This is a genomic window from Spirochaetales bacterium (assembly GCA_016930085.1).
Taxonomy (GTDB): Bacteria; Spirochaetota; Spirochaetia; order SZUA-6; family JAFGRV01; genus JAFGHO01.
The window spans coordinates 1-55,996 of record JAFGHO010000040.1 but is presented as its reverse complement, the minus strand read 5'-3'; the positions used below and the strand labels follow the sequence as shown (position 1 = coordinate 55,996).

General features: G+C 48.7%; 38 protein-coding genes. 22 read left to right on the top strand and 16 right to left on the bottom strand.

Annotated features, from left to right (window positions below; all coding sequences use genetic code 11):
* Positions 1-692 precede the first annotated feature (692 nt).
* Positions 693-1,097: a hypothetical protein gene (locus JW881_07040; GenBank protein ID MBN1697251.1), complete on the top strand. Its 405-nt coding sequence runs from the start codon at positions 693-695 to the stop codon at positions 1,095-1,097.
* 603 nt (positions 1,098-1,700) lie between these two features.
* Positions 1,701-2,699: a PilZ domain-containing protein gene (locus JW881_07035; GenBank protein ID MBN1697250.1), complete on the top strand. Its 999-nt coding sequence runs from the start codon at positions 1,701-1,703 to the stop codon at positions 2,697-2,699.
* 49 nt (positions 2,700-2,748) lie between these two features.
* Here the strand turns inward: JW881_07035 and JW881_07030 are convergent, their stop codons facing one another.
* Positions 2,749-3,669: a J domain-containing protein gene (locus JW881_07030; protein ID MBN1697249.1), complete on the bottom strand. Its 921-nt coding sequence runs from the start codon at positions 3,667-3,669 to the stop codon at positions 2,749-2,751.
* Positions 3,670-3,830: 161 nt separating this feature from the next.
* Here JW881_07030 and JW881_07025 point away from each other — a divergent pair, with 161 nt between their 5' ends.
* A complete protein-coding gene (locus tag JW881_07025; GenBank protein MBN1697248.1) occupies positions 3,831-4,889 on the top strand; it encodes a GGDEF domain-containing protein in 1,059 nt (352 codons plus the stop codon).
* Positions 4,890-4,965: 76 nt separating this feature from the next.
* Here the strand turns inward: JW881_07025 and JW881_07020 are convergent, their stop codons facing one another.
* Positions 4,966-6,549: an agmatine deiminase family protein gene (locus JW881_07020; GenBank protein MBN1697247.1), complete on the bottom strand. Its 1,584-nt coding sequence runs from the start codon at positions 6,547-6,549 to the stop codon at positions 4,966-4,968.
* A 202-nt stretch (positions 6,550-6,751) separates the two neighbouring features.
* Positions 6,752-8,104, bottom strand: coding sequence for a cellulase family glycosylhydrolase (locus JW881_07015; GenBank protein MBN1697246.1), 1,353 nt, complete (start codon positions 8,102-8,104; stop codon positions 6,752-6,754).
* 446 nt (positions 8,105-8,550) lie between these two features.
* Between JW881_07015 and JW881_07010 the strand changes: the two genes are divergently transcribed.
* On the top strand, positions 8,551-9,093 hold the full coding sequence (locus tag JW881_07010) for a hypothetical protein (GenBank protein ID MBN1697245.1): 543 nt from the start codon (positions 8,551-8,553) through the stop codon (positions 9,091-9,093).
* Positions 9,094-9,254: 161 nt separating this feature from the next.
* On the opposite strand, the gene JW881_07005 is transcribed toward JW881_07010, so the two are convergent.
* Positions 9,255-11,591 carry a glycoside hydrolase family 9 protein gene (locus tag JW881_07005; protein ID MBN1697244.1) on the bottom strand — a complete coding sequence of 779 codons (2,337 nt, stop codon included), beginning with the start codon at positions 11,589-11,591 and terminating at the stop codon, positions 9,255-9,257.
* Between the two features lie 658 nt (positions 11,592-12,249).
* Between JW881_07005 and JW881_07000 the strand changes: the two genes are divergently transcribed.
* From JW881_07000 to JW881_06990, 3 genes are read left to right on the top strand one after another with little or no spacing between them, the layout of a single operon-like run.
* Positions 12,250-13,113, top strand: coding sequence for a sugar ABC transporter permease (locus tag JW881_07000; protein MBN1697243.1), 864 nt, complete (start codon positions 12,250-12,252; stop codon positions 13,111-13,113).
* Between the two features lie 15 nt (positions 13,114-13,128).
* Entirely contained in the window at positions 13,129-13,998 is an 870-nt protein-coding gene (locus JW881_06995; GenBank protein ID MBN1697242.1) for a carbohydrate ABC transporter permease, read from the top strand.
* 49 nt (positions 13,999-14,047) lie between these two features.
* Positions 14,048-15,631, top strand: a complete 1,584-nt coding sequence (locus JW881_06990) for an extracellular solute-binding protein (protein ID MBN1697241.1) — start codon at positions 14,048-14,050, stop codon at positions 15,629-15,631.
* Between the two features lie 186 nt (positions 15,632-15,817).
* On the opposite strand, the gene JW881_06985 is transcribed toward JW881_06990, so the two are convergent.
* From JW881_06985 to JW881_06955, 7 genes are all read right to left on the bottom strand, one after another.
* Positions 15,818-17,416, bottom strand: coding sequence for a family 43 glycosylhydrolase (locus JW881_06985; protein MBN1697240.1), 1,599 nt, complete (start codon positions 17,414-17,416; stop codon positions 15,818-15,820).
* A 115-nt stretch (positions 17,417-17,531) separates the two neighbouring features.
* Positions 17,532-18,656: a family 43 glycosylhydrolase gene (locus tag JW881_06980; GenBank protein MBN1697239.1), complete on the bottom strand. Its 1,125-nt coding sequence runs from the start codon at positions 18,654-18,656 to the stop codon at positions 17,532-17,534.
* Between the two features lie 64 nt (positions 18,657-18,720).
* Positions 18,721-20,826, bottom strand: coding sequence for a BNR-4 repeat-containing protein (locus tag JW881_06975; protein MBN1697238.1), 2,106 nt, complete (start codon positions 20,824-20,826; stop codon positions 18,721-18,723).
* Between the two features lie 95 nt (positions 20,827-20,921).
* Entirely contained in the window at positions 20,922-22,775 is a 1,854-nt protein-coding gene (locus JW881_06970; GenBank protein ID MBN1697237.1) for a glycoside hydrolase family 88 protein, read from the bottom strand.
* A 361-nt stretch (positions 22,776-23,136) separates the two neighbouring features.
* Complete coding sequence (locus JW881_06965; GenBank protein ID MBN1697236.1) at positions 23,137-24,885, bottom strand: hypothetical protein; 1,749 nt, start codon at positions 24,883-24,885, stop codon at positions 23,137-23,139.
* Between the two features lie 137 nt (positions 24,886-25,022).
* Entirely contained in the window at positions 25,023-26,675 is a 1,653-nt protein-coding gene (locus JW881_06960; GenBank protein ID MBN1697235.1) for a hypothetical protein, read from the bottom strand.
* 188 nt (positions 26,676-26,863) lie between these two features.
* On the bottom strand, positions 26,864-27,580 hold the full coding sequence (locus JW881_06955) for a hypothetical protein (protein MBN1697234.1): 717 nt from the start codon (positions 27,578-27,580) through the stop codon (positions 26,864-26,866).
* Positions 27,581-27,925: 345 nt separating this feature from the next.
* Between JW881_06955 and JW881_06950 the strand changes: the two genes are divergently transcribed.
* A complete protein-coding gene (locus tag JW881_06950) occupies positions 27,926-29,551 on the top strand; it encodes an agmatine deiminase family protein (protein ID MBN1697233.1) in 1,626 nt (541 codons plus the stop codon).
* Between the two features lie 64 nt (positions 29,552-29,615).
* On the opposite strand, the gene JW881_06945 is transcribed toward JW881_06950, so the two are convergent.
* Positions 29,616-32,531: a substrate-binding domain-containing protein gene (locus JW881_06945; GenBank protein MBN1697232.1), complete on the bottom strand. Its 2,916-nt coding sequence runs from the start codon at positions 32,529-32,531 to the stop codon at positions 29,616-29,618.
* Positions 32,532-32,692: 161 nt separating this feature from the next.
* On the opposite strand from JW881_06945, the gene JW881_06940 reads away from it, so the two are divergent.
* The 3 genes from JW881_06940 (at position 32,693) to JW881_06930 (ending at position 36,771) form a co-directional block, all read left to right on the top strand.
* Entirely contained in the window at positions 32,693-33,673 is a 981-nt protein-coding gene (locus tag JW881_06940) for a family 16 glycosylhydrolase (GenBank protein MBN1697231.1), read from the top strand.
* 427 nt (positions 33,674-34,100) lie between these two features.
* Positions 34,101-35,237 carry a helix-turn-helix transcriptional regulator gene (locus tag JW881_06935; protein ID MBN1697230.1) on the top strand — a complete coding sequence of 379 codons (1,137 nt, stop codon included), beginning with the start codon at positions 34,101-34,103 and terminating at the stop codon, positions 35,235-35,237.
* Positions 35,238-35,469: 232 nt separating this feature from the next.
* Positions 35,470-36,771, top strand: a complete 1,302-nt coding sequence (locus JW881_06930; protein ID MBN1697229.1) for a dockerin type I repeat-containing protein — start codon at positions 35,470-35,472, stop codon at positions 36,769-36,771.
* Positions 36,772-36,929: 158 nt separating this feature from the next.
* Here the strand turns inward: JW881_06930 and JW881_06925 are convergent, their stop codons facing one another.
* Positions 36,930-37,889: a hypothetical protein gene (locus tag JW881_06925; protein ID MBN1697228.1), complete on the bottom strand. Its 960-nt coding sequence runs from the start codon at positions 37,887-37,889 to the stop codon at positions 36,930-36,932.
* 305 nt (positions 37,890-38,194) lie between these two features.
* Positions 38,195-41,050 (bottom strand): substrate-binding domain-containing protein, encoded by a 2,856-nt coding sequence (locus tag JW881_06920; protein MBN1697227.1) that lies wholly within the window; start codon positions 41,048-41,050, stop codon positions 38,195-38,197.
* A 407-nt stretch (positions 41,051-41,457) separates the two neighbouring features.
* On the opposite strand from JW881_06920, the gene JW881_06915 reads away from it, so the two are divergent.
* From JW881_06915 to JW881_06905, 3 genes are all read left to right on the top strand, one after another.
* Positions 41,458-41,817 (top strand): hypothetical protein, encoded by a 360-nt coding sequence (locus JW881_06915; GenBank protein ID MBN1697226.1) that lies wholly within the window; start codon positions 41,458-41,460, stop codon positions 41,815-41,817.
* Positions 41,818-41,832: 15 nt separating this feature from the next.
* The gene (locus tag JW881_06910; GenBank protein MBN1697225.1) at positions 41,833-41,997 is read left to right on the top strand and encodes a hypothetical protein; all 165 of its coding nucleotides are present in this window, start codon (positions 41,833-41,835) and stop codon (positions 41,995-41,997) included.
* A 274-nt stretch (positions 41,998-42,271) separates the two neighbouring features.
* On the top strand, positions 42,272-43,312 hold the full coding sequence (locus tag JW881_06905) for a hypothetical protein (GenBank protein MBN1697224.1): 1,041 nt from the start codon (positions 42,272-42,274) through the stop codon (positions 43,310-43,312).
* 53 nt (positions 43,313-43,365) lie between these two features.
* Here the strand turns inward: JW881_06905 and JW881_06900 are convergent, their stop codons facing one another.
* Complete coding sequence (locus tag JW881_06900; GenBank protein ID MBN1697223.1) at positions 43,366-44,448, bottom strand: hypothetical protein; 1,083 nt, start codon at positions 44,446-44,448, stop codon at positions 43,366-43,368.
* A gap of 367 nt (positions 44,449-44,815) precedes the next feature.
* On the opposite strand from JW881_06900, the gene treS reads away from it, so the two are divergent.
* The 3 genes from treS (at position 44,816) to JW881_06885 (ending at position 49,699) form a co-directional block, all read left to right on the top strand.
* Complete coding sequence (treS, locus tag JW881_06895; GenBank protein MBN1697222.1) at positions 44,816-48,145, top strand: maltose alpha-D-glucosyltransferase; 3,330 nt, start codon at positions 44,816-44,818, stop codon at positions 48,143-48,145.
* Positions 48,146-48,195: 50 nt separating this feature from the next.
* Complete coding sequence (locus tag JW881_06890; protein ID MBN1697221.1) at positions 48,196-48,753, top strand: DNA-3-methyladenine glycosylase I; 558 nt, start codon at positions 48,196-48,198, stop codon at positions 48,751-48,753.
* Positions 48,754-48,835: 82 nt separating this feature from the next.
* Entirely contained in the window at positions 48,836-49,699 is an 864-nt protein-coding gene (locus JW881_06885; GenBank protein ID MBN1697220.1) for a class I SAM-dependent methyltransferase, read from the top strand.
* 142 nt (positions 49,700-49,841) lie between these two features.
* Here the strand turns inward: JW881_06885 and JW881_06880 are convergent, their stop codons facing one another.
* Positions 49,842-52,271, bottom strand: a complete 2,430-nt coding sequence (locus tag JW881_06880; GenBank protein MBN1697219.1) for a plasma-membrane proton-efflux P-type ATPase — start codon at positions 52,269-52,271, stop codon at positions 49,842-49,844.
* 217 nt (positions 52,272-52,488) lie between these two features.
* Here JW881_06880 and JW881_06875 point away from each other — a divergent pair, with 217 nt between their 5' ends.
* The 5 genes from JW881_06875 to JW881_06855 all read left to right on the top strand — a co-directional run bounded on the left by JW881_06875 (position 52,489) and on the right by JW881_06855 (position 55,808).
* Positions 52,489-53,124, top strand: a complete 636-nt coding sequence (locus tag JW881_06875; GenBank protein MBN1697218.1) for a hypothetical protein — start codon at positions 52,489-52,491, stop codon at positions 53,122-53,124.
* A 178-nt stretch (positions 53,125-53,302) separates the two neighbouring features.
* Positions 53,303-53,491, top strand: coding sequence for a ferredoxin (locus tag JW881_06870; protein ID MBN1697217.1), 189 nt, complete (start codon positions 53,303-53,305; stop codon positions 53,489-53,491).
* 52 nt (positions 53,492-53,543) lie between these two features.
* Positions 53,544-54,776, top strand: coding sequence for a DUF438 domain-containing protein (locus JW881_06865; GenBank protein MBN1697216.1), 1,233 nt, complete (start codon positions 53,544-53,546; stop codon positions 54,774-54,776).
* 76 nt (positions 54,777-54,852) lie between these two features.
* Complete coding sequence (locus tag JW881_06860) at positions 54,853-55,413, top strand: hypothetical protein (protein MBN1697215.1); 561 nt, start codon at positions 54,853-54,855, stop codon at positions 55,411-55,413.
* A gap of 155 nt (positions 55,414-55,568) precedes the next feature.
* Positions 55,569-55,808, top strand: coding sequence for a hypothetical protein (locus tag JW881_06855; GenBank protein MBN1697214.1), 240 nt, complete (start codon positions 55,569-55,571; stop codon positions 55,806-55,808).
* Positions 55,809-55,996 lie beyond the last annotated feature (188 nt).

Genomic DNA, 55,996 nt, shown 5'->3' with positions numbered 1-55,996 from the left:
TTTATCGAAATAAGGTTATAAGTATTATGGACCACCTCCAAAGGAGAAACTTCCATTGGAAGTCGTTTCCTTATATTAATGAACCCGGACCGATCAGGCTAACAGCCTCTTTACCTGGTGATAATCAAAAAATAATGTCAATCACCGATGTTTCTATATAAATGAGACCATTGACTATAAAACAGATAGTTAAGATATCAAATGCTTTAAATCAGTTTAATACAGACCAATTTCCCTTTTTTAAAAATCGTATATTAACCTCGATACCATGAGATGATTCTGAATTATATAGATATACTAATCACCGCTTATATAAAATGAAAAATATCAATAGAAAGCGGAAAGTCCCCTTTGTATTGATTGCATTAAAATTGTTATACTTTATGAAGAGGTGATTAATATAATTACGGCTCAACAGAAACCTGGGGAGTACGACGATAGAGTGTTCGAAGCCTTAATACCGAGTCGTGGCGATTCATCAGCGGATTGAAGTAAAAATCCACCTGCAAAGTCCGTTCTCCGAACGGCGGTGGCATTGCTACCAAAACATACCGGGAAATTCAAAGGCATAGCCTTTATCGAAATAAGGTTATAAGTATTATGGACCACCTCCAAAGGATAAACTTCCATTGGAAGTCGTTTCCTTATGTTAATGAATATAACGCAGAGGATACGAAAGGAAGGACTAAAAATTGAAAAATAAAGTGGGATTATGGATTGATCATAGAAAATGTATTATGGTTTTCATTAATGGCACAAATGTCGAAAAAAAAATAATCGAGTCAAACGCAGAAAAACATTCCGGCCGTATTCATGGTAAACGATCGACCACGCCGTTCGAATCTCAAATGGTAAAAGCAGAGGACAGACAGGAAAGACATTTTACCGGGCAAATTAATAAATACTTTGATAAAGTGATTTCACATATTGGTGATACTGAATCTATCTTAATATTCGGTCCGGGAGAAGCAAAGCACGAGCTGTTGAAACATATTAATAAGCACAAAATAAACGGGCATTTGGAAGAGATTGAAAGTGCAGACAAGATGACCGATGCTCAGATTATCGCCAAAGTAAAACAGCACAACGTTACATAGAAAAACATGTTCTCGTATAATACGGATTCTTATTAGCGCTTGTAACATTGGAAGGGGTAATTGCAAAAACTTGTACAATAATGAAGAATATACCAGGATAATCATGGATAATAATTATGATAATAGAATATAAGGAGGGTTTTATGAGTAATCATAAAGAAACAGAAAATATTGTCCTGAAAAAGTCGCTACCTTTCTCTCAGATAAACCTATATGGGTATGGTGGATTTTTCATGTTGTTGCGACTGGTGCGCTTTTTGGCATTTTTAGTTTAGCGTTTTATTTATTGGGAATACAATAGTGGATTGGAGTTTTTATTCTCCTTGTCGCCGGTATAATCTGGGGTTCGATTAAATATTTTCAAATAAAGGGAAAAATAAAATTAGAAAAAAGGGAAGCCTATCAACAGGTTTACATCTTATTAAAAATGGGGATAACTCATTTACCCTGTTAAAAATGACGAGCAATGTATTTTATGGGCGGTAATGGAATAATTATTATTTGCCATTATAGGATACGTAAAAAGAAATCATATTTTTTTTTACGTTTACTATGAGGAGGAAATATTATGATTTTTAAAGGAGAAAATATAAATAAATTAAAATGAATAATAATGAATTTCTCAGAGAGATTGCAGAAAGTTTCAATAGGACACCGCAAGAAATACTTGTTTTTATAAGTATTATTCTTTCTATTGTCGGATTGATCACGATTCTGGGTATCATCAAATGGATTATAGATCGGAATAAATTTACTTTAGCTGTAAATTCAAGATTTGAAAAATATGCAGTCAAGTATTCACTTACAAAGCCCGAAATTGACTTGCTCGATCGAATGTCCCGGTTTCTAAAAAATCCTTTGAAAAAATATCTTCTTCTTACAAATTCCCATACGTTCAATACCTGTTTTCATTTGTTAGCAAGCCGGGAAGAATCGGATAAAAAAATTCAGTTGTCGATTTTCAAAAAACTCGGTTTCAGCCGTTTCGATCCCTATAGAGTTCCGGATTCAAGTAATGATATCGCCGAAGGATCCCCTGCGAAACTGATCAGCAAGGACAAGAAGATTATTATAAACGGATTTGTCACCAGGCAGCTGCCGGATGCAATAGTGTTCGAATCTTTGAATAGCTTTATTGGATTTACGAACGATGATGAGGTTTTTCTGGTCACCCATAATTATACCGGTCTTTACGTCTTTAAAACAAGGATCTTGAAAGCTGAAAATAAAACAATTTTTGCAGCTCAATCCAAAAATATTGTAAGGACTCAACACAGGGAATATTTCAGAAAAAATATAGTACTTCCCATATTATTGCGTCGGATAGATTCCAAAGAAGAACCTGATCGTGCAGATATCCGTGATCTGAGTGCCGGAGGACTTTGTGTTACGAATCCCGGGAAAAAATATGTAAAAGACGACGATTTATCTCTATTTTTTCATAAAGAAGCAGAGAACAGGTTCCATCTCTATGGTGAAGTAGTACGAGTGTCCGGAAATAATAAAATTCTTCATATCAAATTCGGTCATATAACAAACAGAGACAGGGATCGTCTTGTCGGTTTTATTCAAAAAGGCATGCCGTATAGGTTAAAGCGGTAAACATAGATACTGCAAAGTAAGGTATGAATGATCCCGATACCTTGCTTTTTTATGATCTCATCCGGGCCAACTCCCGGATCAGACTCTTTTCCCTGTCGGAGAGATTTTTTGGGGTTTCCATCATCACTTTCACATAAAGGTCACCGCAGCTTACGGACTTTTTATCGGCCGGGAAACCCTTCCCCTTAAGGCGGAAGGCGGTACCGTTTTCGGTTTCGGGCGGTATCTTTATTTTGAATCGGCCGGAAAGCGCATTGATCTCTTTTTCACCGCCCAAAAGCATCGTGTACATACTCACGGGAACCTCGATATAAAGATCGTTATCCACGCGTTTATATAATGGGTGGGGGGGAATGCGGATCGTGATATACAGATCGCCTTTTTTGCCGCCGTTTGCCCCGGCGCCACCCTTTCCTTTCAGTTTGATAGTCCGGCCGTCCATGATGCCGGGTTCGAGGGTAATACGCAATGTTTGGTTATTCACCTGGATGACCTTAACACATCCGGAATAGGCCTCCTCCAGTGAAATCTCAAGCTCGGCCTTATAATCATGACCCTTTGACGAATAACTTTTTGAATGAGACCGGAAGCCCGAAAAGGTATCACCGAAAAAGGTCTTGAAAAAATCGGAAAATCCCGCACCGCCGAACAGGTCGTCCATGTCGCCTTCGAAAACCGTATACCCGGAACCATTCCCGTATGCTTTCCTGTTCGTAAAGGGTGAATCCTGCCCGACGTTTTCGTACTGTTCCCAGTTCGAACCGAGTGTATCGTATTTTTTTCTTTTTTCGGGATCCGAGAGGACCTCATGCGCTTCATTGATTTCGGCAAAACGGGCGGCCGCCTTGTTGTCTCCCGGATTGACATCCGGATGATATTTGCGCGCCAGTTTGCGATACTGCCGTTTTATTTCATCCGTGGTTGCCGACTTTGATACCCCCAGTATTTTGTAATAATCCCTGTATTCCATGGTACACCTGCCCCGTCGATAGCCGGGTTTCACCCGATTCTATCGGACTATATTTTTTATCCAATCAGCCCATTTCCCTTTGAAAAAAGGGTGTTCGATAAATTATACTAAAAATAAATGTGTGTGTCATGCATATCCCGTTGTGCTGATCAGGACCGTTCATGAAAGACAGCGATATCATTAGTCAGAGAATACATGTTTTGCTCAGGCTTTTTTTCATTTTGGGTGCGTCCGTCCATGTTATATTGTTCGGACTCTTTGTATATCTCCGCATATTTATCCTCTGTGTCTTCAATATAGCCGGCTGCTGCATCTTTCTGTTCAACTTTTTTCTTCTTAAAAGAAAGTACTACGGCCTGTCCATCCAGCTTGCGATCGGCGATATCGTTCTATATTCGATCACGGCAACATACATTCTGGGCTGGGAGTGTTATGCCGCCCTCTATTTGATCGCGGCCATGGTCTTGATCGCCAATTCGTTTACCATAAAATTACCCTGGAAAATTGCCGAAGTGACACTAACGGCGGGTTTTTTTATCGCCTTGTTTATCATAACCGGGGACGGCGGTCGTATATCAACCGTCGATCGGGGAATTCTCAAAGCCGTCGGTCTTCTCAACATTGTGACCGTGATGTTTACTTTGCTGTTTATGTCGTTCCGAAATTTTATCGAAAACGAAACCCTCCAAAACCGGCTGAAGGAAATGTCCGAAATCGATATTTTAACCGGAGCGTACAACAGACGATTTTTCAACAAATATCTCGATATCGAAATCCGGCGCAATATGAGTCAGATCAGATACAAACTCCGGGGCGAGGTCAATTTCGGGATCGCGATGCTGGACCTGGACAATTTTAAGGAAATAAATGACCGCTACGGGCACCTCATGGGTGATCAGATCCTTATCGAATTTGTCGCCGTTATAAAAGACGCGCTCTTCGAGCGGGATATTCTCTGCCGTTACGGGGGGGAGGAGTTCGTGATTTTATTCACCTCCACATCACGGGAGGGCTCCATTACGGCGATCGAAAAAATCCGGAAACTCGTCGAAGACCACCCCTTCTGTATCGATACGAAAACTCCGGTAAAACATATGACCGTCAGCATCGGGTTTGCCTGTTTCGAGGAAGAGTCGAATATTTACCGGCTTTTAAAGCTGGCCGACAAACGCCTGTACGAAGCCAAAAAAGCGGGGAAAAATCTTGTGATAAGCGATTGAGAGAGGGCGAAGAATGCGGCTGCCGATTACGTGGCCGTAGCATGAAGAGGCGGAAAAATAGGTTTCCCCTTCTCGTTCAGCAAAACCCGGTTACCAGCCCGATATAATACCGTGCGATGATAAGGGCGTCGACGATACCGATGTTTCCATCGCAATCGGCATCCGCTCGGGAAATATCGAACCCCGCGGGATTCAGTCCCACATAAAATTGGGCCGTCAACAGTGCATCGACGATATTGACCGCCCCGTCTGCATTGACATCCCCCCTTTCCGCACCCGGATATGGCGTCGGCGACGGTATCGGGGTGGAAGTGGGCGCGGAAGCCGCAACGGTGAACCGGAAGGGATCAGCTTCCCCGATGTACGGCAGCGTGTAGGTTCTTCCCGGGGCATTCGTTGTGCTGATGTAGTAGGCAATCTCCGTACCGGTTGTACGGGTGATTGTGCCGCTGTAGGTCGTACCGCCGGTATTCCGCATGATCGTGTCGGTGAACGAACCGTTATCCTGTTTGTAATAAAGCCTCACATCATCGGTATAAATGACCTCTCCGGCATATGAGATAATATCGGCCTCTATCCGATATTCGGATGCGGCGGTGAGTGTTCCCGACAGGGGGATATGGTGTATATAAATCATGTTTCTGTCCGGGATGCCCTTGATACGGCAATGAATGGCGTCGCTTGCGTCCCACGAATTATGATTTGCCGCGATACCGAATACACGGTAGCCCGGCATTGCCGTCGAATATGTCCGAATGGCCTTATCATCATTGGGCGAACCGGTAACGGGCACAAAGACTTTGTCGTTGAGGATAAGGGAATTGGTATAGGGTTCGTCATTGGATGTATCGATTCTCACGATGTTATAGGGCGTTCCGTACGACGAGGTTTCATTCCCGAAATACGCCGCCGTTTCTTCAATATCCTGATATTGGGGATCCGAGGGGGACACTTCCCGTATAAGGATAGTATCAACGGACAAGAATTTTCCCCAGCAGTCTATATGATCGATGTGCGTCGAATTCGGGTCTTCCACAATATGCCAGGTTGTTATATTCAAATAGTCGGCGGATAGCTTCCTGATCGCATCTTCATTCAGCAACGGGTTGTCTTCAAACACAAGGCTGGTGGAAGCGGCGACTCCCATACCGTCGGTCATATAATTCCCCCCCTGGATGACCATATCCATGTAATAATAACCGACGCCCAGCACATCGCTTATCGTTTGCGGGATCGAATTATCGTTCGGAGAGTAAAACACCGACATATCCACAATCGCGATTTCGTTCAGATTGTCCGCGATAATAAAAGGACCGTAATCCCTGGTATAGTAGGTATCCACCGGTGCTTGTATGAATCTGCAATTGGAGAGGATCACATTATTGGAACTGTATTGGGATTTCACGATGGCTTCATCGGAAGAGTTTTCGACAATTGTCGTAACGATCACATCCGTTGACATTTCGGCGATCAAATCGAAGGGAACGCCGAAATCCCCGGGATACGCGATAAGGACCCCTTCCATGGGTTCGAATTCGGAAATACTGCGTACCGGCGGCCCGGGTGGTCCGGTTCGCGGGGCTCCGCTTTGAGCAATCAAAAAGAAGGGACAGACGGACATACAAAAAAACATCGGCAAAACAAGACATTGCTTTTTCATACCGCCTCCGATTGCATGCACATAAACCGCCAAAAAATATAAACCCTATATTAATAGTATACAGCTACAGTGCATCGGGTTTGTGTCCTGTACGTGTCTTTTTCCGGGAAATTTCGTGTGTTCGGGACGGGAGCACGATAAAAAAAATGCAGCGGACAGGCGGTTCGCCGTCCGCTGCATTCATGAGGCGTTGATGTACGCTTTAGTCAACCGAGTTGACAATGGCATTGACGATATTGGGATACACGATGGCGCCGCTGTTCCTGTCGAAGAGGCCCAATCCGGTATCACCGGTAACGCCGTTGTCCCAATAAATCGGGACGATATCATTGGCAGCCGCAGCTTCGGTGACGTACCTGTTCCAGCGGACCCGTGAGGTTTCGAAGCCGGAAACGCCCTGCCGTGAGGCCACGCCGTACTCGCCGAGAATCACAGCAATACCCCGGTCGACGAAATGTATCCTCATCTTCTCCATCTGCCCGTCGCACCAGGCTTCGTTCGCCCAGGTTTCTTCCGAACTCGGCCACTCGTTTATGTTACTCGAGGTGTTCAATGTAAAGTTGTAGGGATCATAGTAATGCACTTCCATCATCAGCCGGCCGGTGACCGTATCGTTCGGAATTACCGCGAACTCGACGGTATGATCGATATTGGTATTAAAGCCCTGGACGATCAGGTAGCGATCCGCGTTGTTGCCGCCCGTGCCACGCACGGTGGTGACAAAGGTCTGGTTAAAACTGTTTTGTACATCCACGTATTCCTGTGTCGGCGTACTGTAATCGCCGTCATTCATGACCTCGTTGGTTCCGGCAAAAAGAAGGCGATTGTCGTAAGCGCGGAAATGATCGGCGATCTGTTCCCACATAACGGCAAGACGGTGGTTCAGGGAATCACGGTTGGAGTAGAAAGGATGATTCAACCAGCCGCCGTCCCAGTGCTCATTGATAATGACATACATACCCGCGTTCAAACCGTAATTGACGACTTCCTCGACGCGGTTCAGCCAGGCGGTATCGATAATGTAATTCGCCTGGTCGGTAAAAACACTCCATGCCACCGGAATACGCAGGGTGTCGAAACCGGCCGCCTTGACCGCGTTGACGAACGATTGAGTTACCTTTGGATTACCCCATGCCGTTTCGTTGCCGGGTCCCATGGACTCCATCGAATTCCCCAGGTTCCAGCCCGCACCCATTTGCCTCGAAAACTCGACGGCGTTCGATCCCGGCCGCGGTGTGGTATTCGGTGTCGGCGTCGGTGTCGCCGTCGTATTACAGCACTGTAATCCCGTAATCGAACCGACATACAACTGGGCAATCAGCAATGCATCGACGATATTGATCTGGCTGTCGCAATTAACGTCGCCGACCGCTTCATCGGCGCACGCGGCAAGACCGACGTAACATTGCGCGGTAAGGAGGGCATCGACGATATTGACGGCACCGTCGTCATTGACATCACCGCACAACGCCGCCTGTCCCGTCGCCGTCACATTTGAAAATGAGAGTAAGGCAAGGATAAACAGAAGATGTAACATTATTTTTTTTCTTTTCATTTTTTCCTCCTGATAATTTTTAAAATACCCGCGATCGGAGCATGATCGAAAGGTTTAAAGCCATCAAGCAGTATATAATCATTTTATGCACACATGAACCCCGGAAACTATCAATTAAAAAATATATTTTCTTACTTTTACGCATAATTGTCTCAATTTCGGTTGGAAATATATATAAATGGCCGGCTGAACCGCTATACCGGATATAAATTTGAGCTGAGAGCAGTATTTATAGCAGTCTATCAAAAATCATGTATTAACATCGTCATGTGGATATTGTTTCGATTTATTTTTACATCGACTTCAAGGGACATATAGGTAATTACGGGAAACGATAATACAAAATCAGCCGGGTTTATTTTCACATATTTCAGAGTAAATCAAAGCAGGATGCACTTTTTATACGTTATACAATGTATGAGAATGAACAATACAAGGAGTATGGCATGTTACAATCAGACGTGCATGAATTCCATTTTGTTATAACAGAAAAAATAAAAGAAAAACTACAAAATCTGAAATTATTCGGACCGTGGAGAACATTATCCGGTGTCATTGTAGGGATCATGGAGCTTGTCGATCCATTAATTATCAAAGAGCATATATGGGGAAGGCAACGAATGAGTCGTTATCTACCGGTATCACGCCATCCGGATGAAAGCCGGAAACACGTCCATGTGTATTTCCCCGAGGATGTGTATCGAAAGATAAAACTGCTGCATGCCGATTTGAATTTTTTTAGTATCGCCCAGCTTTTAAGGTTGTTGTTGGAGTTGTTTTTAGTGATGGTGGAGAAATATGGAAATAAGGTAATTGAAGAATTTGAGAAAAGTTTTAAGCTATGGAATATTGAGGAGAAGAGTTTAAAGTTAACCACTCGAAGGAAATTACGACAATTGTTGAAAATAATCCAACATCTACCGGGGTCAAATAGATTGATTTCCATGTATACGAATCATTTTTCACCATTTTGGATACTTCGGCTTTAATCGAATACACATACCAACCACACCCGCTTCACACAATTATTTTTCAACCGAAATAAAAACCGCCGGACCCGATAATCTTATACCTTCAACAATTCCGGTTTCAACAGGGAGGCCCCCATAAAAGGACCTCCGCTTATATACGTAAACGATAGTCGTGTTTCCTATAAAGACGGGATCGATCCCACGTAATATTGCGCAACACGCAACGCGTCGACGATATTGATATTCCCGTCCTGGTTTGTATCACCCGCATCGGGATTAAAGCCGGCGGGCTCGAGTCCCACATAATATTGGGCGATAAGAAGAGCATCCACGATGTTGATCGTACCGTCACCATTCACATCGCCTGTAAGCACGCCTCCCGTCGGCGTCGGGGTGGGAGTTCCCGGAGTTGTCGGTGATGGAGTTCCGTCTCCTCCTTCCGGTCCCCGGCCGTATACCAGCTCACCGTCATGATAGATGGGTACGTACTGTTCGTCAGTGTATTCTTTTGTAAGGCCCTGTCTGGAATAATCGTTCGTCGGGTCCCAATGGGCGATATTGTCCGATGCGATATCCGGAAACAAACCGAACTGAAGCTCCCTCGCTCCAATCACACCGCCGTTCCAGGAGAACTCGTAATAATATTCATTACCGCCCGATTCAAAAGGTCCATTTGCCGTCACAGACCCCCCGTAGCGGGATGCCTGTTCGTCATAATATATCTGCATGTTGATGTCGTCTATCGTCTGCCCTGCTTCTATCTGTTCACTGATATCGAAATAGTAACGGCAACTGATTCCTTCAACAGGTTTGGGCAAGTGAATCGGAATTGCGTGAAGCCGCAGCGTTACCTGGGTGCGTTCATCATTTTCCTGTTCGATCTTACCCTCCATCCAGAACTGCTTCGCCGTATCCGGTTCGGGGGGAGGAAAACCGGCTACCGGTTCATGACCTTCCGCTCTGCCGTAAATATCGTACAGGCCCGCCAGGGCCCCTACAAAACCGGCATTGTAATCGATGGCCACTTCATTATACGCATATTCGCTCACGAGATCGATATGTTTGTCGTCTTTATCCGGTCCGCTGGCAAGGGCGCCCCAGAGGGTGTGCCTGTGCTCCTCCGGATCGACCATGCTGTTGGTAAAGGAACCGTGGGCCGCCCTGTGGTGCGGGTGCCGGACATAGGTATCTCCATAACCCACGATGTAAGATAGATCCAGGGGATTGTCGCCCATGATGTAATCCATTTGCCCCCTGGCCCATGCGGTAAAATCCGTCCTGTCGTGATGTTTCCCATAGATAAGGGCGCACAGCTGCGCTGCCGTATTATACCGCGCGGATCCCCATGTGTTGATCACACCAAAACCGCCGGGTGAGTACCCCAGGTAACCGCCCCCCATGCTTTCGTCCTTATGCGGCACCTCACCGCCCGACCAGAACTCGAGGTTCCAGCGCGCCCAGCCGTCGAAATCGTCATTATCCGGGAAAAGGACGGATAATCTGACAAACATCCCGCTCCAGACCGCGTCCCAGCAGTGCACCCAGATATTGACCCAGGTATCCCCCGGATATCTGAGTATACGTTCCAGATAGCCGGTATAATTGCCGTTGGCATCCTGCGCAGAAATATCGTCGATGTAGGACATCTCTCCCGTGGCTTCGTACAGCCAGGTGGCTGCCCATGACAGTTCATCATAATCGTAATCGGAACCGTAATACCCCCCTGAATCGGCCGTACCCCGGTATTGGACGGCAAACTCATAGAGTGCGCGGGCGTTCTCCAGGCAGCTATCCGCATAAGCGGGGTCCGAATCACTCATGATGAGAGACATGGCCGCAAGGGAAGCGGCCGCCTGGGCGCATACGTCACTCCCCGGTTTTTCCGGGTATGCAAACCAGGCCGGCCGGGGATACGTGACCCCGGATTGTCCGATAACTTTCAGCCCCTCGGGGTCCTGTAGTTCAGGCGGGCCCCAGAAGGCATGATCGACGGAACCGTCGCCAGTCTGGTAACAATAGGCGACGACATTGCCGCTCGAGTCCTTGAAGGTACACCGTAGGAAAAAATCCGTAAAATATTTGAGTACTTCGACCATATGATCGTAGTTCCCCGTATCGATAAATGCCTGTTTGAACTCGATAAGTCCCCATGCGAGAGTCGAAGCGGAATACCCCTGGGGTAAACCGAATTGAACATGGTCCCCGGCGTCGTGATACCCGCCGATCAGGTTCATCGTACCGTCGCCGTCAGGATCGAGGATACTCCTGTTGGCCGATATAAATGAGGCTGAAAGATTCGTGTGCTCCGGATCGAGCGGGATCGCCGAGTCTTCCAGGTGGCACGGCCCCCTCCATTCGAGTCTGTTCGTCCCCGTGAAACCGCATTTTTCCGCATCGTAAAAATAGATCGATTTCTGGAGGGCTTCCGCATAATTGACATAGAATGACTGGGAGGTCAGGGGAAACAAGACACAGCAACAAAAACACAGCATCAATAGCATGCTTTTTTTATTCATTTCATCAACTCCTTTTTATTGATTTTGCTTTTAATCTTTATTATATATATACCTCAAATGTCCAGGCAAATCAAATAGCATGAAAACAAACTGCATCCCGATTCATTTCAGGCGGTATTGGTATAATGTTCGTGGTGATAAGTATCGAATTTGCATCAACATCCCCAATAAAAAATCCACAAAACCCTTGGCCGGGTATCGGATATTATCCGGCAGGGATTATCGAATGTATGCTTATTGTACATGAAATCAATGCTCCGGTCAAGGATAATAATGCAGATCCTTCCGGCGTTCCTTCGAATCGGTTTTGTCATTCTCGTTTCCATGAAAGGATTTTTCATGCATTATACATTTTCCCGTCATTTATAAATCATTCCGCCTTAACCTGCTTGACAGTACTTTTCATTTCAATTAACATAATTTTTTAAGTAACGTTAACGTAGGCGAATCAAAAAGCCTGTCGGGACAATATCGTCACATGAGAATATGTTATCCCCGATGATTTCCGACGTGGTACAACATGGTTTGAATCGAAGATTGAACCATAGAGGAGACAGTGAGAGTGAAGGTTGCTTTGTCAACTCAATCGATATCCGTGCCTGAAAAGCTGCAGAAACTGGGCACCTATTTCCACCGTTACGGCGTGCTTTATTTGCTGATGATTCTGCCGCTCACCTACTTTGTTATTTTTAAATATATCCCTATGACCTATATCCAGGTCGCCTTTAAAAAGTACACCATCATCAAAAGTCCCTGGGAAATGCCCTGGGCGGACAACGGCGGCTTCGAATACTTCATCAAGGCCTTCTCCAACCGTGACTTCCTCTACGCGCTGCGGAATACCATCATGCTCAATCTGCTCGACCTGGTAACGGGTTTTCCCGCTCCCATCATGCTGGCGTTGCTGCTCAATGAGTTGAGGATACGATGGTTCAAACGGGTTACCCAGACGATCGCCTACCTGCCGCACTTTCTGTCATGGATCATCATCTATGGCATGGCGGTCCAGCTTCTAGCTCCCACTTCCGGTCTCGTCAACATCGTGCTTAACCGTATGGGTATTAAATCCATTCCTTTTTTGAATGATTCAACGTACTGGGTGGGTACCTACGTGTTTTTGGGAATCTGGCGGGATGTCGGCTGGAACACCATTATCTACCTTGCGGCGATAACGGCCATCAATCCCGAGCTCTATGAGGCCGCTTCGATGGACGGTGCGGGCCGCATCAAAAAGATGTGGCATATAACATTGCCGGGGCTGCGTCCCACGATCGTCGTTCTGCTTATTTTGAGTCTCGGGCGCATTCTCGGCAGCGAGTTCGACCGGCCGTATGCACTTGGGAACGCTCTGGTAAAAGACGTCTCCAATGTTATCGCCACGTTCGTCTATACCTATGGTATCCGGGGACTCCAGTTCTCGCTGACGACGGCGGTCGGGATGTTCCAGTCCGTGGTATGCGTTATTTTCCTCTTCATTGCAAACGGGCTGGCCAAAAGAATCGGTGAGCAGGGCATTGTATAAAGGAGGGCATTCATCATGGTAGCATCGAAAAAATCGATAATCGGTGACTGGATTGTCGTTTTTATCTGCGTCCTTCTTATTCTGATCTGTCTGCTTCCGCTTTTAAACATTTTAGCCCGTTCGTTGAGTGCTTCGGAGGCGATAATCCGCAACGATGTGATGCTTTTACCAAAAGGGTTCAACTTTGAGGCCTACCGCCTGGTACTCAGCGATACCAAATACACCTGGTCCCTTGCCTGGACCGCGATATTGACGGTCATTTGTGTCGTCGTATCCCTTTTTATGACCACGATCTGTGCCTACCCGCTTACCTACAAAAAACTCAAAGGACGCCGGTTCTTCAGCGCTTTTATCATATTCACCATGTACTTCTCGGCGGGTACGATCCCGATGTATTTGCTGCTCGGTGATTTGAAAATGCTCAACAAGCCGGTAGTGCTTATCATTCCGTACTGCCTTAACGTCTTCTATATGATCATCATGCGCAGTTTCCTTTCACAAATCCCCGACAGCCTGCGCGAATCCGCGGAGATCGACGGCGCGGGGCCCATCCGGATACTCTTCAGTATCTATCTGCCGCTGTCCGCCCCGGTGATCGCCACCCTCTGTCTCTTCTACGCCGTCGGACGATGGAACGGCTTTTCGGACGCGCTGATGTTCATGAACGACAGATTTTACTATCCCATCCAGTTGCTGTTGTACAATATAATCAACTCCATCTCCGATATAGAAATCACGACACAGGAAGGTTTCTCGCCCCCGGGACTTTCGGAGTCGCTCAAGGCGGCAACGATCATCTTCGCCACCGTGCCGATCCTGGTAGTGTATCCCTGGCTGCAACGATACTTTATCACAGGCGCTACCCTGGGCGCAATCAAGGAATAACGGATCCATGGACACGTTGTGTCTATCAATATATTTAAGGAGGATTGATATGAAAAAAGCTTTGCCACTTCTTCTTTGTATTACCCTGATAGCGCTTGTCCTGCTATCGGGATGTGCACAGCAAGAAAAAAAGCCAGGCGCCATTACCGTCGAGATATACGATCGCGGTAACCCCGGCGGCTCCAAACCGGAAGACAACTTCTTTACCGAGTTCATCAAAAAAGGAATGCTCGACACCTACAATGTCCAGGTCACATTCAAACCCGTACCCCGTTGGACCGAGGTCGAGGTGCTCAACAACCTGCTTGCCGCCAATGAGGCACCCGATATCTGTGTCACCTACAGCTATCCGACGATCCTGACCTATGCCAATATGGGCGGCGTATTGGACATGGCTCCCTATCTGAAAAAATATAAAAACAAGCTGCCCAACTTATGGAAACTCCTGGGCGACCGGAACATTTACTGGGACAGGGATCCTAAAGCCGGTACGGTATGGTGCATCGAAGCACTACTGTTTAATAATATGCGTAACAGCGTTTTCGTCCGCGAGGATTGGCTTAAAAAACTGAACATCACAGAACCCACCACCCTCGAGGAATTCGAAGCTATGCTTGTCGCCTTCAGGGATAACGCAAAAACCCTCCTCGGTTCGAATGCGGACAAAATGATTCCTTTCTCCTTGAGTATCGATGTCGGCTGGCGGGCGGATCCGCTTTCGACATCCTTCGTTCCCGACAATATCTCGGATAAAGAGATGTGGATCAATGGTTTCGACGACAGACGGCTCTTGTGGCCCGGTATCAAGGAAGGATTCCGGGTGCTTAACAAATGGTATAACGAGGGGCTTATCTGGAAGGATTTTCCGCTTTATTCCTACAGTGACACGACCGAAGGCAATCTGCAGAAAGCGGGTTACGTGGGCGCCTATTTCGGCAACTGGGATTTGCCCTACCGCGACCAGGAAAATGGTATTCAGGCAAATCTGAAGAAGCTGGTCGGACCGGACGCCGCATATATCGCGATCGAGCCGTTCAAAAACGACGCGGGCAAGTACAGGAAGTATCTCAGCGCGCCTATCGACCGCAAGGTCTTCTTCCCCGCCACCAACAAAGATCCGGTCTCCTCGCTGATGTATCTCGAGTGGCTTGCCACGCTTGAAAACCGCAGATTCCTCCAGATCGGCGAAGAGGGAGTCAACCATGAGAAACAGGCTGACGGCTCGGTGAAAGCCATCGCCGCCACAGGTGACAAGATCATGAACTCCCCGAACAACATCGATTATACCATTATCATCAACGGTCTGGATCTGGGCGATCAGGATCTGAATATCAAATCACTCGCCCTGGCCTACCCGGGCGTCGACAAGAGCTATCTGGAAAAATCCTACACGATAATGAAACACGATTCGCGGATTACTCCCAATTTCAATGTCGGCGATATCAAAGCTGAAGAAGGGATGGGCCCGGCACTCAAAGAAAAACGCGACACCCTTCTGACCAAAGCGGTTATCTCAAAACCGGATCAATTCGACGCGGTATACGACGCCGGTATGAAAGATTACCTGAACTCGGGCGGTCAGGCCATCATCGACGAACGCAGAGCCAAATACGAAGAGATATTCGGAAAATAACCACATTTTTCTATGACATCAACAATGGGACCCGAGATAACTCGGGTTCCATTGTTTTTATGATATGAATGCCCGCGGCGTTGTACCGTTGATCCGGCTTCGTGAATAACATCCGGACTGAGAAGGAGATTTCCCCGGGGTCATATATTCCGTCTCAGAAGGAGGCGGCTTGCATATGTTAGTCAATCAGCAAAAACCGTTGATGAGGCCGACATAGTACTGGGCGATCAGCAAGGCATCGACGATGTCAATATTTCCGTTACAATTCGTATCCGCCATGGAGGTATCGAAATTTGCAGGGTCGAGGCCGACGTAATACTGTGCGACCAAAAGCGCATCGACGATATTGATGGTATTGTCGTTATTGACGTCCCCCGGATTTCCGGGAACCGGTGTCTGTGTTCCGCCGCCCGTGAATCTGTACCAGTTGACATTGAAAAGGCTCTCGCCGCCGCTCCCCGTGAATTTTAAAAACAGATCGTGCAGACCGGTAATTGTGTTTATCGATGCCGATACCGTCTGCCAGTTCTGCAATCCGCCGGTATTACCCACATTGACATTTACCGCCGCCTGGCCGGAGACATTATCAAGGATCACCTGAATGGTTCCTCCACCGCTGTTTGACGCAACACGTGCCTCGAACCCGTTCGCGCCCGCCCCGAAATCCACATTCGATATTTTCACCCAGTCGCCATTGCCGAGACTGGTAAGGTTTGTCGTCCCTTCAGAGCAATGCTCCGTCTCTATGCCGGATTCATTGTCGATGGTTTCGGCCTCAATCAGTGTAAAGGCATCCACATTACCCAATGCGGGGACACCCGCCTCCGATGCATTCACGCTCTGGATAGTACCATCGCTGTTGTAATAGAGCCGGTCAAGACAGATCGAACGCTGATATGAAGAAGCCCCCCGCTCATTCGCCACCGCCCTGTTATGGTAAAAAATATACCACTGTCCATTGTATTCGATAATGGAGTGATGATTGTTATTGCTGTTATTGCTCCATGGATTTCCAAGGACGGTCCCCCTGTGCTGGAAACCGGTCATGGGATTCGAACTGGTCATATAATCTATTTTGAGTCCGCTCGAGGAATCGGTCGAGTACGAAAAATAATAAATCCCGTTCCTTTTATGCATAAAGGCGGCCTCAAAGAAATTCGGGGCATCGATGGTGACCGCATCGCCGCTCACACTGGTCATATCGCTGTTGACGCGCATGACGCGCGCATTTCCGGGGCCGCCGCCCCCGAAATAGATATATGCCTGGCCGTCGGTATCGACAAAAATACAGGGATCGAAAAGCCATTCGACATTACAATTGGGCATACTCTTTGTAATCATGGCCCTTCCCAAAACATCGCTAAACGGGCCCGACGGCGAGGTGCTTCCGGCAACCCCGATGGCGCTGGCGCCGTCCGGGTAATACAGGTAGTAATACCCGTTGCGGTATATCATGGAGGGGGCGTACGCCAGATTCGCCCAGGAAGAATCCGTACGGGCGTCGAACACAATACCGTGATCCTGCCAGTTAATGAGATCGGAGGAAGAAAACACGTAATAATTCCAGAGCTGGCTGTAATCCGACTGCGTATCCTGGTCATGGGTGCAAACGACATACATTCGTCCGTCCACAATATAAGCGGAGGGATCTGCCGTATAGACATGGGAGACCAGGGGATTGTCCGCATAAACGGATAAAACGGCGGCGAAGAGAAAAACGGATACGAGTACCATACATGGCTCTATCCTCCGGGAGAGATGCTTCGAAAACATTTCTTTTTTCATAATGACATTTCCTTTTCTTTAAATAAGATAGCCAAAACAATAATCCCCGTCATTTTTCCAAACCGGGACAGGGTAATTCTATCATAAGCAACGTTAACGCACAAGTAATTTCTTTCTAAGGATATCGTGCACGCAAGGCGTCCAACTCGGATTGTGTAATTTGTACGACACTGCAATGTTTTGCATTGGAAGGAAACGTTACCTGAATTCTCGTAAAGTTTTGAAAATCGGTCGTTTCATGGACTTCCATGGCATAATCGAAAGGATCGACTATCACGTGCCATTTAGTCTGCCCGATCAATTGAAATGCTTCAGGGCCTTCGGTCGGCAGCTGGCCGTCGGTAAAGACTTCCTGTCCTGACGGAAATCCCTGACTCAGACGGCTTGTCCGGCTCAGCCTGTTGTAATCGTCAAGCAACCCCACTTTATGAAACCCTATATACTCACCATTAAAATATAATATGGTCAGATCGATGTCATAATCACCGATATCATACCACATGGATGGAGTGCTCACATTGATAAAATCGGCCGTCGTCGAACGCCAAATGACATTATAACTCCTGGCACTCGTATTGGACGCCCAGAATATATAATACAGGTTTTCTTCCCGGCACCAGACAAATTCGGGGGCCCAGCATTTATCCGTATCCGTATGCGTCATGATGTCGACGGTACCGCCGTTCCAATTGATCAAATCACCCGATCTCCAAACGGCTATTGTCCTGCCCGACATGGCCGTGGTATGAACAAAAGCGAATGTGCCGTTTTGCAGACGGTGGATATAGGGGTCCCTTACGAATTGCTGCATCACCGGATTGTCTCCGTTTAGCGCGGTAAACGACCGTGCATCCGGATCGGTGCTGACGGCATAATGAAGCTTTTCATTCTCATTACGGAAATAGGCCAGAAGATAGGCGACATACGGACCGGAACCGGGTATCGCTGTCGGTGAGGGAGTTTCATCCGGGCAGGACAATGCCGATATGAGACCGACGTAGAACCGGGCCACAAGAAGGGCATCGGTGATATTGATACCGCTGTCTGCGTTCACATCTGCCGCTGTGGCATCGAAATTTTCCGGATTCAAACCGACATAGTACCGGGCGATGAGAAGTGCGTCGACGATGTCGATGTTTCCGTTCGCATTGACATCCCCGCAGGTCGCCGCACATAGAAGATACAAACACCATATAAACGGCACCAGGATTATCGTCCTGATCACCTTGCTTTTTTCCATTGTTTTTCTCCTTTTTTCTTTTTAAAACACACGACCATATGATACCTCTTTCACAACGTCGACCTCAACAAAAGCCTGTAATCAGGCCTACATAATATCGGGCAACCAGGAGGGCGTCCACGATATTGATGCTCCCGTCGCAATTGGTGTCCGCGTTTCCGGGAATGAATCCGGCCGGTTCGAGCCCCACATAGTACCGGGCGACCAGAAGGGCGTCCACGATGTTGATCGTCCCGTCACCGTTTGCATCCCCTAAAGCACCATTCCCCCCACCGGGCGGGGTGTTTCCGAGAGTCGAAACTTCCGAAGCACTCAATGCCCTGTTGTACACGACGAAACCGTCGATCTCGGCATTCAGGTAGGGATCGTTCGACCATTGAGATCTTCCTATATAGTTGTTCGTGGTATTCCCCAGATCGGCAGGACTTAATGTCATACCGGTATTCCTCCCCACTTCCTTTGTGTTGATGTAAAGGATACCGGTGTTCCCGCTCCTGGTGACCGCCAGATGCTGCCAGGAACCCGCAGACAGGGCGCCTGTTCCGTTTATGCCCTGTTCCCCGTCATTGCCCGAGGTGGTGATACAGAAATAAGGATACCCCGTATTGCCGGATGCCGGGGTGAGCATCATGAAGACATTCGTATCGCCCCCAAAGTCGAAGATTCTCGACCAGGTATCGAGCGAGTTCAGTTTTACCCAGCAGGCAATCGAAAAATTATAAAGGTCGCTGGCAAGCCCGTCCGGGAGGTCAACATAGCTTGAGTTCGAACCGTCGAGCGTATACGGTCCGCCGCTCCAGATCGGATTCTGATTCGGTGGCGTTGTAGGAAGCGGGGTTTCATCCGGGGGTGATGTCGGAGTGGGTGTTGAATCCCCGGAAGAACCGGAAATTATCCCGACAACTTCCGCATTATAGTTTTGTGCCGAACTGTACGTTCCCCTCCACCACAAAAGGGCGGTGTGCTGGCCGTCCCATTTTGGCACAATAGGGCGGAAATTATCACGAGAAGAGTTCTCCGTCACCGGTGTCCATGTCCAGCTTGCTCCCTGGTTGGAGGTCTCCCCTTTGAAAATCTCACGAATCCCAAGGTTTGTACTGTCGTTCCGTGGGTCGACAGGCGTTGAAACATAAATGACATCCGGATTGCCCGGGTCGATTGCCGCCAATCCCACGTAATCTTCCTCGCTCGAGTACATTTTCGGTCCTGCTTTGCAGAGGTAATGATTCGACCAGCTCGATCCGTTAAAGCGGGCATATATGTAACGGTGGTCCTGTTCGGAATTATTGGCGCGGCCTGAAAATATAACAGCGATGCTATTGCTGCCGTACGTCTGGATATCCGACATCCAGCAGTGAGATACGGGAACACCGCCCATATTCGTATCGGCGGCGAACACCCGTGTAAAACCGGCGGGTATCGGTGCGTTTTTATCCGTAATATCGCTGTCCATGACGTTTCCGGTGGAATTGTAACTTTTGCCGCCCCTGATATAACCGTGATAAATACTTGTATTATAATCCCTCGGGTGATGCTCCGTTCCGATAAAATCAATACGGTCAACTCCATTGCCGCAGTACTTGAAATAACCGTTGACATACCCGACGCTCTGATCCGGTTCCGTCAGGAGTCCTCCGTATGACCAGTTTTGTCCCTGGTCCGTGGAAACCAGCATATTCGGACTCCGTGCAAAGTTTCTGACAAAGTTGTAGATTTTGCCTTCCGATGAGAGGTACCATAGATTATTATACGTGACATCATAATCGGTGCCCCCGGAGATGTTGTTCCAGTTGAAGCTCCGTTCGGCACCCCAGCTGCCGTTACTGTAAATCCGCCAATAGGTAAAGCGATCGTTGTTGTGGCCCGCATACGCTGCAAGATAGTTGCCGTTCGGGAGGACCAGAATTGCGGGGGCATTGTGGTCATCACAGCTGAAACGGGTGCTGAGGGTAGACCGCTGGGATTGTCCGGACTCAAGATCATAAATAACTACCTGAATCTCTCCGCTGCTTCTGACGGAACCGACAACCAGCTTGCCTCCCCCGGTATCGATGACGGCCCGTTCGTCCTGGTACCAGCACCAGGCGCCATTGTCATTAAACTGAATAATCTGGCTGAAAGCGGAAACAGATAAAAAAACAATAAATAAAAGACCGATTATTTTTTTCATATCTTTTTTCCTTTCCTTTTTTTATATAATATGAACTATTAATCCGACTTTTTACGATTATCCTGTTAATGTAATTCATCCCGGGAGTATCATATTCAGTCACATAACTGCATAACTCCTGTCGCCGCCCAGATCACCGCGGCCTGACCATGATAGTCGCCTGTGCTTCTCGGGCGGTCAAAGTAGAATTGAAGGCTGGAACCTTCACCGGTTCCTATACAGATATTGCTTACTTCGCCGTTTGCATTAACATAACCGGCAAGGGCCCTGAAACCCCGCTCCACAACGGGCAGGTATTCACTCTCCGAGAGCCAGCCCATGCGGATACCCGTGGATATGGCAAAAAGGAACATGCCCGTACAGGAGGTTTCGAGATAACTGGAGGACTCGGTAATAACTTGATGCCACATACCGCCGGAATCCTGGTAACCGGCCAGTGCCGACATCATCCTGGTATATGCATTCATGATGGGAGTGTAGCCGGAATGACTTTGCGGCATGACCATTAATATTTCTGTCATTGCAGAAGCTGCCCAGCCATTACCCCTGCCCCAGAAATACGGCGCATTTCGCGTATGGTGGAAAAGCCCGTTGGATTGCTGCAGTGTGTTGAAATAGGCTTCAAACTGAAGCCTGCAACGGTCGAGGTATTTCGTATCCCCGGTTGCTTTATAAGCCTGTGTTTGCAGGGAGCAGATCATCCATAAATCATCTACCCAGTATCTCGTATATTTGCATAATCCGTTACTGTTCGGTGGATTAAACTCCTCATCTGCAAGATACACGCCGTCGTCGCGGTAACGTGAAGTATTCGTCTGCCGGTACAACTCCAGGGCCCATATCCCGAAAATATTATCATCCACGCTTCCGGTGGGCCGGGAACCGGGATACAGGTTCACACTCCCGTTTATCAGGGTCGAATCCTGTGTCAATCCGGCATAGACCAATGTCCCGTACCAGACACAGGCTACTGCATAATAGGTGTCGGTCGGACCCCGGTTGAGCGTGTTGTACGCAATACGGTTTGCGACGTTCCCGGCCGAATCGCATACCGCGGGATCGATATTCCCGGCCCCGGTCGGTACGGGAGTCGTTACTGCCGTCGGCTCCGGTGTTATATCCGCAGGCGGGGTACTTCCAAGAGCTGAAACTTCCGAAGCGCTCAAGGCCCTGTCATAGACAACGAAGTCATCGATACCGGCGTTCAGGTAGGGATCATCGGACCACTGGGATCGTCCAATATAGTTGTTCGTGGTATTCCCCAGGTCTGAAGGATTTAACGTTATGCCGGTATTTCTCCCCGCTTCCTGTGTGTTGATGTAAAGGATCCCGGTGTTCCCGCTCATAACCACTGCGAGGTGCTGCCAGGAACCCGTCGACATTCTGCCGGTTCCATTGATACCCTGTTCTCCGCTATTACCCGAAGTGGTAATACAGAAATACGGGTACCCCGTATCTCCCGAAGCCGGTGTGAGCATCATGAAGACATTCGTGTCCACCCCGAAGTCGAATATCCGCGACCAGGTATCGAGCGAGTTCAGTCTTACCCAGCAGGCAACCGAAAAATCGTCCAGATCGCCGGTTATCCCGTCCGGGAGGTCCACATAGTCGCTTGTGCCGTTGAGTGTATATGGTCCGCCACTCCAGACAGGATCCGTCTGGGGAGGCGTTTCATCCGGGCAGGACAATGCCGATATGAGACCGACGTAAAACCGGGCCACGAGAAGGGCATCGACGATATTAATCGTACTGTCCCCGTTCGCATTTGCCGCGGTGTCATCGAAATTCGCCGGATTCAAACCGACATAGTACTGGGCGATGAGAAGGGCATCGACGATGTCGACGTTTCCGTTTGCATTGACATCCCCGCACGATGCCGCACAGAGTTCATACGAACAGCATGCAAGCAGTACCAGCATTATTGTTGTAATTACCTTGCTTTTTCCCATTGGTTTTCTCCTTTTTTTTAATACATATATAAACCTCTCATCCATTTTCCCGTTCGGAATGTACATACTGACAACCATATGCAATCAAACCCGTAAAAACACCGCCGTGACACTATGTATTATACCATACCTGTTTTACCTTTGTATGAGAAATTTTTCTTCGAAACCACGCCTTGTAAAAATCCGATAGACGGCCTTGATTCCGTATAGATGTTTTGAAACGCGTATTCCTCAGCCGCCATCGCTCCGGCAACAACAGACTCAGCATCATAGGCTTGCAACATCGTTGTCCGCGCACGGCGGAGAGGCCGTGCGCGGACGAGATGTCGATATTTTGACCGGCTATGTCAACACGATGGTGTTACTGGAGCGTGAGCAGGCCCGGCCGGTACGGCAGCAGGCCGTAGTCACCACCCGAACCGGGATCGCGTCCCTGGTAGAGGAACTGCAGATTGCACGGGTCGATGGTAAAGGTCTGGTCGGGATTTTCTCGAACCAGATCCCCGTGGCTGATGTCGTTGGTCCAGGCGCTGCCGCTGAACGTCACGTTGTTCCTGCCGGCAAAGGGGTTGCTTTCGGATGCGGCCAATGCCGTCCACGAACCGCCGAGACTTGTCGCAGTGTACGCGCGATAGTATCTCCCGCCGCTCCCGATCGACTCGATGAGCATGAGGTACTGGTTCGCCCCCTTGACTGTGTAGACCTGCACGCCCTCGAACAGGTCGTTTGTGCTGCCGCTCATTATGGTCGTGTAGGAACTGCCGAAGCTTCCCGGGAAGTTTCCGATCGGCATACTGGACCGGTAGATGTTTCCATTGTCCCCGGCGAAGAACAGGTAGCAGTTCGAGCTGTCGCATATCACCGTCTGGTCGATCGGCCCCGTGCTCGAACCGGAAATGCTTCCGGTGAAAAGCGCGTTCGCGCCCGACCATCCGTTCGCGTTGGCAGGGTTAGACGATGTTTTGTAGCAGAAGGCGGACGAGCACCACTGGTAGGCGAGTACCCAGATGTCCTTGGGGGCGAAGTAGAAGAGCGTTGGGGCTACTGTACCACTCGACATCCCGTTCTGGGAGGCAGAGCCCATCTGGGACCAGTCACTGAAGAGGCCGAAGTTCATGGAACCCCATGTCGATCCCGTGTCGTGATATGTCGCGTAGACGAGGTGCTGCCCATTATAGACAACGTTGGTGAAGTCCTTGAGCGAGACCCATCCCGATTTCGGCTGCGCGAGCGGGCCCGTCGATGTCCACCTGAACGTCGAAGGAAGAGTGCACGTTGAGCCGGGCGTTGTCGGCGTCGGTTCGACCGTCGATGCCGGTTCAACCGTCGGAGTCGGTGTCGGTCCCGGAGTCGGGGCTTCACCGGGCCGAACACTGATACCGTTGACCTTCGGATTTTCGGTTACCGGGCTGAACTGAATGACGATCTGCCCGCTTGAAGTGGCCGTGGCCGTGAATGCCCGGTCGATGGCCATATCCTGGCCTCCCGCGGCTGCGTAGATGTCGAAGTTGGAGAGTACCGTGGTGCCGTTGACGGACACGTTGAACACCCGGCCCCCTGAGGACGTCAGGTAGGTCTCGGCAAAGTACAGCGTTACGGCATACGTTCCACCCGCCGCGAAGCCCGGAATCGTGTAGCTCATCTCCCCGTACCGCTCGTTGTTGAAGAGTGCGGCCGGGGGCGAACTATTGACGATCTGCGAGACATCGACGGAGTTGCTGTTGTTGTAGGTACTCCCCCCGGAGTAGTACTCATCGGCCTGGAAACTTCCCACGGCCGATGAACTCCCGCAAGCGATTGAGATTGACCCGCCCGTGGTCGGCTTCGGCGTCGCCTCGCACGGGAAGCTCGAAATGAGTCCCACGTACAGCTGGGCTATGAGAAGCGCGTCGACAATGTCGACTGAACCGCTGCAATTCGTATCCGCACAATCGGCATTGTAAGCAGACGGATTCAAGCCCACATACGCCTGCGCTACGAGAAGAGCATCAACGATGTCGATAGCCCCGCTCCCGTTCACGTCTCCCATGAGGGAACATGAAGAGGTCTGCGACATTAAAAATGCGGGCAGCAATACAAGCCCCGCAAGGATGAAATATAATTTTTTCATTTTTTTCCCCTTTCCTTATTACATTTTTTAAAGGTATTTCCCTGGAATACCGGAATGCGACGGCATTCTCTTTATTTGCACTCCCGCTTCCCGGCCGATTCCATGCATACAGCCTGATAATTTCTTCCCGGATTTCCTCAGCATGGGAAGCTCGAAATGAGACCGACGTACAGCTGCGCGACGAGAAGCGCGTCCACGATGTCGACAGCGCCCGAGCAATTCACGTCTGCAACGATTGGATTGAAGTTCGAAGGATTCAAACCCACATAGTACTGGGCGATCAGAAGCGCGTCCACGATGTTGATCTCACCGTCCCCGTTCGTGTCCCCGAGATTGCCGTTTCCGCCCGGCGGGGTGCCCGAAAGATCCGCGATTTCCGAAGCGTTTAACGCCCTGTTGTACACAACGAATCCGTCGACATCCGCATTCAGGTAAGGATCGTTTGGCCACTGGGATCTTCCTATATAGTTGTTCGTCGTATTCCCCAGATCGGAAGGATGCAGGGTAATCCCGGTATTCCTGCCGGCTTCGCTGCCATTAATATAAAGGACTCCGGTATTCCCGCTCCTCGTGACCGCCATGTGCTGCCATGCCCCCCCGGGCAGGACGCTTGTTCCATTGATGCCCTGCTCCCCGTCATTTCCCGAGGTGGTAATGCAGAAATACGGGTAGCCCGTGTTGCCGGATGCCGGGGTGAGCATCATGAAGATGTTCGTGTCGCCCCCGAAATCAAAGATCCGCGACCAGGTATCGAGGGAGTTCAGTTTCACCCAACAGGCGACGGAGAAATCATGAAGACCGCCGGTGAGCCCGTCAGGCAGATCCACGTAGCCGCTTTCGCCGTCGAGTGAATAGGGGCCGCCGCTGAAGATGGGTTCCTGGTTCGGTGTCCCCGTTGGCGCCGGGGGTTCGGGGGTCGGAGCAACTGTTGCTACGGAACCGTCCGTAAATCCCGCCGCGTCCGCCATTTGAGTGAAATTCCACAGACTTTGCTTCCACACGTTCCAATCGTGACCTGCTCCCTGGATAATGAAATAAGTGTTGGGAATATTATTGCTGTTGCAATAACTGGAGACTCTGTCATTGTAGCTTTTAAGGTCGTCGTTGGTTCCTATTGAAAGAAACAAAAGCTTCAACTGCTGCCGTGTATTCGCGGGATTTGGAAACAACCTGTCGTTGGAATAGGTGTTGGGCGCGGAGGAAAAAGCCCCGATATAGGGGAATTTGTCCACATTTGGTAAACCGATATTCAACGATTGTCCGCCGCCCATCGAAAGACCGGCCAATGCCCTGTGCTGACGGTCGGTATGTACCGAATAGTTTGATTCGATGTATGGAATAAGGCTGTTAAGTAAATCATTCGTGAAATTTTCCCAACCGTCCGAGACTCCCGTTCCCGTTGCATTACCGTTCGGCAATACCAGTACAAATGGTTCGATTTTACCATCCGCGATAAGATTATCGAGAATGACATGGGGCGCCCCGTTGTTGTACCACTCGTCTTCATTCCCCCCGATACCGTGCAGCAAATACATGACGCTGTATTGCCTGTCCGTTGAATACCCCGGAGGCAGGTAAATCCTCGCCCTCCGCTGGCTGTTTGTCGCCGAAGATTGGTAATTGACATAGCTTACCTGCCCCTTTTGGGTCGAACTTCTGGCCTGGTCATATCCCGTCGGCGGTGTAACCGGAAGCGTTTGTGCAATGAGACAGACGGGTATCCCAAAAAACCCCGCCAGTAAAAAACATATCAGTCTCATTTTCCCGTTCAATTTTTTTTCTTTTCTCATTTTTATCCTCCTTCTTTTTATTAAAATGAGATGCGTTTACGTTAACGCATTATTGAACAATAAACAATACACATGCCGTTTTCAAGTTGACTATCCCCGTCAAAGTACAACGGCGGGATCATTATATCATGAGTAACGTTAACGCACAAGTATTTTCTTCACATATTTGCCGGACCATCTTCACATCGTCAGCAAAAGGCTTCAATCAGGCCCACATAATACTTAGCCGCTAAAAGCGCATCGACAATATTGATACTCCCGTCACAATTGGTGTCCGCCACCTCGGGGTCGTAACCGGCGATGTTTGAGGTTTCCGATGGTTCGAACCGGCAGGATTCGTAATCGCTCGGATCCCAATCTGGTTCGTTCTGAATACTGATATAGTCGGCCATCATACCTTGAGCTGCGTATTGTTCCACACTGTCCGCCCACCATACGCCAAAATCGGAATATACGTACCCGCCGCCGCTTTTTGCGAGTGTCGCCTCGCCGCCGCCGAATATGTCATTGTTGCTTCTAAGGGAGGCAGGAGGCGACCAGGAGGAAATCATGATTTTCAGCGGCCTTCCCGTCCGGTCCCGTCCGTTTGTTATCGCGTGCTCGCAATTTGCTATGTAATCATAATCGAACTCGTCGCCGTCGGCGTAATTGTTTCTCAGGCGGATGATATCGAGCCCCAGGTCCGCGAAGAGTACGTCGCAAATCTCCGGATTGTTGTCGCCCAACGATACGAGTGTCCCGCCCGACCAGACATGGGAAGCACCAAACCCCTCCAACTCCTGGTAGACTTCACCGGTATCGACGCCGCCGGTTTCGGCCGCCGCGACGGCTGCGATAAACGTCATGACTGCAAGTAACATAAAAACAGACTTCTTCGAAATGAAAAAACGTTTTTCAAACTTCATTTTTTTACTCCCTTTTCTTTTTCAGGTACGTTGTTTTTTTTTAACAATATCATGTATTCAGTCTCCTGTCAATTTTTACCGCATCCCCTTTCGCGTTACGGCTATGTGTATCATATGAAAACAAGAGACAGTTGCATCAATACCTGATACTCATCGAGAAGCGAATCTCCCGCCGTTTTTTCTGGAAATGCCTTGCCCCGAAGGATCTATGGTCCCCATTCAAAAAACACATACTTTACATAAAATGGACATATTCTGCATGTATAGTTTATTTTGATATAATTGAGGCTGTTACAACCTCGATTGTGTTTTGTTACGAAAAAAAACGAATAAGGCGGAGGCAGTATGAAAAAACAAGTGCTCATTATGATAATGGCTGTCATTTATTCCGTTTTCCCGTACGTTCTGACGGCACAAAACAATGGATTCACCCATGAACTGACACCCGATGATGTTATCAATCCCGGGATAATAAAATCCATGCCGGCGGTGTCGGGACCGCCCGTACCGCCGGTTCGCAGTATTGCCGAATTCGAACCCATGGAAGGAGTGCTTATCGCATATCCCGGAGATTTCGGGATTCCGTATTCTTTGATCGCGGAATTATCAAAGGATGTTATGGTGATGACTATTGTCGGAAATGCATCCGACGAATCTATCGTACGATCGAACTATAGTTCGAATAATGTGGTGCTGTCCAACTGCAGCTTTGTACAGGCACCGGTGGATACCTACTGGACCAGGGATTACGGGCCTTTTTATATAGAGGATAATCTGAACAGGATATCGATTGTGGATATATTCTATTCATACCTCCGTCCGAACGACAATGCAATTCCTGCGAAAATGAGCGAGGTGCTGGGTGTCGATTGTTATTACATGGATATGGCAATCCAGGGAGGGAATTATATGTCCGACGGCATGGGAGTCGCCGCCTCCACACGTCTTTTGCTCGACGATAACCCCGATCTGGACGAAACATCGATCAAGCGGCTTGCCGCCGATTATTTGAACATTTCCACCTATCATATCGTGGAAGATCCCAATTCGACCTATATCGATCATATCGACTGCTGGGGGAAATTTTTATCGGTTGATACCATCCTTATCCGAAAAGTACCCCCGTCAGATCCCCAATATCAAAAAATCGAAAATACGGCAACATATTTTCTGCATGCGACATCTTCATACGGGACGCCGTATACAATCGTAAGAATCGACACGCCAAATGACGAGCCCTATACCAATTCCCTTATCATCAACAACAAGGTATTTGTCCCCTGTACCGGTTCGCCTAACGATGATGCGGCCGTCCGGACATACGCCGGAGCAATGCCCGGCTACCGGGTATTCGGCATTACGGCGAATCGCAATTCGTGGTTGTCCGGCGATGCCCTGCACTGCCGCACCAAGGGGATTCCCGACAGAAACATGATTGACATACGCCATATGCCGCTTTTGGGAACACAGGACGAGGCATCGGCGTATCCGATAGAAGCGGATATTGTCTCATGTGCCGGCGAAGTCATTTATGCGGATGATGTAAAGATATTTTATAAAAAAGATGACGGTTCATTTACTTCGACGACAATGCAGTATGCCGGCGGCAATACCTACAGGGGAACAATACCGCGAACAACCGAAAGGGAAGTCTCTTACTATATAAGCGCTGCCGATGCATCGGGAAGGACGTACCGGCTGCCGTACATCGGGGAAGGCGACCCGTTCCGGTTTATTGTCGAAGGACCGGCGCCGACCCCGGATATAGGTACGATACGGGGGGACGTTGATTCGAACGGGGCGGTCAATATCGTCGACGCCTTGTTGACGGCTCAATACTATGTCGGTCTCGATCCGGCCGGGTTCGACAAATCAAAAGCCGACACCGATTGTGATAATGGCGTGGATATTGTCGATGCGTTATTGATAGCACAATTGTATGTCGGTCTGATTACAGGCTTTTGCCGATGAACCATACGCGGCTGTGAGAAGTTTACCGGAACAGGCCGTTAAAACCGCACGGACACATTACTTGTCAAGGTTCGGGATAAGGGCCCCCGAATAACGCCATGAGTCCGAATCTGTCCCGTACGCCGCATTTTTTGTAAATATTGGTAATATGAAATTCCACCGTACGCTGCGTGAGGTTCAGTAACGCGGCAATTTCCTTGTTGACCAGGCCTTTCAGGATACATGCGATGACATCCTTTTCCCTGCCGGTGATTTTATTCGCCGCACACATCTCTTCCAGCCGGTCATATTTCGTTAAAATTCCGGGCTCTCCGGTATCTGAAAGCAGCAATTCAATTTTCTTCTTTATCCTTGAAAGCTCATGTTTTCTTTGTTTTTTTCTCAACGACACGATCGATTCGATCTTCTTTTCCAATGCCGAAACGGAAAATGGTTTTTCGATAAAATCGACCGCCCCCCCGGACAAACCATGCAGCTTTTCCGCTTCCGTGTGCTTTGCCGTGAGGAAAATAAAGGGAATATCGGAATATTCACTGTCGGATGAAATTGTCCGCAGGAACTCATGACCGTCCATCCCGTCCATCATGATGTCCGATATAATCAGGTCGGGCTTCGGTATTTTTTCGAGCTTAACCAGAGCGTTTTTTACATTGTCAGCCATACATACGTTATAAGCTTCTTTCAGTGCCGATTGCAGGAAAAAAAGCATATCGCTGTTGTCGTCGACGATAAGGATGGTCGATTTTTCTTTTACTATTCTTTCTTCTTTCAAAGGGACCGGGGCATACACTCCTTCCGGCGGTCCCGAAAGATGCGGAATATCCGATTTCACCCCCGTCTCCGTTTCCGTGCTTTCACCCATCGAAATGGTAAACGATGTTCCTCTTCCCTCCCCGCTTTTCACCCCGATCGATGCACCGAGTTCATCCGCTATTTTCTTTACGATATAAAGCCCCATTCCGATTCCCTGATTACCTGTCATGTGCTGCGACAGCTGGTAGCAGGGTTTGAAAATATCGCTTATGTTGTCTTTCGCAATACCCGGGCCATTGTCCGATACGCTGAGAACGACCCTGCCTTTTTTTCTTTCAAGTTTCATGCGGATATCTCCGTCGTGCTGTGTATACTTGACCGCATTGTCGAGCAGGTTGTTGAGTATCCGGTCGATTGCCCATGGATCGGCACGGACGTACACGTTTTCTTCGATCGCGCTCATAATACGGATATTTTTCTTTACGGCGATTTCCCTGAAAATAGCCGCCTTATTCTCGATTATCCGGGAAAGATAAACGGTCTGATTGTGGTTGTAAAGAATCCTTCCCATTTCAAGCTTTTCGGCATCCAGGAAATTGACCATGTTCTCAAGGAGGATGTCGATATTTCGCTTGATAACAAGAAGATCCCCGTCGTGTTCATGGTTTTTCAGATATTTTTCAAGGTAATTTTTAATGAGGGTAAGCGGTGTTTTCGTTTCGTGCGCGATGTTGATGAAGAAACGGGTTTTCTGCTTTTCCGCCTGTTGCAGTTTTTTATTCGCTTTCGCGAGACATTTGTTAATTTTCTTTATTTCATTGATGAAAAACATATTTTTAAGACTTGCCGATACCTGGCTGCGGATCGTCTCATACGCGATCCATGCATCCATGTTCACTTCCGCAAGCAAAAATCCGAACTGCTCATCCCTGAACAATACCGGAAGCATACAGAACGAATGGCGGCCGTCCGATAAAAACGACATAAAAAGCGAATCCGCGGAATACACCCTTTTTTCCGCATTGGGTATTGCTCCCTTTCCCGAATACCCGGCAACAAGCGAATACAAACGGGGGGGGTCTCCGGAATCCTCGTAGAGAAACAGATAACATTCCTCGATGCCAAGACTCGAAAAACCCCTTTCCATCCAGGATTCGAGTTCATCGATTGACATCAATTGCTTCAAGGCATCACTGACATAAACAAGCTGATACATGTAATATTCGGGAATCTTTTTATGTCGTGTCTGCGTCACATATTCGACTGCCCTGAGATAATCCCCGGCTTTCTCCCCCGCGTTGACGGCATCGCCGGTAACACAATGGATTGCCGGTTCGATATGTTCAGGGCACCCGCAGGAGGTTCTTTTAACCAGCTGTGTCGGAAAAAAAACGTCGCCTTTTGCAGACGGATAATCGAGCAGGACCTTTACCGCCTGTCTTCCCATGGCAAATACCGGCTGCCTTACCGTCGTAAGATGATGAGAGGGATCACCCGCATCGAGGGAATCATCAAAACCGGTTACCGCGATGTCACCGGGCACATCGATATCATGCATCCGTAATTCATCGATAGCCCCCAATGCCGCCAGGTCATTGGAGGCCGCAATGGCGTCAAAATCCAAAACAGGTTTCAATTTCCGGTCGAAAAGCAATGTTTTTACCGCTTTCCGGCCTGAAAGGTATGAGAAATCGCCTTTTACGATGATCGAATCGACGACAGGGCGTCCGTATGACGTCAATGTGTTCCTGTATATGTCCAGCCGTTCCTGAGCATCACGGCTTCCTTCCGTGCCTCCGATAAACGCGATTTTTTTATATCCATGATCTTCGATAAGGTGGGTGATGAGTTGCCTGAATCCGGAACTGTTGTGCAGGAGAATTCCGGGGATGTTTTCTCCCTTGTAATCGATTGTTACAACCGGCCGGTCCGAATATCTTTTTATGAAATCATCCATGCTCCTGTGGTTACAGTAATTTGCCAACAACCCTGAAATAATAAAGCCGTCAAAACGGATATGCGGGATAATATCATAAACGATATTCATATACTTCTCGTATAATACGGGTGAATCGAGACATCTGCCGGCCGGATATACTATCCTCGTCCCCGTTATCGCCGCTTCATATTCGATACCCGATATCAAGTCGTACTGGTATTGTCCCCTGAACCAGGTACTTATCACGCAAAAAATCCTGTTGTCATTACCATGCATTCCTTTTTTCATAGTGCACGATCAGTATAGCCGATAACCATATCACTGTACAAGTTCACCGCACATGTTGCATCCTGTGGAATTACTGCGGAACGCCACAGTATCAAATCCCCGCCATTCGTTATATTATCGAAATCAAGTAGTACAAAATAACGGAAAAGGAGTATGAAAAAATGAAAAATATGATGAGATGCATCGCCGTCTGTGTTCTTTTGGCCGGGGTATTCCCCTTTGTTTTCGCACAATCCGAGTTTACCGACAACCTGGACAATTACGATACCGGCCGATGGACAAAAGCGGACGGCTGGACGAACGGCTCCCCCTTCAATTGTTACTGGCGCGATACACAGATTACATTTTCCGGAGGGCAGCTTGCCATAACGCTTGATTCGTATACCGGCAGCCCGCCGTGGAAATCCGGTGAATACAGGTCGAACGAAACCTACCGGTACGGCTTCTTCGAATGCAGGATGAAAGCGTCGAACCACCAGGGTACGGTGAGTTCACTTTTCCTTTACACGGGCCCCTCCCATGACACGATCTGGGACGAGATCGACATCGAGATCCTGGGGAAAAACCCCCGGCAGGTGCAATGCAATTATTTCGCGGACAGTAAGGGCGGCCATGAACATATGGTCGACCTGGGCTTCGATTCGTCCGCCGGTTTTCATAATTACGGTTTCGAATGGCAGTCTTCGTTCATCAAATGGTACATCGACGGCGTCCTTGTTCATACAATTAATAATAACGGACAGGAGTTTCCGGTAACATCGAGCATGTGTATGATTAATTACTGGAACGGCGATTCATCGGTGACGGGATGGCTTGGAAACTTCGATCAACAGGTCCCGCAATCGATATACTACGACTGGATACGGTATCTGAAGACCAATCCGTACACAGGCACAACTCCGGACCCCACCCCGACCGTTGCCCCGACCATTACGAACCCGCCTGGTTTACGGGGTGATGTCAATTCCTCGGGCACGATCGACATTGTCGATGCCCTTATGGTGGCACAATACTATGTCGGGCTCAATCCCGGCGGCTTCAATATGGAAAACGCCGATACGAACTGTAACGGCACAATCGATATCGTCGACGCCTTATTAATCGCCCAGTATTACGTCGGGCTTATAAATCGGTTTTGCTAAGGGGGATTCCAGGAAAGGCGGAATCGATTGACCGGAATTTTTCACCCAGGCTTCATTTTTTGCCGCCATACGGGGCAACTGCTAATCATTTACCGATTTGCATGGTAATGCCGGGTTTTGACGCGGGCTTTTTGGGGATGCCTGCGCCAAAACCGGCATTTGTCCCGCACAATCCGATATCATGAATAACTGTCAACCTCAATTATAAAATCCGTACTCCTTGCGATATATCGGGAATAACAGTGACACATATCGACCGGGAACACGGGCAATAGGCGATGAAAATCGGTGCCGGTGTATTCCTTTGAAAGGGCCGGTTATGGCGATCAGGCACTGGATTCCATATCCCGAATTCTCTATACTCATACCCTGTAAAGGTGATATGATAACATAAGATGATATTCGAGACCGGCATATGTGCTTATTTATGGACAAAATAAAAAAAATAAATTTTTTCTTCATCATAGCGATACTCCCGCCTTTCTTCCTCCTCATCCCGCTGGCGCAATATTCACTGGAAAAACCGTTTTTCATCTTTCCCTGCGGTAATACAGGTGAAACGGCTGTCTGGACATACAATGATCCGGAAAAATCGGCGATCATTGATTTTCGCGTGAAGAAAGACAATATCGTTTTTACATTCATTCACGAGAAACCAGGATCCTTTGCCGGAATCGGAATAAATCTTGCCGAATATGGCGATTTCTTTGATTTTTCTCCCTATTCGCATATATTTATCGACCTGACGGCGAACAATATCGAAGCATGCACGGTTATCATAAAGCTTTTTGTTCCGGGCATTACGAATATGAATGATTCGGCTTCTTTCCGGCATCTGGGCTACAATGTCCCGATAAAAGAAAATCAGACCGGATATATCTGTCCCCTTTCCGATTTTCGCGATCCGTTCTGGTGGACGAGGGATTATAATCCCGGCAGAATCGGCATCGGGCGGGATACCTTGAAAAACGGCTGTTTCCTGCTCGTCGACAGTTCTCAGGGAGAAAGCCCGCCGGATGATTCCTCACTTCAGGTGAACCGGGAAAGCAGTATGACGATAAAAACCATCTCGCTTTACAGGTCACATTTATTTCATTACAGCCTGATCGGATTAAGCGCGGTTTTATATTATTTTCTGCTTTTTATTATTTTGCGGGTAAATAAACGAAGGCGGCTACTGATAATAGAAAAAGGACCCGCCGCAATGATCGCATACAAACGACTGGCGCTGGAAAGTCACAAGGATATGGATTTGAGAAAAATCATCGGTTTTTTCAAGACATCGTATACCGATCCGGATATTTCATTGGTGAAGATGGGTCACGACCTCGGCCTTTCGCCGACCCGTATTTCGTTTCTCGTAAAAAGGGAATTCGGGCTTTCTTTCAAGCAGATGCTGAATAAAATCAGACTCACGGAAGCAAAGCGTCTTTTGGCGGAAACGGACAGGCAGATAATCGATATCGCTTTTGCCGTCGGGTATAACGACAGATCGTATTTTTATAAGGTTTTTCTAAAAAACGAGGGTATCTCACCCAGCGATTTCAGAAAAGAACACGCCTGAACACCGGTTATCCCGGAAAGTGTGGTATTGTCATAAAAAACTTCTTTTATCGTAAAAGTCAACATTTTTATCGGAAAATTCATCGCTTGCATTATTTCCTCATAGTAGAATACGGTAAGTTACCGACAGGGCCTGGTTTCCGTCGGAAACCGTTTCACGATATGCGCTGCGGTCGCGGCGCTTTCAATGTGAAATGTCACATGTAATAAAAAATATATTCAGGGAGGTTGTTATGAAAAATAAATTGATCTGTATGCTCTTGTGCATGGTGTGTGCGACGACTTTTTTTATCGAAGATGCCGTTGCCCAGCGGATTTATGTTGAGAATGCCGCCTTTAAAGTGAACGGAAACCCCGTTTTTATAAACGGGGCCAATACCCCGTGGAACAACTGGAACGATTTCGGCGGAAGCTACAATTCCTCCTGGTGGGATAACGAGTTCAAACGTATCAAGAATGCCGGGGGAAACGCCACCAGGATATGGATAACATGCAGCGGCGAGGTCGGAATCAATATCGATTCAAGCGGACGTGTCTCCGGTGCGACGCAGGACCACTGGGACGATCTTGCGGACATGTTCCAACTCGCCCGGTCCAACCAAATATATATCCTTGCCACCCTCATCTCTTTCGATCACACGAAGAATACATACAACACCTACCAGTCCTGGCGTAACATGTATGCAAGCAGCGCCAACATCGATTCTTTTGCCGCCAACTATGTGGTTCCCTTCGTCAACCGCTTCAAGGACAATCCCTATCTATTTGCCGTCGAACCCTGCAATGAGATCGAATGGGTGAATCAGGATTCGAACAACGCGCAGCTGCCGTGGAGCACGCTGCAGTACTTTTGCGCCAGGGTGGTCGCGGCAGTTCACGCGAACAGCGATGTTCTCGCGACGGTCGGGGTAAGCATGAAATGGCAGACCGATGTCTACCAGAACAACGAGGGCAACCAGTTTTCGGACGACCGGTTGAGGGCGCAATACAACAATGCCAATGTATATCTGGATTTTTATTCCCCCCATTTTTACGACTGGGTGACCGACTGGTTCGGGAATCCGATGGCTTCGACAAAGGTATCTGAATACGGCCTTACGGACAAACCGGTCGTCATCGGCGAACTTCCCGCAAACGGGGTCGGCGGCGTCAATATTACCGACTGTTATATGAACGGATACTCGAACGGCCTTCAGGGTCTCATGCCATGGACATCCAATGGCGTCGATTCGAACGGAAACCTCGATTCCGGACTCGGCGCCGCGCTGACTAACTTTTACAATAACTACCCTGATCTTGTGTATCCGTCCCCGGAAGCAACACCGCCCCCACAGTCGGACGACATGGGGGATGTCAATGAAGACGGCGCCATTAATATCGTCGACGCGCTTTTAGTCGCCCAGTTTTACGTGGGTCTCAACCCATCCGGCTTTAACCGGGCAAACGCGGACGTCAATTGCGATTCGTCGATAAACATCGTCGACGCGTTAATCATCGCCCGGTATTACGTCGGCCTGGTCGATTCCTTTTGTTAGGCAACCACATAAACGGCAGGACCGGAAAGTAAGTTTTCTTATCAGGACCTGCCGGTTTTTTCTATACACCCGAACGCCGAATCCCCGGACATACGATTTCCTCATTGAAAATCCGGAGGGATTGTATCAAGGGCCTCTTCGGCATTCATATGCCTTTATTAATTCGTGCCGAAAAAATTGTTCTGCCGGATGATGTTCCAGATCGCGTTCGCGGTCGCCTGGCACCCGGCGGATGAGGGATGGATACCGTCCGAGTTTGTATACTCGCTGTCGTGACCGGCGAATACGGTCCGTAAATCGAGCCAGTAGCACTTCGGCTTCGTGCTCGAGTTTACCACGTTCTGAATGAGGGGCCGCAACACATCGAGCTTCGCCTTGAGCCCGCCGTAGTCGGAAAGCGGATCGGGGTAGAAAAAATAGACCACGTTTATCACCCCGTCATTCCCCATCTGCTGGAGAAGGTTCCGTGCCGCATTGACCGCGTTCTGCAGATCGGTGCAGCTTGAGGTCGGTGGATTCGAACAGCTTCCCTGGAGGCAGTCGTTTCCGCCGCCGTCCATGATCACCCATTTCACCGGACCCTGCTGGACACCGTTTCTGTATTGTTCCGGTATCGTCGGGGAACTTCCTCCGGAAAGCCTCGTCCCACTCACTGAATTGTCGCGGAAACTTTCGTTCGAAGGAAGAATCCCTGCGTTCCTCGCGAGCTGTTCGAGGTTTCGCGTGATCTCGTGCGACATAGCGATGAAGGATTCACCGATCACAAGCACCTCACTCCCTTTTATGGTCGTGCTCGCGGGAGGGTTCGTCACCGTTGGCGGATTCGTCGCGCCGGGACAGGCCAGTTCCGACACGAGTCCCACGTAGTATTGCGCCACACGGAGCGCGTCGACGATATTGATCGAACCGTCCCCGTTGGTGTCCGCCGCACTCGAGTCGAAATTTCCCGGATTCAGACCGACATAGTACTGGGCGATGACGAGTGCGTCCACGATGTCGATCGTCCCGCTCGAATTGACATCGCCGCACGCAGCCCCGAAGACATTGCTCAAACATAACAAAAACAACATGAAAACCAGACATTCGGTTTTTGTTCTTGCGTTTCCTTTTTTCATCATTGATCCTCCTGTTTTTTAGTAACGAAGATTTACTCATTGTTTCAGTGGGGCGGAACCGACAGGCCCGCCGGCTTAACAAAACATATCCGAAAGAGTTGGAGACGGATATGCAGAAAAGCTTCACTGCCGGAACAAATTATACCTTATATGTTTTTTTTCCGGTTTAGGGGTTTTCCGTAAAAATGACGCAAAAAAACTGAAAAAGGGCGGGGGTTTCATTGTGACAGGGACAAGAAAGACAAGGATTGAAACAATAAATGGATGTCTTTTTACCGGACACTGGGTGCCGGTTTTTGCGAATCATCTCACTCCCTGAATTTTTTCAGAAGATTGTATTTGTTGTTTACGCCGCATTTTTTATATATTTTGGTGATGTGGTACTCCACCGTGCGCTGAGAGACATGCATGCATGAAGCGATCTCCTTATTCACCAGGCCCCCCATTATCATCCGGATGATCTCCTTTTCCCGGCCGACGATGCCGAATTTCTCGCAGTGCAATTCGAACCCGGATTTCACCGGTTCCGCGGCGTCGGTGCCCGAACCGGATAACAGTCCGTCGATGCTGTAGCGGATGCGTTCGCGGTCCTGTTTCACCTGCCGCCCGCGTAATCCGATGATCGATTCGATTTTGGCCCTCAGGGTGGCGATGGAAAAGGGTTTTTCGATATAGTCGACCGCCCCGAGATCGAGACCCTTCAGTTTTGCCGTTTCACCGCCCAAAGCGGTAAGGAAGATAAAAGGAATGTCGTTGTATCCGTCCTTTTCCGAAATGGCGTAAAGCAGCTGAAATCCGTCTTCACCGTCCATCATGACGTCGGAGATGATGACATCCGGACGGGGTATCACCTTGAGTCTGAGTAAAGCCTCCTCCGTGCTCCGGGCCATGAACACGTTGTACGATTCCGAAAAGGCGGTTTGAATGAATTTCAGAAGATGTATATTGTCGTCAATAACGAAAAGCGAGGATCTGTCGGCCGAAATCCTTCCTTCCTTGATATTAACATCCTGAACCGGGCCAATGGGCGATGCGGCTGTGAGTATTTCCTGAAGCTGTTCCGGTTCCGCCGCGCCGCTTTCATCCGTGAACGTGATGGTAAAGGATGTTCCTCCCCTCCTTCCTTTCTCCGCCTTGATCGAAGCCCCGAGTCCGTCGACGATCTTCTTCACGATTGAAAGTCCCACACCAATGCCCTGCCGTCCGTCTCGTTTCTTCGAAAGCAGGTAATAGGGTTCGAAAAGATGCCCCCACCGGTCGGCGGGCAGACCGGGCCCGTTGTCGCTGATACGGAGTATTGCCTTGCCGTTCGTTTTCCGGACATTGAGATGTATCCGTCCTCCGGACTGTATATATCTCACCGCATTGTCCAAGAGATTATTAAAAATACGCTCCAGTGCGAGGGGATCGATCCTGATGACGACACGGTCATCCGCGGTCAAGGTTATGCGGATATTTTTTCTGGAAGCTACGGCCCGGAAAAGGTCGCTTTTTCCGCGTGCGTATGCCGATACATTCACAAGCTCATCATGCCGGTAGATCAATTCCTCTTTTTGAAGTCTTTCAGCGTCGAGAAAATTGAGCATATTGGCAAGCAGAAGATCGATATGCTGCTTCATGATGACAAGCTTCTCGTCGGGTTCATGCTCTTCCATGTAAAGCGCGAGGTAATTCCTGATGAGTGTCAGCGGGGTTTTTGTTTCGTGCGCCACATTAATGAAAAACCGGGTTTTTTGTTCATCGGCCTGTATGAGCTGCCGGTTCATCGCTATCACTTCTTCGCCGAGAAGCATGTTCCTGATGCTGCTTCCGATATGGCTGCTCAACGTATCGAATACGAGGGAAGTATATAGATTCACTTCCATGACAAGAAGGCCATACTTTTCCCCCTTGGAGAGAAGCGGAAGCATGCAGTAGGAGCGGCCGGGCCGCCAGGTAAGGATATGGTCAAAGATCACGGTTTCCGCTACGGTATCCTTCAATTCCGTTCCTTCCGGTTGGCGCTGATCGAATCCGGCAAGCAGTCTGTAAGTGCGGACGTCCGAATTGACCTCTGTAAAGAGCAAAATCCAGGCGCTTTCTATTCCCAGATCAGGGAAATTCCCCTGCATCCATGCGGAAAATTCCGTCATCTTCTGCAAATCCTTCAAATTGTCGATGATCCTGGTGATTTCGTAATAGATGAACTCCAGATCCTTTTTATATACATCTGAATCCATTCCACAGGAAGACGCCCGTTCTCTGTTTATATCCGGGAGAGATGATGATTTTTCTTCCGGTTTAATGCACCCGCATGAATCGCGGATAACGAGTTCCGTGTCGAAAAAAATGGGCTCCCGGTGAGGTTGATAATCAAGAAGATTGCACATTGCCATGTTCCCGATTTCGCGAAGATGCTGTTTGACGCTGGTAAGCGGGAATTTGGGGAAAATCGACGCATTCATGTTATCGAATCCGGTGACCGCGACATCCCGGGGTACGCGCAAACCGCGTTCATAAAGAGCATCGATCACGCCCAACGCGATTGCGTCGTTGGCACAGACAACCGCTTCGATGTCCCTGCCGGGCCGCAACCGGCGTTCGTCCAGGTACACATTAACCGCTTCCTGGCCCGCCCGGAAGGTATAACAGGTTCCGGTGACGAGTGCGGGATTGTAATCGATTCCGTTCCCGGAAAGAGCGGATTTGTACACTGTATAACGTTCCATTGCATCCCGATTATGTTCCGGTCCTTTGACAAATGCGAGTTTTCTGTAGCCGTGTTGGTCGATAAGGTGGTTCATCAAAGCGCTGAATCCCTTTTTATTGTTGGTAAGAATCGCGTTGCCGATGAGGGAACGGAAATTGACGGTAATGATCGGAATGTCTTTATATCGGGCTATGAATTCCGTCAAGGCATAATCATCGCAATAATTGGCCAGAAGCGACATGATAATAAGCCCGTCAAGCGATGCATTCAGGGCTGTATCATAAATGATGTTATGATCGTTTTCATACGGGACGGGTGAATGCAGGGCGCGGCCCGAAAAGTAGACCACCTGCACGTTATGGCGCCCGGCCGCCTCTTCAATGCCGGAGATGAGTTCCAGCTGGTAATGCCCGTAAAACCAGGCCGTAAAGACACCAACCCTGCGGAAGGATTTTCGGGATCGCATTTTTTTCATAGTTTACATCTTCAATCTGTTTTCGGTATATAACTATGCCATTCCCTGATAAAAAAGTCAACACTTTCATATATATGGCGGCGGCGCCCGGAGGCCGGGATATCGCTCTCATACATTTATTATTGTTTTTTCACGCTAAACAAGGTATCGTATCAGGTTTTTTATTTGTTATTTTGGTGGGGCTTCACTATAATAATACTGTGTAACGGCGGTCACTGCGTTCCGGTATATTCGAACATGCCGGGACGAAACGCACATACGCTGGTATAAAGAGGGTATTCAGAATGTCGGATCCAATACCTGCCGGGAAGAAAGCGAAAACCGGGGGAACCTGGTTTTCCGTGAATCCGGACAAAGCATGGGGCTAAAAATTTTTTATTATTTGTTCCCCGATCTGGATGGCGGCCATGGCCCTTTCGGTCGTCGTCATCCGCCGCATCACAACATCAAAAATTCCTTTCATGAAAGCCCTTTTCCCCGTCATCGTCATCGCGGCCGCATATTTCTGGGCATGGCTTGAAACATTGATCATGGCCAATCCGATGCTTCGGGATAATTTTTACTACAAAGAACAGAACAGGATGCTGATATTCGGTTCGATTCTCTATTCCAGTTTTTTCATAGCGAGTTTTCCCCTGTTTTATTTCATCGACGAGAAAAAAGATGACAACTGGGGAATCGTCAAAACAATCTGCGCGGCGCTGGCCGCCGGTATGCTGACGCTTTTCATGCTCGATCTATGGGCGAAATTCATAGGACCGCTGTAACATGGAGAATGAACGATGAAAAAAATAACAAGCTATTTTCTCTCCATATATAATAAAGAGTCGGTTATCATCCAGCGGAAAGCAGGAATGCTTTTTACCGTTATCGCCATCATCATTATGATGGATATTTTCTCGCTGCCGCTTTATTTTTTCGGTATTATTAACTGCCCGTTTTTATAGCGGTCGTCTTTCTTTTTTTCTTTTATATGTTCATCCTCTCTCTGATAAAAACCGGAAAATACGGCATCGCGTTTAACCTGCTTATTGCCGCCGTATTGTTCATTGTCACGGTTTTTATCTTCACCCAGGAGGCCCTCCACTACCTGGAACGGAAAACGCCTAACTTGTTCAGAACTATATCGTCGCGTCGATCCTTCTCGGCATTTTCGGCCTTTTCTCCTGCATCATCTTCAGAATCACCGGATCGATTCTGGAGGAATCCGAATCAAAAGCGGTGAAAAGCAGGCAGAAGGCGCGGGAAATCGAAGAAATCCTTATGACGACCAGACAAAGCATGGACATCGGCAATCGGCTGATCGATTCGACGGAAAAAGCCCAGGACCACTTTGTCAGGATACAAAACAATGTAAACTCGATCAACTCGGAAATGGAAAGCCAGAATTCGGAAGTCGAGGTTTCCGGGCAGGTCAACAAATCGGTCCTCGATCTGACCGGTCATGTCAAGGAAGTGATTCTGGAAACAAACTCCTCCATATCCGAAACCTCGGTCTCGATCGAGGAAATATCGGCTCCGATCGAAAGTATCACCCTTTCCACGATGAACAAAAAAACGACCGTCCGAAACCTCGCCGACGTCATCACTGCCGGCTTTGAAGAGATGAACGCTGCGGTCGAGGCGATAGGAGTCCTCGAAAGCACCTCCGAAGAGATCTTCGAAATTATCGATGTGATCAGCAGTATTTCAAGCCGGACGAACCTCCTTGCCATGAACGCCGCCATCGAGGCAGCCCACGCGGGAGAATACGGAAAAGGATTCGCGGTGGTTGCCGATGAAATCAGAAAACTCGCGGAAAACACGAATACGAACTCCAGGCTGATAACCGACACACTCAATACGAACAAGCAGAATATACTGAACGCGACGCGGCTTATCGAAAAAACCGGCTCCTGTTTTCAGAAAATAAACACCGAGGTACTCGATGTCGAAAAACTGATGGAAGAACTTGTGAACGGGATGCACGAGGTTTCATCTGCATCCAAGGAGATCATCCTCACCGTCACAGACATGGTCACGAAATCCCAGCAGATCGGTCAGGCCATGAACGATGTCGATGAGGTGATCCGGAAAAGCAACAAAAGTATCAATTCGGTCTACGATACATCGACGACGATAAAAACGAGGGTCGAGAAAATTCTGGGAGATTTTTCAATTATCGTCGATGAAATCAAATCGGTCCATCACGTAGGATTACATACAAAAAAAGCGATCGAACAATGGAAAGCCGACCTGCACCGATTGAAGGAGCAATCATGAGGCCCGGGCATGGCGCATCGGGAAAATATGTGGCGTGCCCGGGCCTGAGTGCGTCATCCGGTCCGGTCATGCAGTATATCAAGCAGCTCTTTGTATTCGGGGCGTTCGAAAAGAGGCGCCAGCAGATCCCGTTCGATCATATCCATCTCGATGCCGCTGCCGCCGATCGTAAGCAGCATTCCCTTCCACGGGTCGTCATCGCCTGCGGATTCATAGCCGGCCTCACCGCCCTCTCGCAGCACAAACGAGACCAGATCGGTGACGGTATCATCGAACGATGCCGCGAGCTTCGAATACTCCGAATCGATCCATGAGAAGGCCATCCGGAACCCCTTTGTTTTGATGACGGCCTCAAAACGCGGCTGATCGATTCGCCGGAGATGAAGGAGGTAGGTCAGTATCCAGTATCGGAACTCAAAATAGGCAAAGTAATCGCTGTAGAGTTTACCCGCCCACGTCAGCCAGTTCCCGTCGTCCCGCGGCCTTTCTTTTTTGAAATACGGAACAAGGGAAAAAGCAGTGCGGAACGACTGGAAATAGGCATTGTATTCGTCAAGCAGGGTATACACGCCCGATTTGCTTCCCTCATCGCCCGCCACATAGGTATCGAATCGTTTCGTTCTCAGCTCCGCGGGGATGACGGTTTCAAGCATTGCGTAACGCGGCGTTTCATCCGCGTTCGAAACGCGAATGACGGCGGTTTTCTCCCGTGTCAGGAAATAACACATGTACCTCCGTGAAGCCGCAGGCATGTGCTGATGCGGAATAACGTTCGAAGCATAAAGCCGGGTATACCCGTGGTTGATCTCGTGAACGGCGGTCAGCAGGCCGGGGCTTTGCTGCAGCATCGTTTCCGGTGACGGCAGGAAATCGATAAACGTCCGCACCGATTGAGTCAGGATACCCGATCCCCCGCTTTTTTCCTCTCTTTCGAGTATCGATCGTGTCCGGTCGATTAACACATAAGCGTCCCGATGGCAGGTATACAGCAATTTCATAAGCGGTGATGCTTCATTCGGGGGGGGGCCCTCTTCATCAAAAGAAATAACGGGATTTTCTGTGATGCGCCTTTCAAAATCGGCAACCTGCCGTGAATCCGGGGCGATAGATCGCGTTCCGTTGATGATATTTTCCATTGACCCGGTATCGACGCGGGACGAAACACATGATGCGTTAAAGAAAAGAAATAGAACGAAGAGACAAAAACACAAAGCGGATTCGAGTGGGAAAACTCCCGGAATCCCGTATGAACGGCAATACTTGCTGCTGCCTGTCATCATTTCAATATATATTATATAAGAAATCTGTTCACGATCAAGGTAAAATGATCATAATATGCACGGCGATTGTAACGTCTTTCATCGGAAATAACGTGCCGGGGGCTTTTCCGGCCGCAGGCGGCCCGTACGGGTATTGAAAGCGATACCCCCTTCACCTTCACCGACCCGATATTGCCTTGAGTGTCGTCGCTATTTCCATTATTATTTGAATTAAGGAGGTGCCGTGCCGAACCGTAATGAATATCTGAAAGACGACCCTCTCTGGTATAAGGATGCGGTCATTTATGAACTCCATGTCAAGTCGTTTTGCGACAGCAACGACGACGGGATCGGGGATTTTCAGGGACTTATCCGAAAACTCGATTATCTTCAAAGCCTTGGCATCGACGCCGTCTGGCTTCTTCCTTTCTACCCTTCACCGCTGCGTGATGACGGGTATGATATCGCCGATTATTTCAACATCCATGCTTCTTACGGAAAAATACAGGATTTCCGTGAATTCCTCAAACAGGCGCATAAAAAGGGAATCCGGATCATCACCGAGCTGGTCATCAATCATACATCGGACCAGCACGGCTGGTTTCAACGCGCACGAAAATCACCGCCCGGTTCCGCCTACAGAGATTTTTATGTCTGGAGCGACTCGCCCGAAAAATATTCCGACGCCCGGATCATTTTCAAGGATTTCGAGGCCTCCAACTGGACATGGGATCCTGTCGCCAAAGCGTATTACTGGCACCGCTTTTTTTCACACCAGCCCGATCTCAATTTCGCGAATCCCCGTGTACAAAGAGAAATCTTTCGGGTAATCGATTTCTGGTTCGACCTTGGCGTGGACGGAATGAGACTGGATGCGGTCCCCTACCTTTTTGAAGAAGAAGGGACCAATTGTGAAAATCTTCCCCAGACCCATGAGTTTCTCGTGAAATTGAGATCGCATATCGATCATAAATACTCAAACCGCATGCTGCTGGCGGAGGCAAACCAGTGGCCGGAAGACGCGGTCGAATATTTCGGTGACGGCAATGAATGCCACATGGCATTCAATTTCCCCGTCATGCCCCGCATGTTCATGGCGGTTCAGATGGAAAACAGATTCCCGATCACCGACATTCTTGACCCTTCGCTTTCGATTCCGGATAACTGCCAGTGGGCGCTTTTTCTCCGCAATCACGACGAACTCACGCTGGAAATGGTAACCGATGAAGAACGCGACTACATGTACCGTGTCTTTGCCAATGAAGCGCGTGCGAAGATAAACCTCGGCATTCGCCGCCGCCTTGCCCCTCTTTTGGGGAACAATCGCCGGAAAATCGAACTCATGAATATCCTCCTTTTTTCACTCCCAGGCACCCCCGTTCTCTATTACGGGGATGAAATCGGGATGGGCGACAATTATTACCTTGGCGACCGTGACGGCGTCAGAACGCCCATGCAGTGGGGGCCCGACCGGAACGCCGGTTTTTCAAAGGCGAATCCGCAACAACTCTTTCTTCCCCTTATTATCGATCCCGAATATCACTATCAGGCGGTCAATGTCGAAAACCAGGAAAAAAACCTTTCATCGCTTCTCTTTTGGATGAAGCGTATGATCGCCATGCATAAACGGTACAAGGCGTTCAGCAGGGGAACCATCGAGTTTCTTTCACCGGAAAATCATAAAGTTCTTGTTTTCGTTCGCTGCTACGATGATGATACAATCCTTGTCGTCATCAATCTTTCCCGTTTTGCCCAGTCGGTCGAATTGAATCTCGCGCCCTATATCGATTACGTTCCGATCGAATTGTTGAGCCAAAATAAATTTCCGAAAATAAAGGAAGAAATCTATCAGGTCACACTCGGTTCGCACGGTCATTTCTGGTTTCTCCTGAAAAAGGAGGAACAGGCGTCTTCGGAGGAGTCGATGACCGCGCTTCCCCGGCTTGTCATCTCAAAGCGATCGGAAGAAATACTCGAAGGGGACAACCGGGATATCATGGAAGCGGTCATCCTCCCCCGGTTTCTCCGGGCCGCCAGGTGGTTCAGCAGCAAGGGAAGACATATCAGGAGGGTAAGAATAATCGAGAACATCCCGATCTCGAAAGAAGAGGACGGCCTTCGCTTTATCATGACGGAGATTTCGTATAACGAAGGACCGATGGAGACATACATGCTGGCGATGGCGATCGCGTGGGACAAGGAAAGCATCCATATCGAACGCGAGCATCCTGAGGCGGTCCAGGCGGAAATAGAAAAGGAAACCCGGAGGGGGATACTGTATGACGGTGTTTTCAGTCCGCGCCTTCACAAAACCCTTCTCAACCTCATGACGACAAGGAAAAGAATCAGGGGGGTTCGGGGTTGCCTGAAAGCCTCGGCCGGGTCCGTTCTGCGAAAAAATATCAGGGAAGAAGGGGTACCCGTTGAAACAAGCGTGTTCAAGGAGGAACAAAGCAATACATCGATTATCTATGAATCCTCATTTATCCTCAAGCTGTTTCGGAAACTCGAAAAAGGCATCAATCCCGATCCGGAAATCGTGAGATTTCTGACCGAACATGCGCGGTTCCCGCATGTTCCCGATTTCGCCGGAGTCATCGAATACGAGGTGCCCGACGGCACCGTCTTTACCGGGTTTCTGCAGCGCTTCGTTCCCAACCAGGGAGACGCCTGGCACTATACCCTCGATAATGTCGGCCGTTATCTGGACCAGATCATCGTCAGGAAGGATGAACTGGAACGGATCACCGAAGCCGGAGACATCACGAATGACCTTATGACGGAATTATGCGGGGAGTTTTTTCTGCAGATGACGGCACTGCTCGGCCGCCGCACCGCCGAACTGCATCATGCGCTTTCTTCCGACGTCGAATCCGAGGAGTTCGCGCCCGAATCATTTTCAATACTCTATCAGCGTTCGGTATATCAATCGATGAAGAGTCTCGTCAAATATGTCTTTTCGACGCTGGAACGGAACCTCTCAAAGATAAGCGAAAACGACCGGCAGGCGGCTTCCGGCGTTTTACAGGCGGAAAAGGATATCCTCGGTATTTTGGGCCGGATCCTCGGAAAAAAGATATCGGCAAAGAAAATTCGGATCCACGGGGATTACCATCTCGGCCAGGTACTCTTTACGGGATCGGATTTTACGATCATCGATTTTGAAGGAGAACCGGCTCGGCCATTGAGCGAACGGCGGCTGAAACGTTCTCCTTTCAGGGATGTGGCGGGAATGGTCCGTTCCTTTCATTATGCGGTCCACAGCGGTTATTCGCACTGTCTCATGAATCAGACGGAAGAGACGGAATATCTCGGGTTCTGGATCGAACGATGGTATCATTTTGTAAGCAGTAACTTTATTTCATCATACATGGCGGTCGCGAACGATGCGTCGTTCATTCCCTCGAATAAAAAGGACATCGATGTGCTTCTGGAAGTTTTTTTGCTTGAAAAAGCCGTCTACGAACTCGGGTATGAACTGAACAACCGGCCCGACTGGATTCGTATTCCCCTCAAGGGAATACAGTTTATCCTCGACAACCGCTCACCGCTTACGGAAACAGAAAATGATTGACAGGTCGTTATGACTTGAACATCACTACCGTTCAGGGATACAATGCAGCCATGAAACGATGTGAATGGGCGGACGGCAATCAGGCGCTTTTAACGTACCACGACACCGAATGGGGTGTTCCCGTACACGACGAAATAAAACACTTCGAATTCCTTCTTCTCGAATCTTTCCAGGCGGGTCTTTCCTGGCTGACCATCCTCAAAAAACGTGAAAACTTCAGAAAGGCGTTTGCCGGATTCGATCCCGCCGTCATAGAGAAATTTACACGAAAAGACGTAACCCGTCTGCTTCACAACGACCTCATCATCAGAAACAGACGAAAAATCGAATCGGCGATCAATAATGCAGGCGCGTTCTTACGGATTCGGAACGAATACGGCAGTTTCGATACCTATATCTGGCATTTTACCGGCGGTAAAACGATCAAACACGACTTTCAAAGCCTCTCTGAAATTCCCGTTTCGACACCGCTTTCCGATACGATAAGCCGCGATCTAAAAAAACGGGGGTTTTCCTTCCTGGGTCCGACTACCGTCTACGCGCATCTGCAGGCGATCGGGATCGTCAACGATCATCTGAATTACTGTTTCCGTTACGGTGAAATATAGCGACGGCCGGGGGATCATCCCGACCGGCACGGGCTGAAACACCTGCAAGCCACCCCCGGTGACACAGAGTGAGGAATATATTATGTTTGGGGAATTGAACACAATAAACGCGCGGCCCGGACCGTTCGAATATTACACGGCAAAAGAATTATGGACGGGCTGCTATATTTCACGCCGGATGCTCGAACACCACCTCGACGGTTCCGTCGATATTTCTTCGCGTAACATATCATTCATCGAACGTTCCGTCGAGTGGATCGTTTCTCATTTCGGACTCGAGGCGGGATCGAAGGTCGCCGATTTCGGGTGCGGCCCCGGCCTGTATACGACCCGGCTTGCGGAAAAGGGAATGGCGGTGACGGGCATTGATTTTTCCGAACGGTCGCTGCGGTACGCCCGGCAAACGGCAAAGCGGAAATCACTCGACATCACCTACATCAATGAAAATTACCTCGACCTGCGGCTCGATGAAACCTTCGATCTCATCATCATGATCTTTTGCGATTACTGCGCCTTGAGCCCGCAACAAAGAAAGAGGTTGTCGGCTGTATTCCATACATCGCTTGAACCGGACGGCCGCCTCCTGCTCGATGTCTGCTCGTTCGCCGCCTTTGAGAAAAAACATGAAGCCGCCTCTTACTCGTACCACCCGTCGAACGGCTTCTGGACCCCGCATCCGTATTACGAGTTCCTCAACACCTTCACCTACGAAAGGGAAAAGGTAACGGTCGACAAATATACCATTGTCGAGGAAAGGCGGACATCGACGATCTACAACTGGCTTCAATACTTCAGCAGGAACACACTCGAAGAAGAGTTCGGGAACGCGGGATTTTGCATTCACGACTACTTTGCCGATGTGGCGGGAAGTGCATTTTCACCGGACGCAGACGAGTTCGCAGTGGCGGCAGGAAAGCGAATGCCTTTATCGGGGAAGAAAGAATAACCGGCGCCTTTTTCCACCCTGCATTTCGGTGTTCATGCATGCATTTCAATCCCCCTCCGAAAATATATCGATATTCCCGTTTTCATCCTTGCCAATGCGGCGATCGATATCGAGCCGTGAGATATCGATACTTCGTTTTCGTTCAACGTTTCATCTTGACCGCACGGTGATCGAGCAGCCTGAAAAGGTATACCTTGATGAAATCCGTAAGGAGAAACACGATAACACCAGTTCCCCAGATAAATCCCGCGAGCTGCCATCCCATGGCGGGAAGGAGGAAACCATAGACCGCGATCAATGTCGCTGCAAGCTGGGTGAGGATCACCGCGGCGACGAGGGGAAGCGCGGGTCTGGATGTCCAGAAATGTCCTTTGGTCCTGGTCACGAAAACGGTGAAATGCCCGAACACCGAAAGTTTGAGATAGATAAATGACTGCAGCACTTCATTACTCAGGCGAAAGACTTCCTTCCCGATAAAAAGGATCAGGAATGAAACGAGAACGCCGATGACGCCGAGAAAAGTCGCCATACCGAGGATTTCTTTCATATTCCATTTATCCGGGGTTCTGGAATAGCTGACATTGTCGTATGCGATGGTCATTATCGGCGCGTCGTTGAGAAGGGCCAGAAGGACGATCATAAGGGCAGTGACCGGATAAAAATTGAAAATAAGGATCGAAAGACTCACGAACAACAAAATTCGTATCGTTTCCGTTATGCGGTAAATGGAATAATGGGTCATCCTCTGGAATATTTCACGGCTCCGCTTGACGGCGTCGATGATGACCGAAAGCCCGGGTTTCGTAAAGACGATCGAGGCGGCCGATTTCGCGGCGTCCGTGGCCCCTTCGACGGCAATACCGACGTCCGCTTTTTTTAGCGCGGGCGCGTCATTGACGCCGTCTCCCGTCATCCCGACGATATGATCGTGTTTCTGGAGGAGTTCGACAATATGGTATTTATGCTCCGGAAAAACCTGGGCGAAACCATCGGCTTTTTCCACTGTCTTTATTGCTTCCCTGTCCGATTTTTCACTGACCGCTTCCGATGGAACGATGTCATTGCCCAGATTGACCTGCGTTGCGATATTCGCCGCGATCTCCATACGGTCGCCCGTTACCATTTTGACGGTAATTCCCATTTCCTGGGCGGATTTGACCGTTTCTGCGGAATCCCCGCGCGGCGGATCCTCCATGGCGAGAATTCCGGCCGGTTTCCATTCATCTTTCTTTTCCGAAACCGCGACCGCCAGGGCGCGATATCCTTTTTGAGCGAAATCGGCAACGGTATCGCCGACCTGCCGCTCCGTCTCAGGTCCGCCGTTCACGAGGTCTAAAATAGCCTGTGCTGCGCCTTTAGCGACGTTTATCCGGCCTCCCGAAACCTCGACATCGGCCTCGGTACGCTTGGAAACCGGATCGAAGGGCTTGAATTTTATAACCGAATACGTTTTTTTGAGATCTTTCAGTTCATCCATCGTTCCGGCTTTGGCGAATATGGCATTGTCGATCGTGTCCTGATTTTCCTCGTTCGACGCCATACATGCGAATTTAACGACATCGGCCTTCCCGAACGTTCCCATCGGAACAATCCCGGTGACGACGATCCTGTTCGTCGTGATCGTTCCCGTTTTATCGGAACAAAGTATATCCATTCCCGCCATTTCTTCGATCGATGTCAATCGGCTGACAATGGCGTTTTTTTTGGCCAGAGCAATGGCGCCGACCGCCAGGGTAACGGATAACACCGCCGGAAGAGCCACGGGAATGGATGCGACGGTCAAAACAAGGGCGAATTGCACAATCTTCAATATGCTTTCGTGCCTGAATATACCCACCAGAAAAATAATAACGACGAGTATGCTCGCGAGAACGATAAGGTAATTCGCTATTTTAACGACCGCCTTCTGAAAATGGCTTTCCCCTTTCACATTCTCGACCAGTCCGGCGGTCTTGCCGAAATATGTCTGCATTCCGGTTGTTACGACGATCCCGTTCATTTCACCCTGTATGAGAACAGCGCCGTCGTAACCAAGGTCGCCCGTATGTTTGTCGACCGGCATCGACTCCCCGGTCAATGCCGACTCGTCGACGGAAGCGTAATCCCCTTCGATGAATTTGATATCCGCGGGGATAATGTCGCCGGATCGTACACGGACGATATCTCCGGGGACAAGATCACGTCCTGGTATTTTTATCCATTTCCCGTCGCGTTTCACTTTTGCTTCGGGGGCCAGTTTCCGCTTGAGTGCATCGATGGCGGATCCTGCCTTGCTTTCCTGCCAGAACGCGACGATTGCGTTCAGCAAAAGGAGGGCGGTGATTATCCAGAAATCCTCCCAATGCGCGATCGTAATCGAAAGAACGGCCGCGACCTCGATCATCCATGGAATCGGTCCCCAGAAATATCCCAGAAATTTCAACACGGGATTGACCCGTTTTTCCTCGATTTGATTCGGCCCATAGGTTTCAAGACGTTTTTTCGCTTCCGCATCCGAAAGTCCGTTCCCGCCGCTTGAAAGTCTTTCATAGACCTCCCCGACCGTCATTTCCTTCACGTCTTTCGTTTTCATTCCCGTATCCTCCTTTTATATATACGACATTCGCTTATTTGAATTCCGCGAATGACAATCCCTCCTTGACTTAACGCAATTTCTTTCAAACACTTAATTTTATAAAAGTCAATGCTACACTATTCATCAATCGATTGACACTTACGCGATTCCTTATTTCTTTTTCATTTTTCCCACAAAGAAACCATTACAGGGATTCGTCCGTTTTCTTCAGTCCGTGAAACTTAGCGCGGTACTTATCGGTTATTTTATCGTTACCCTTGTGATCGCGACGCTTATCCCGAACCTTACCGATACTCAAACGATGCAGACGAACGACGTGCCTTTTGTTGCGACCGTTTTTAAAACCCCGGGAGTGATGCATTTCTTTACATCAGGCTGGTTCATCGTCCCCCTTATCATATTTTTTCTCAATCTGCTTCCTTGCACGATTCATCGCATCTCAACGAAAATGATAAGGAAAAAGACTATGCATTACGGACCCGATATCATTCAAATCGGTATCATGCTTCTCCTCGCAAGCGCTGTTATTTCCCTTTTCGGCCGGATCGAAGGCGAACTCGTCCTCGAAAACGAAGCGGGGAAGGAATACAGGCTGCTGCCGAACGAAGGGATCTCCCCGGACAGTCACCGGGATTCTGGGGTCATCGGCAAAAAGCAGTGTACTCGCCAGGGCGTCCGGTGCATTAAAATCCTCGATTTTCAACACCTTGCCCGCCTCATCAGTCATTTCACAGATACAATCGCCGGTTGTCAGCAGATAGAGGGTTTTATCAGGCACTCCCTGCAGAATGATAATGGTACCCTTCTCATATTTTTTAACGTAGTATCGGATACCGGTAAAAGCGGATAGTAGTCTATCGTCTTCGATTCCCCTGAAAAACGGTATTTTTTCGATTATTTTCAGAATTTTTTCCATTTTCGTAACCCGGGTTACCGAATTCTTTTCAATTCTGCTATAGACTCAACCATATATATATATGGCGGATGTCGATAAAAAAACACCATTCAATGTCGAGGGTAAATAGTGTGTGAATTCGGGCTGTATCTGCTGCGGTATGTGCACGATAATCGCACCTATAAGTTTCAAGGTCGATACGGATTCAGGATTCGGTTTTATCGCGAAACAGCCCGGAACGATCAACGAAAAAAAAGCCGTCATCAGAGCGATGACATATTGTCCTGTCGGCGCGATCGGTGATGACGGCGATGAGATGTGAACTTATCGATATGATAATGTAAAGGAAAAAGCAAAAAAAACGGGGGACGACAATGAGTGAATATTTACACGACGGCGAGGCGAAACAGGAAAAACTCAAATCCATTATCACGTCGCTTCATGAAGGAAAATCCGTGGACGCGGTAAAAAAGGAATTCGCCTCACTGATAAAGGACGTAAGCCCGGAAGAAATAGCCGCCATGGAAAACTCGCTGATCCGGGAAGGTTTCCCGCCCGTACAAATCCAGCGGCTATGCGAAGTTCATGTAGCCGTCTTTGACGACCGGCTCAAAAAGTACAAAAATCCGCGACGTATGCCCGGCCATCCCCTCCACACCTATATGGAAGAAAACAGGGCGGCGGAGAAATTGTTGAAATCCATCGCCCCGCTTTTAAAGAAAATAGACAAAATAAAGGAAACAGGCGTTGAAGAGTTGAAAAACCGGCTCGAAGAACTGAAGCGGATCAATCTACATTTCACGCGAAAGGAAAATCAACTTTTTCCAAAACTCGAACAGGCGGGATTTTACGGTCCGACCAGGGTGATGTGGGGCAAACACGATGAAATCAGAACGATGTTCTCAGAAACCGAAAAAGCGTTACAGACGGGCGATACCGGCGCGGTCGGAAATACAGGGAAGCGTCTCATTGCCGCGATAAAAAAAATGATATTTATGGAAGAAAAAATTCTCTTTCCAACCGCCCTTCGCAAACTCACCGACTCGGACTGGATCGATATACGAAACGAAGAGTCCGAAATCGGATACGCGTGGATACGGCCGGGCAACCTCTGGGACACGGCGATCGCCCGACAAAAGCGGAAAAGGCAACCGCGAAAACCAACGCCGGAACCGGCTGCCGGGCGGGCTGAGGCAATCCACGAAACCTTTCATCTCGATGAAGGTGATGTGCGGATCGATCAGATCAATCTGCTTTTAAAGCATCTGCCGGTCGATGTCACCTTCGTCGATGAAAACGACAGGGTGCGCTATTTTTCACAGGGGAAAGACCGTATTTTCCCCCGAAGTCCGGCGATTATCGGACGGGCCGTTCAGAACTGCCATCCGCCCAAAAGCGTCCATATCGTCGATCGTATTATAGAAAGTTTCAAAAAAAAGGAAAAGGATGTTGCCGAGTTCTGGCTTACCATAAACGGCAGATTCATCCATATCAGATATTTCGCGTTGTATGATAAGGCGGACGTATACCGGGGGGTTATCGAGGTCTCGCAGGATGTGACGGACATCAGGGCACTCGAAGGCGAACGAAGGCTGCTCGACTGGTAGCTGTATGAGCGTTTAGGATATAATTGCCGAATATTACATCGGATATTCCCGCCGGATCACGAAAGGAGCTGAACATATGGTTTTTATTCCTGATTTTCGATTGGGCCTACTAAATGGTTGGATTCCATTTTCGGTATACCTTGCCGTGTTCGGCATCATCATATCCTGTTTTTCAAAGGAAGTACGTAAACGGTTATACGACAGGTCCCTCTGGACGAAAAAACAGATCATAGTAACCACCGCCGGGAAACTCATTACCTTCGCGAACCTGATCCTGATCTGTTTGAGTCCGATCCGGTTTAATTGCCATGTCTTTATTATTGGTGTGGCGTTATGGACGATTGGCTTGACCGGCCTTGCGGCCGCTCTTATCGTTTATGCCGATACACCGCCGGATTCTCCGGTCACGGGAGGTGTATACAGGATATCCCGCAATCCCCAGATTTTTTCCATCTGGATTATTTTTACGGGGACTTGTTTTATTATCGGAAGCGGTGTATCCTTTCTCCTGTTTGTGGTTTCACTTGTTTTCCTCCATCAATCAGTCATTGCTGAAGAAGAGGCCTGTCTCAAACAGTATGGAAATTCGTACAGAAAATTCATGGAAAAGATTCCACGGTATTTTCTGTTTTTTTAACGGCATCCGTTCAGTTTCTTATCCGGTATAGCACTCAATACATCGCTAAACAATGTATACCTGTTTTATACCAGGTATATACGTGGTCCATTCATTGAATTCCCCAATGTAATTCCCTATCTTTTCAATGCGGGAATAAAGCGGGAGGAGAAACCATGCAAAAGGAGAGGGATTTAAGCTTAATCAAAGCGAGGATATCAAGTCAGATCAGAAAGATGGCATACAACGGATTAAGGATCATCCTTTACGAGTGGAATGAAAATGATTTGAAGATTCATACCACCGACAATGAAAATGTTGTAAAAATCGCGAATATCCTGCAACAGCGGTTTCCCGGCTGGTTGAACAGTGTCAATATTTCCGTTTGCGGCGAAACAAAGGTTATGCAGCTTTAGCGGGATTTTCTCTTGAACAGCGATTTTTGTGACCACGTAAATACGGTTTACTCACATACGGTTTTAATTATCACTAACTTGTTTCAATACAGAAAATTACTTTAAATGTCAAAAAACAGTTTGCTTTTTGAGAAAAGCGCCAAAACCCGGCTTAAATATGTAAGTCACTCTATAATAAACAGATAACA

Bases quoted from the DNA above. Each gene is read 5' to 3' on its own strand.
- JW881_06865 (MBN1697216.1), top strand. From the start codon at position 53,544: ATGAGTGAATATTTACACGACGGCGAGGCGAAACAGGAAAAACTCAAA.
- JW881_06975 (MBN1697238.1), bottom strand. From the start codon at position 20,826: ATGAAAAAAATAATCGGTCTTTTATTTATTGTTTTTTTATCTGTTTCC.
- JW881_06950 (MBN1697233.1), top strand. From the start codon at position 27,926: ATGAAAAAACAAGTGCTCATTATGATAATGGCTGTCATTTATTCCGTT.
- JW881_06855 (MBN1697214.1), top strand. From the start codon at position 55,569: ATGCAAAAGGAGAGGGATTTAAGCTTAATCAAAGCGAGGATATCAAGT.
- JW881_07000 (MBN1697243.1), top strand. From the start codon at position 12,250: ATGATTCTGCCGCTCACCTACTTTGTTATTTTTAAATATATCCCTATG.
- JW881_06990 (MBN1697241.1), top strand. From the start codon at position 14,048: ATGAAAAAAGCTTTGCCACTTCTTCTTTGTATTACCCTGATAGCGCTT.
- JW881_06915 (MBN1697226.1), top strand. From the start codon at position 41,458: ATGGCCCTTTCGGTCGTCGTCATCCGCCGCATCACAACATCAAAAATT.
- JW881_07020 (MBN1697247.1), bottom strand. From the start codon at position 6,549: ATGAAAAAGCAATGTCTTGTTTTGCCGATGTTTTTTTGTATGTCCGTC.
- JW881_06945 (MBN1697232.1), bottom strand. From the start codon at position 32,531: ATGAAAAAAGGAATGCATGGTAATGACAACAGGATTTTTTGCGTGATA.
- JW881_07015 (MBN1697246.1), bottom strand. From the start codon at position 8,104: ATGAAAAGAAAAAAAATAATGTTACATCTTCTGTTTATCCTTGCCTTA.
- JW881_07030 (MBN1697249.1), bottom strand. From the start codon at position 3,669: ATGGAATACAGGGATTATTACAAAATACTGGGGGTATCAAAGTCGGCA.
- JW881_06935 (MBN1697230.1), top strand. From the start codon at position 34,101: ATGGACAAAATAAAAAAAATAAATTTTTTCTTCATCATAGCGATACTC.
- JW881_07010 (MBN1697245.1), top strand. From the start codon at position 8,551: ATGTTACAATCAGACGTGCATGAATTCCATTTTGTTATAACAGAAAAA.
- JW881_07005 (MBN1697244.1), bottom strand. From the start codon at position 11,591: ATGAATAAAAAAAGCATGCTATTGATGCTGTGTTTTTGTTGCTGTGTC.
- JW881_06955 (MBN1697234.1), bottom strand. From the start codon at position 27,580: ATGAAGTTTGAAAAACGTTTTTTCATTTCGAAGAAGTCTGTTTTTATG.
- JW881_06985 (MBN1697240.1), bottom strand. From the start codon at position 17,416: ATGAAAAAAGAAATGTTTTCGAAGCATCTCTCCCGGAGGATAGAGCCA.
- JW881_06880 (MBN1697219.1), bottom strand. From the start codon at position 52,271: ATGAAAACGAAAGACGTGAAGGAAATGACGGTCGGGGAGGTCTATGAA.
- JW881_06970 (MBN1697237.1), bottom strand. From the start codon at position 22,775: ATGGGAAAAAGCAAGGTAATTACAACAATAATGCTGGTACTGCTTGCA.
- JW881_06890 (MBN1697221.1), top strand. From the start codon at position 48,196: ATGAAACGATGTGAATGGGCGGACGGCAATCAGGCGCTTTTAACGTAC.
- JW881_06920 (MBN1697227.1), bottom strand. From the start codon at position 41,050: ATGAAAAAAATGCGATCCCGAAAATCCTTCCGCAGGGTTGGTGTCTTT.
- JW881_06960 (MBN1697235.1), bottom strand. From the start codon at position 26,675: ATGAGAAAAGAAAAAAAATTGAACGGGAAAATGAGACTGATATGTTTT.
- JW881_06965 (MBN1697236.1), bottom strand. From the start codon at position 24,885: ATGAAAAAATTATATTTCATCCTTGCGGGGCTTGTATTGCTGCCCGCA.
- JW881_06885 (MBN1697220.1), top strand. From the start codon at position 48,836: ATGTTTGGGGAATTGAACACAATAAACGCGCGGCCCGGACCGTTCGAA.
- JW881_06980 (MBN1697239.1), bottom strand. From the start codon at position 18,656: ATGGAAAAAAGCAAGGTGATCAGGACGATAATCCTGGTGCCGTTTATA.
- JW881_07025 (MBN1697248.1), top strand. From the start codon at position 3,831: ATGAAAGACAGCGATATCATTAGTCAGAGAATACATGTTTTGCTCAGG.
- JW881_06925 (MBN1697228.1), bottom strand. From the start codon at position 37,889: ATGATGAAAAAAGGAAACGCAAGAACAAAAACCGAATGTCTGGTTTTC.
- JW881_06900 (MBN1697223.1), bottom strand. From the start codon at position 44,448: ATGGAAAATATCATCAACGGAACGCGATCTATCGCCCCGGATTCACGG.
- JW881_06940 (MBN1697231.1), top strand. From the start codon at position 32,693: ATGAAAAATATGATGAGATGCATCGCCGTCTGTGTTCTTTTGGCCGGG.
- JW881_07035 (MBN1697250.1), top strand. From the start codon at position 1,701: ATGAATAATAATGAATTTCTCAGAGAGATTGCAGAAAGTTTCAATAGG.
- JW881_06995 (MBN1697242.1), top strand. From the start codon at position 13,129: ATGGTAGCATCGAAAAAATCGATAATCGGTGACTGGATTGTCGTTTTT.
- JW881_06860 (MBN1697215.1), top strand. From the start codon at position 54,853: ATGGTTTTTATTCCTGATTTTCGATTGGGCCTACTAAATGGTTGGATT.
- JW881_06910 (MBN1697225.1), top strand. From the start codon at position 41,833: ATGAAAAAAATAACAAGCTATTTTCTCTCCATATATAATAAAGAGTCG.
- JW881_06930 (MBN1697229.1), top strand. From the start codon at position 35,470: ATGAAAAATAAATTGATCTGTATGCTCTTGTGCATGGTGTGTGCGACG.